This window comes from Castellaniella caeni NBRC 101664 (assembly GCF_001592225.1).
GTDB classification, from domain to species: Bacteria; Pseudomonadota; Gammaproteobacteria; order Burkholderiales; family Burkholderiaceae_B; genus Castellaniella; species Castellaniella caeni.
The window spans coordinates 1-56,448 of sequence record NZ_BCWN01000015.1; the positions used below are offsets into that span (position 1 = coordinate 1).

Below are 56,448 nucleotides of genomic sequence, written 5' to 3' on the forward strand. Positions count from 1 at the left end.
ACGCCCGCTCGCGGCTGCGGGCAGGCGCGTCCCGCGCTGGCGCGGCGCCGTCCTCCAAGGGAGTTCCCATGAATGCCGTCTCTACTTCGCTGCTGGCCCGCCTGCCCAAGGGGCTGAGCGAGCGTCAGCCCCTGCTGTGGCTCAATCCGGGGTACGAGGCCGCGGTTGGCCCCGGGCTCGACCCCGATCCGGCCCCGGCCGAGGCCCGCTACGAGCGCTGCGCCGGTTTGCTGGCGCGCGTGTTTCCCGAGCTGGCGGCATCCGGGGGGCGTCTGACGTCGCCTCTCGCGTCCATCGACCGCCTGCGCGACCACCTGCTTCCGGCACAGGCCACCGGGGCCTGGTTCATGAAGCGCGACGACAGCCTGCCGGTGGCGGGTTCGGTGAAGGCGCGCGGCGGCTTTCACGAAATTCTGTCGTTTGCCGAACGCATCGCTACCGAGCACGGACTGCTGGGGGCCGATACCGACCGCGCCGTGCTGGCCGACCCGGCGGCCCGCGCCCTGTTTGGCCGCTACACCGTGGCGGTGGGCAGCACGGGCAACCTGGGGCTGGCCATTGGGCTCATCGGCGCCGGACTGGGGTTTCGGGCCGTGGTGCACATGTCGGCGGATGCCAAAGAATGGAAAAAGCAGCGCTTGCGCGATCACGGTATCGAGGTGGTCGAGCATGAGGGCGATTACGCCGCCGCCGTGGCTGCGGGCCGGGCGGTTGCCGAGGCCGACCCCTACAGCTATTTCGTCGATGACGAGCATTCGCTGCCCCTGTTTCTGGGCTATGCGGCGGCGGCGCGCGAACTGCAACAGCAGCTGCGGCAGGCGGGCCGCCCGGTGGACGCCGAGCACCCCTTGTTCGTGTACTTGCCGTGCGGGGTGGGCGGCGCGCCGGGCGGCGTGCTGCACGGCCTGAAACGCCTGTGGGGCGCGCACGTGCATGGCTTTTTCGTCGAACCGGTGGCCTGCCCCTGCATGCTGGTGCAGCTGGCGGCCGGCTGCCAGACGCCGGTCTCGGTCTACGACGTGGGGCTGGACAACCGCACCGAGGCCGACGGCCTGGCCGTTGCCCAGGCCTCGCCGCTGGTGGCGCCGATGATGGCGCGGGTCTTGTCGGGCGACTTCACGGTGGACGATGCGTCCTTGTTTCGCGCTGCCAAGGCCCTGGAGGACATCGAGGGCATCTACGTCGAGCCCTCGGCGGCGGCGGGCCTGCAGGGGCCCGGGCGGCTGCTGCAAACGCCCCAGGGCCAGCAGTACCTGAAGCAGCATGGGCTCGAGCCCCATCTGGGCAATGCCACGCACGTCATCTGGAGCACCGGCGGGTCGCTCGTGCCCGAGCCGATCCGCCAGGCGTTTCGCGCGCGCGGCCTGGCCCAGTAGTCCGGCCCTGAAGCGCCTGGTCTGGTGAACCCGACCTGATGAACCCGGCCCGGCGGCCTACCCCAGGCCCCAGGCGCGCCGACCGACCTGTTCGTGCAGGTACTGCACAAAGGCTTCAGCGGCGGGCGACAGGCTGGCGTGGCGCCGACTGTAGATGAAAAACTGGCGCCGTACCTCGGGCTCGTGCAGCCATTGCGCCCGCAGGCCGTAGAGCTCGACCAGGCTCTGGGCATAGGGCAGGCAGGCGGTCACGCCCAGCCCGGCGCTCACCATGCTGAGTGCCGTGCTCATGAAGGTCACCTCGTGGGCGGGACGGATGCTTTGCATCGACGCCTGGTTCAGGTCGAGCGCCAGGCGCTCGGTGAACTGTCCCTGCAGGGCGATCAGGGGGTAGGGCACCAGATCGGCCCAGCCCAGCCGCTTCTTGGCTTCCAGCGGATGCCCCCGCGGAAAGACGGCCATGAAGGGCAGATCGAAGAGCGGGTCGGCGTCCAGGTCGGCGAGCCCCTGGCGCTGCGGGCCGATGCTGATGTCGGCCTCGCCGCGCAGTACCTGGCCGATGGCGTTTTCCACTGCGCAGTCCATGAGGCGGATGCGGATGTCGGGGTAGGCTTCGCGAAAGCCGGCGATCACCTCGGGGATGAGCGTACTGGCCATCAGCTGCGGAGCCGCGATGCGCACGACACCGCGGCGCAGGCGTTTCAGGTTGTTGATGTTCTCGACCGCGTTGTCGAGGTCTCTGAGCACTTGAGTGGCGACGGCGTGAAACTCCTGCCCCACCTCGGAGAGGTGGATGCGCCGGGTGCTGCGATCGACCAGGCGCACGCCCAACTGGGTTTCCAGTTCTTTGATGAGGCCGCTGAGCGCCGACTGCGTGATGTGCAGGGATTCCGCCGCGCGGGTGAAGCCCCCGGTGCGGGCCAAGGCGGTAAAGGCGCGCAACTGGCGCAAGGTGATGTCCATCGGAATATCCCATGAATCGATGGCAAAAAACTGTTTGTATGATAGCTGGAAAGCGCCTTTAATAAGCGAAAAAACCAGGAGACAGACATGCCGACCGGCAAACCGGGCGGGCGCAGCATGCTGGAAGGCACCGCCCGCAGCATCACCAAAGGGTTCGAGATCCTCATCGTGGTCAGCCTGGCGATCATGGGCGTCCTGGTGTTCGGCAACGTCGTGCTGCGCTATGCCTTCAATTCGGGCATTGCCATTTCCGAAGAACTGTCGCGCCTGCTGTTCGTCTGGCTGATCTTCCTCGGCGCGGTGCTGGCTTCGGCACAGCGCATCCACATCGGCTTTGACACTCTGCAGCGCGCAGTGGGGCCGCGTCTGCGGCGTGTGCTGCAGGTCTTCAACGGCCTGCTCATTCTTGTCGGGTGCGTCATTTTCATCGTGGGCGGGCTGGCCCAGACACGCATCAATCTGGGCAATGTGTACCCTGTCATGGGCATCTCATACGCCTGGCTGTATGGCGTGGCCGTGGTGTTTGGCGTGGCGCTCATCTTTCCGGTGTGCAACAACATTGTGCGGGCGCTGCGCGGTGCCGATGAAGACCTGACGGCCGACCTGGCAGACCGCATCGAGTCGCTGGCCGAGCGCATCGAAGCCGATGAGCAGCAGTCTGGCATGTCAGCCACTGCGGGCACGACGCACCCCGGGGGCGCCCAGGGCCTGCCGAACACTCCTGCGCACAAGCCGGGCCACAAGCACCCCGGAGACCGAGCATGACGGCCTCGGTCTTTCTCGTGGCGCTGCTGGGGCTGATCGCCATCGGCCTGCCTATCGCCTTTGCCCTGATGTTCGCCGGGGTGGCGCTCATGCTGCTCACCGGGCAGTTCGATGCGCAGACCGTCGTGCAGAACGCCGTGGCCGGGGCCGACAACTTCGTGCTCATGGCCGTGCCCTTCTTCATCCTGGCGGGCGAATTCATGAACGCGGGCGGCCTGTCGCGGCGTATCGTGGACATGGCCAGCGCCTTCGTCGGCCACCTGCGCGGCGGCCTGGGCTACGTTGCCATTTTCGCCGGCATCCTGCTGGCCAGCCTGTCGGGCTCGGCGGTGGCCGACACGGCGGCGCTGGCCGCCATTCTCGTGCCCATGATGCGCGCCGCGGGCTACGACCCCGCCCGGGCCTGTGGCCTGATGGCGGCGGGCGGCATCATCGCCCCGGTCATTCCGCCGTCCATCGGCTTTCTCATTTTCGGCGTGGTGGCCAATGTCTCCATCACCCGTCTGTTTCTGGCCGGCATCGTGCCCGGCATCCTGATGGGCCTGGTGCTGGTGGTGGCCTGGTGGATCGTGGCGCGCCGCCAGCAGGTGGCCGTCTCGCCCCGGGTGCCCTGGGGGCGCCGCCTGCGTCTGCTGGCCCAGGGCGGCTGGGCCCTGATGCTGCCGGTCATCATCATCGGCGGGCTGCGCTTTGGCATCTTCACGCCCACCGAATCCGCCGTGGTGGCCGCCGCCTACGCGCTGTTCGTAGGGCTGGTGGTGTACCGCGAGCTCGACGGCCGCGCCATCTACGCCTGCCTGCTGGCCACGGCGCGCACGACGTCGGTGGTGCTGCTGCTGGCGGCGCTGGCCATGGTGGCTTCATACATGATCACGATCACCGATATTTCCGGGCAGGTGGGTGGCTGGCTGCAGGGCCTGTCCAGCCATCCCCTGGTGCTCATGGCGGCCATGATGGTCGTGGTGTTCTTTGCCGGCATGGTGCTCGATTTCATCCCCATCGTGCTCATCTTCACCCCGGTGTTCCTGCCCATCGTGCAGGCCGCCGACATCGACCCGGTGTATTTCGGGGTCATCTTCATCATGAACTGCTCGATCGGCATGATCACGCCGCCCGTCGGCGTGGTACTCAACGTCATCAGCTCGGTGGGCAAGGTGACCATGGACGAGGCCGTACGCGGGATTCTGCCGTTCCTGCTGGCCCTGATGGTGTTGTTGGTGCTGTTGATCCTGTTTCCGGCGCTGGTCACCGTGCCGGCCCAATGGTGGCGTTAGTCCATATTTCAAAGGAGACTCGCATGAAAATCCGTACAACATGGCTGGTGGGGCTGCTGGCGGCCGCCCTATCGGGCACGGCCTGCGCGGCGGTGACGGCCAAGTTCGCCGTCACGCTGCCCGAGAAATCGCACCAGGGCCAGGGCGTGGCCAAGTTCGTCGAGCTGGTCAAGGCCAAGAGCCATGGCGAGATCGTCATCAAGCCGTATTACAGCGGCGCCCTGGGCGACGACGTCAAGGTCACGTCGGCCCTGCAGGGGGGCACCATCGAATTCACCGTGCCCCAGACCACCACGCTCACCGGCATGGTCAAGGCCTATGAAATCCTCGATTTTCCCTTCCTGTTCAAGAACGACGCCCAGGCCGACAAGGTGCTCGACGGCCCGGTGGGGCAGCGCCTGCTCGATCTGCTGCCGGCGCACGGACTGGTGGGGCTGGCGTATTGGGAAAACGGCTTTTTCAATGCCACCAACAGCAAGCGCCCCATCGAAAAGGTGGAAGATTTCGACGGCCTGAAGTTCCGCTCCATCCAGGCCAAGATCACGCAAGAGACCATCAAGGCGCTGGGCGCCAATCCGGTGCCGCTGGCCGTGCCCGAGCTGTATACCGCGCTCGAGACCCGCACCATCGACGGCCAGGGCACGCCCAATGCCGTGATTGCGGCGCTCAAGCTCTATGAGGTGCAGAAATACCTGTCCATCACGCGTCACAGCTACGGGGCCTTCATTCCGCTGGCGTCCAAGGTCTTCTGGGACAAGCTCACGCCCGAGCAGCAGAAAATCATCAAAGATTCGGCGCTTGAAGCGCGTGTGTATCAGCGCCAGGTGGCCCGGGCGCAGTCCCAGTCGGCCAAGGACATGATGGTCAAGCACGGCATGCAGGTCAACGAAGTCAGCGATGCCGAGCACGAGCGCATGAAAGAACGAGTGCAGCCCGTCTGGAAAATGTTCATCCCGGACGTTGGGCAAGATCTCTTCGATCAGGTTCAGGCCGAGCTCAAATAATAATCCGCGCTCCGGCGCGCGACGAGGCTTGTGGGGGGCTTCCATGCGTGATCTTTATTCTTACTTTCGCAGTTCGGCGGCGTATCGCGTGCGCATCGCCCTGGGCCTGAAGGGGCTGGATCACCGCATCGTGCCCGTGCACCTGCTGCGGCAAGGTGGCGAGCAGCACCAGGCCGCCTATCTGCAACGCAACCCCGAGGGCCTGGTGCCCGCGCTGGACGATCAGGGCCATGTGCTCACGCAGTCGCTGGCCATCATCGAGTATCTGGACGAGGTCTATCCAGGCGCGGCGCTGCTGCCCGCCGAGCCCCTGGCGCGTGCCCGCGTGCGCGCCCTGGCCCAGCTCATTGCCTGCGACATCCACCCGCTGAACAATCTGCGCGTGCTGCGCTGGCTGGCGCACGAAATGAAGGTGGACAAGGCCGTGCGCGACGCCTGGTATCGGCATTGGATCGTCACTGGCTTTGCCGCGTTCGAGGCGCAGCTGCGGGCGCCCGGCACCGGCCTGTACTGCCAGGGCGATACCCCCGGCCTGGCGGACTGCTGCCTGGTGCCCCAGGTGTACAACGCCCAGCGCTACGAGATCGATCTGTCCCCGTATCCCACGCTCCAGCGCATCGCGCGGCAGTGCGATACCTTGTCGGCCTTCCAGGCCGCCCGTCCCGAGGCGCAGCCGGACGCCGAGTGACACCGGCCCGCCCGCCAGGGGGATGCGATGCGGGCCGCGTCCAGCGGACGGGCGATTCCGCGCCCCGCGCATGACCGTACTTCCGCGGGATCGCCCACCGGAGGCCTGCGGGCGATTCCCTCAGTCCGCCTGGCTTGCGTCCGGGCGGCTCGTCGTGCTTTCCAGTTCGTCGAGCAAGGCCTTGACGGGTGTGGGCATGAGCCGCCGTTCGTTGACCACGCCATAGACGCGCAGGGGCGCGCAGGCATAGTCGGGCAGTACCCGGCCCAGCTGCCCCGCCGCTTCGAATGGCGCGCAGAACGTGCCGACCACCCGGATGATGCCCAAGCCCTTGACCGCCGCCTGACGGCGCACGTCGGCGTTCGAGCTGCGGAACTGGCAATGGCCGATGGGCACGTCGATGGGCGCCTGATCGGGGCCGGTAAAGTGCCAGAACTGATCCTGCGAAGAGGTCACCAGCGGCATCCGGCGCAGGTCGTCGGGGTGTTGCAAAGGGGCGTGCCTGGCCAACAGGGCGGGTGCGGCGAACAGCGCGCGTTCCAGCGAAAACATGCGGCAAGAAACGGCGCTGACGTCACTCAACTGGCCGTTGGCCATGACAAAGGCCACGTCGTAGCCCTTGGCAAACAGTTCTTTGATGGGCGCGTACTGTACGTCCAGGGTGGCTGATAGTCGCGGGTTTTTCATCAGCAGGCGCTGGACGACGGGCGCCAGGTGGTGCGCGCCGAACTCGTAGGGGGTGGCGATGCGCAGTTCGCCCGAAACCTCGCCGCCGCTGTCGCGGTAGCTGCCGGTGACGGTGTCCAGGCGGGTGAGCAGGGGGTGGACGTCCTGGTACAGGCGGCGGCCCTGTCCGGTGAGCTGCAGGCTTTGCCGGTTGCGTTCGATCAGCCGCAGCGCCAGGGCTTCTTCCAGCCTGCGGATGGCCAGGCTGATGCTGGATTTGGGCCGGTTTGCGGCGCGCGCTGCGGCACCGATGCCGCCGTGTTCAACGACCAGACAGAAATCGATCAGGTCGCCTGGTAGGGTGTTTTTCATGATCGTGTTCATAAAACTGCACAAGGTGTGCATATTTCAGGACTATACCTTGCAAATTTCGTTCTCTAAAGTGTTAGGCATCAAAGGAGAACCGAGACATGCTGAGTTTTGTACTGAACCATATGATCGAATACGACCCCAAGCTGCGGGTGCGCAAGCCGATCTTCAAAGTACCCACCTACGTGTCCGAAATCGTCTGCTACGAGCCGGGCCAGGTCACGGCCACGCACCATCATCCCAACCAGGATGAAATCTGGCTCGTGATGGAAGGCAAGGGCATCGTCACCATCGGCGAAGAGACACAAGACGTGGTGGCCAGCAGCCTGATCTTCATCCCGGCGGGCGTGCGGCACGGCATCCGCGCGGCGGACGACAGCCGCATGGTGTTGCTGTTCATCAAGAGCCCGGGGATACCGGGGTCGGCGCCTCCGGGCAGCGGTGGCGGCCAGGCGGCGCACGAGCCGTCCGAACTGCAGGCGCCCGCCGCCGGGGCCACCATGCAGCTGGAAGTGGCCGACGTCCAGGCTGAGGCGCGCGACGTGATTTCAGTCGAACTGCAGGCCCCGGGCGGTGCCCAGTTGCCGCCCTTCGAGCCGGGCGCGCACCTGCCCATCGACTTGCCCAATGGCCTGCGGCGGCACTACTCGCTGTCGGGCGACTGGCGCGAGCGCGACCGCTACGTGATCGGCATCGCCCGCGCGCCGCAAAGCAAGGGTGGCTCGTTGTACGCGCATCAGTCGCTGCGCCGGGGCATGAGCCTGCAGGTGGCCGCGCCGCGCAACAACTTTCCCCTGGCGCCGGACGCCGCACAGTATCTGTTCATCGCGGGCGGCATCGGCATCACGCCCCTGCTGGCCATGATTCGCTGGTGCAGCGCGCAGGGCAAGCCGTGGCGCCTGGCCTATGCCGTGCGCAGCGCCCAGCGGGCGGCCTTCCTGGAAACGCTGCAGGCCATGCCCGGCGGCCAGGTGCACGTGCATGCCGACAATCTGATGGCGGGCTTTTTCGACCCCGTGCCCTGGCTGCAAGGGGCGCCCGAGGGCGAGCACGTGTACTGTTGCGGCCCCGCGCCCATGATGGCGGCGGTCAAGGCGGCCGCCAGCCACCGCGATCCCAAGACCGTGCACTTTGAATACTTCGCCGCGCCGCAGGACAGCGCTCCGGCGGCGGGCAAAGAACACGCTTTCATGGTCGAACTGCGGCGCAGCAGCCGTACGCTGCAAGTGCCCGCGAACAAAAGCATTCTCGAAGTCCTGGAGGAAAACGGCGTCGAGGGGGTGGTCAGCTCGTGCCGCGAGGGCACGTGCCGCACCTGCGAAACAGGTATCTGCGAGGGCCAGGTCGAACACCGCGATTTCTGCCTCACGCCGGAAGAGCAGCAGGCCAACAAATCGATGATGGTCTGCGTATCGCGCGCCCGCTCCGAGCGGCTGGTGCTTGATCTTTGAGCCGGGCGTCCTGCCTGGCAACATTCAATCAGGAGAAGACTTTGCTAAAAATACAAAAAACGATGGCCCTGCGCTGGATGGCCAGTGGCGTCATTGCTTTGCTTGGCCTGAATGTTCAGGCCGCGGAACCGATCCGCATCGGTTCGTTCGTCTCGGCCACCGGGCCTGCCGCTTTTCTGGGCGACCCGCAGCTCAAGACGCTGCAGATGTATGTCGAAAAGGTCAACCAGGATGGCGGTGTGCTGGGGCGCCCTCTGGAACTGATTGCCTACGATGACGGCAGCGACGTCAGCAAGGCCGTCAGCCTGGCCAAGCGCCTGATCTACAACGACCACGTGGACGTCATCATCGGTGCGCCCATGACGGGGGCCGCCATGGCCGTCATCCCCTTGGTGGAAAAGGCCGAAGTTCCCTTCATTGCCCTGGCGGGCGGCATTTCCATCATCGAGCCGGTAAAGAAGTGGGTGTTCAAGACCGCGCTCACCGACCGTATCGTGGCGCAGATGGTCTTCAAGGACATGCAAAAGCGCGGCCTGAACAAGATCGCGCTGGTGACGGAGACCAGCGGCTACGGCCAGTCCGGCAAGAAAGAATCCGAACGGGTGGCGCCCGATTACGGCATCCAGATCGTGGCGCAAGAGTCGTATGGCGCCAAAGATACCGACATGACGCCGCAGCTCACCAAGATCAAGCACAACCCCGACGTGCAGGCAGTGTTTGTCTTTGGCGTGGGCCAGGGGCCCGCCCTGCTGACGCGCAACTATCGGCAGCTGGGCATCGCCGCGCCGCTCTACCAATCGTATGCCGTCTGTGCCAACGAGTACATCCGCATCGCCCGGGATGCCGCCGACGGCGTGCGCCTGCCCTGTTCGGCCATCCAGGTGGCCGATACGCTGCCCGACAGCGACCCGCAAAAGAAGGTCGTCAGCGATTATGCCCAGGCCTTTCATGCGCGCTGGAACCTCGATGCCTCGCACTTCAGCGGCGGTGCCTACGATGGCCTGATGATCTATCTGGACGCCGTCAAGCGCGCGGGCACGACCGACAAGGCCAAGGTGCGTGATGCCATCGAGCAGACCCACGGCCTCATGCTGACCTCGGGCGCGTTCAACATGACGCCCGAAAACCACATGGGGCTGGACGTCAACGCCTACCGCATGCTGCAGATCGAACGCGGCAAGTGGACGCTGGCACCTTGACACCGACAGGCGGCGAAGTGTCTTGGCCCAGGGTAATCGCTAATATGTTCTCTATTTATTGAAACTATAATATCCATTCTTTTCGCAAAACATATTGTTTTCCGAAAGTTAAAATATTTAATTGCGTTGATTGGATATTCAACCTTCAAATAGACGCAGCCCTTTGCCCTAGAGTCGATGCCATGAAAACCTGTTCTTCGCCACTGGCCCACGCCGCCGCATCACTTGTGCTGGCGCTTGCCGTCACCACTCCCGCTCATGCGGATCAGACGTTCAACTTGAAAATATCGCTGTGGGGGCCCACGACTCATCCGCTTTATGCGTCGATGAAGGAGTGGGCCGATTCTGTGGAGAAAGATTCAAACGGAACATTGAAGTCTACACTTTATCCTTCCCAGCAACTGGGTAAGGCGTTTGACCATTACGACATGGCCAGGGACGGTATTGCGGATATGACTTACGTCAGTCCTGGTTATCAGCCAGGCCGGTTTCCCATCATTGCCGCTGCCGACCTGCCGTTCATGATCAACGATGCCGTCAAGGGGTCGGAAGCGCTGGATGCCTGGTATCGCAAGTACGCCGATCGTGAGATGAAGGACGTCAAGCTCTGTGTCGCCTTCGTGCATGCGCCAAGCGGCATCCATTCGCGCGCACGCAAGATTGTGCTGCCCACGGACTTGGCCGGCTTGAAGGTTCGCCCGGCGGACAGCACCATCGCTTCTCTGGTGACTTCCCAAGGGGGCACCAACGTCCAGGCCTCTGCTTTCGAGGCCCGTGATGTCCTGGAAAAGGGGGTTGCCGATGCAATCACCTTTCCCTGGGGGTCTTCGGTGCTGTATGGGATCGATCAGGTCACCAAGTACCACATGAACGCTCCGTTGTATGTCAGCGGGTTCGTCTTTGCCTTCAACAAGTCGAAGTACCGACGCATGTCGGCGGCCCAGCAGAAGGTGATCGACAACCACTGCAACACCGAGTGGGCGGGACGGGTTGCCAAGCGCTGGAGCGATTTCGAGGAGGCAGGTGTTGCGAAGATTGCCGCCGAACCCGGTCAGGATGTCTATACGCTTGATGCGCAACAGATTGAAGCCTGGAAAAAGGCGGCTTTGCCGTTGCACGACAGCTGGGCCAAGGCCGTGCAGAAAACCGGCATGAATCCAAAAGCGGTCATGCAGGATTTCCAGGATACGCTGCAGCGCTATGGCGCGGCGGTCAAGTAGTCATGGCCGCGTCTTCCTCGCGCAAGGCCCGCCCGGAGGCATTGATATCGGCGATCGAGTCGCTCGCCTCCTGGTTTCTGGCCGCGGTCACCGCATTGACGTTCGTTTCGGTGATCCTGCGCTATGTCTTCGTCTGGGCCATCCCCGATACCTTCGACATGATCGGCCTGTTCATGGTGATCCTGATTTTTTGGGGGTTGGCGGGCACGAGCTATCGTGCAGAGCATATTTGCGTTGACTTGTTATGGACGATCAGCGGTCGCCGCCTGCGGCGCGCCATGGACGTCTTTGCCAACGTGGTCACGCTGGCTGCGATGCTGGCCCTGACCTGGATGGTTGCCGTCAAGGTCATGGATACGCGGGCAGACAACATCCTGACGTTCGATCTGCACCAGCCTGTCTGGATCTATTACCTGGTCGCCTGGCTGGGGCTCGTGGCCACCTCGTTGCTGACGGCTTTGCGCGCCTATAACCTCATCGTCCACCCGGATCGGGTCGTGTCCGCCGCGCATGCGGCGGTCGAATAAGCTGCCAATGCGCTCAATATCATCATGAATCCTCATCTTGTCGCCGTTGGCGGGTTTGTCGGTCTGTTTGTCCTGATGCTTTTGCGGGTTCCCGTGGGGATCGCCATGGGTGTGGTGGGGGTCGCTGGTTTTGGTCTGATCAGCGACGATTTCAGCGCCGCCATGAACCTGTTGGCACAGTCGCCTATCAGGACGGTGTCCGACGTTCAGTTTGCGATTGTGCCCTTGTTTCTGCTGATGGGGGCGTTTGCCTCATCTTCGGGCATGAGCCGCGAGCTTTTTCGCGCCGGCAACGCCTTTGTCGGCCATTTGAAAGGGGGCCTGGGCATTGCCACGATCGGTGCCTGCGGCGGGTTTGCCGCAATCTGCGGTTCGTCCGTGGCGACGGCGGCGGCCTTTTCCTCGGTCGCCTATCCCGAGATGCAGCGCTATGGCTACCCGAAAAGCTTTTCCACCGGCGTGATCGCCGCTGGCGGGTCGCTGGGCATCATGATTCCCCCTTCGACGGTGCTGGCCGTCTATGGGTTGATTGCCGATCAGGACATCGGCAAGCTGTTCATCGCCGGAATACTGCCAGGCATCCTTGCGGTCTGCATGTATATCGCCACGATCAATATCATTGCGCTGGTTCGGCCGGATTTTCTGCCCAAGGGCGGGCGCTCCGACCGCAAAGAACGGCTGGCCGCACTGCGTGACATCTGGGCGGTTGCGCTGTTGTTCATCTTCATCATCAGCGGCCTGTATGGCGGGCTGTTCACCGCCACGGAAGCGGGCGGCATGGGGGCCGCGGGCGCCTTCATTATTTCAGTTGTGCGGCGGCGGCTGAATTTCAGACAGTTCATGGAATGCCTCACCGATTCTTTGCGTACCACGGCGGCAATTTTCACGATCCTGGTCGGGGCGATTTTGTTTGGCTATTTTTTGACGGTCAGCCAGACGCCGCAGGCGATCACGCAGTGGCTGATTGAACTGGGCCTGGGCAAATACGGCATTCTCGCCCTGATCATGCTGATGTACCTGGTGCTGGGAAGCGTCATGGATGCCATGGCCATGATTTTGCTGACGGTGCCGGTGGTGTTTCCGCTGATCCAGCAGCTGGGGTTTGACCCCATCTGGTTTGGCATCATCATCGTGATGGCCGTCGAGCTGGGCATGATCCATCCCCCCGTGGGGATGAACGTGTTCGTCATCAAGAGCGTGGTGCGAGATGTCAATCTGACGACGATATTCAAAGGGGTCGCGCCGTTCGTCGTGACGGATATTCTCCGCCTGATCGTCCTGATCGCGTTTCCCGCCATTGCAACCTTTTTGCCTTCTCATATGTAGCCGCGCATGCGGCGGAAATCACCATGACGATTGCTTCCGACCTTACCGTGTTTCTGGCCGGCCTTCAGCAAGCCTGGCCAGAGCCACCCATCAACCTTGGCGTGGCAGCCTGGCGCGCTCGCGCGGAGCAGCTGGCGCGTGAATCCAAGGCGCCGTACCCCGTGGGGATGGCGGTGATCGACGCGTGTGTCCAGCAGGGGCAGCGGACGGTTGCGGCTCGTGTTTACACGCCCCGGGCCGAGGTCGGCGGTGCCCGGCCCTGCCTGCTCTATATGCATGGCGGCGGCTGGGTCGTCGGCAGCCACGAGACGCATGATGCCATCACGGCCGAAATTGCCGAACGCACCGGTATGGTGGTGATCAGTGTGCATTATGCGCGGGCGCCCGAGAATCCGTATCCGGCTGCGGTGGAAGATTGCCGCGCCGTGTTCGAGTGGATCTTCAAATCCTGCGATTCGCTATCGGTGGATCCCGCCCGCGTGTTTGTCGGTGGCGATAGTGCCGGGGGCAATCTGGCGACTGTCCTTGCCCTGGCTTATCGTGCGGATGCCGGGCATCCCATCCGCGGCCAGGTGCTGATCTATCCCTGCGTCGATGCGGATTTTTCGCGCGCTTCCTATCGAACCGAAGCCGAGGCTCCTTTCTTGACCACGGCGGAGATGATCTGGTTCTGGGATCAGTATTGTCCTATCGTCGATCAACGGACGAACCCTGAGGTGGCGCCTTTGCGCGCCACCGATCTGAGCGGGCTGCCGCCCGCCCTGATCATGGTTGCCGAGCACGATCCGCTGCACGATGAAGGGGTGCTGTATGCCAGGGCGCTGGAAAAGGCGGGAAACGCGGTCTGCCTGCGCCCCGGAAAAGGCTTGGTGCATGGCTATTTGCGGGCGCGTTCCAGTAGCATGACGGCTGCGGCGGAGTTTCTGGCGATGTGCGATTGGCTTGAAGCGCAAGGCGCACGCTGATCTGCCTGTGGCTTCTTTATCGTGTAGGCAATTGGCTCATGAAAAATCGAACACTCCAAGACCTCTATCGGCAGCGCCTGCATGCGGTCGAGCTGCACCGCGCGGGGCATGGCGTCATGCAGGTTGCGCGTGAGAGCGGGCTGTCCTACCCCTGCGCGCGCCAGACCATCGATCTCTACGAATCGGAAGGCATCGAGGCGATCCAGCCGGGGGCGCGCGGGCGCAAGAAGGGTGCGGGCCGCCTGCTCAACCAAGAGCAGGAAGCGGCGCTGCAAAAGCTCATTCAGGAAGAAACACCGCGGCAGCTTGGCCAGACGGACGCGCAGTGGACGCACGCGGCGGTTGCGCAGCTGGTGGCGCGCCGCTATGGCGTGGTCTTGTCCAGCCGGGCAATCGGCAACTACCTGGCGCGTTGGCGGCTATCGGCCAGCGCGCCCGATGTCACGCAGGCGGCGGGGGGCGTGCGTAAAACGGACGCGGGCGTCGTGGCCAATATCGAGAGCCAGCGCCCCGCCTGGGGGCCGCAAACACACCGTGATCAGGCCAATGTACAGACGGTTGCCGGGCGCATCACGGCCCGCTTGCGCAACGACATCATCACGCTTGGCCTGCAGCCCGACGAGCGGCTGGCGTTCGACAAGCTGACCGACCGCTACCGCGTCGGCAGCAGCCCCATCCGCGAGGCGCTGTTTCAACTGATCGGCGAAGGGCTGGTGATTTCCGAGGCCCACCGGGGCTTTACCGTGGCGCCCATCAATACCGCCGAGATGCTGGACATTTCCACCTTGCGAGCCGAACTGGAAGCGCAGGCCCTGCGCCAGTCCATCCAGCACGGCGATGATGACTGGGAGGCGCGCGTGCTGTCGGCCAACCACCATCTGAAAAAAGCCGCCGGACGCATCCAGTCGGGTGATGACGCGGGCAGGGTGGCGGACATGGCCGAGTGGGAACACCACCACCGCAATTTGCATACTGCCCTGTGCAGCGCCTGCGGCTCGCCCTGGACGCTGCATTTCATCGACATCCTGTATGAACACCTCGAACGCTACCGTCGTTATTTCTGGCAGTACGCCGCGCGGGTGAGCGGGGCGGGCCGCGAGCACGAAGGTATCGTCCAGGCAGCCCTCGCGCGTGATGCGGATGCCGCCGTGCGGCAATTACGCCGACATTTCCAGACGCAGGCCGAACTCAGCCTGCAATCCCAGGTGGTGCCCAGCGGGCGCTGACCTTATTGAAGCTCTCACATAGAAAGGTGGAGACATGGCAAAGCTTGTATTTGCAGCGGGCGTGCCGCACGCCCCGGGCCTGATCGGGCTGCTGGACGCGGCCCCCGAAGACATTCAGAAGGTGGTGCACGACATGTACGCGCAGCTGCGCGAGGCCTTGCTGGCCGCGCGCCCGGACGTGCTCATCATTGTCGGCAACGACCACCTGGCCAACAGTCGGCCGCGGACGTATCCCGATTTTCTCATCGGCATGGCGCCCGAGCACGTCGGCCCGTTTGGCTGGTACAAAGAATGGCTGGGCTGCCGCGACTACCGCGTGCGCGGCGACACGGCGATGGCCGAGGCCCTGTTTCGCGGCCTGAACCGCCGGGGGCTGCGCATGCACGCGCAGCGCGACAATCTGCGCTTTGACGACAACGTCTCGATTCCGGCGCTGCACCTGCGGCTGGACGAGACCGACATCCGCGTCATCCCCATCTTGCAGAACTGTACGGTGCCGCCGCTGCCCGATGCGCACCAGTGCTATGCGGTGGGCCAGGCCATGGCCGACGTCATCGCGCACGACATGCCGGACGACCTGCGCGTGGCCGTCCTGGGTTCGGGCGGCCTGAGCCACGAGCCAGGCGGTTCGCGCTACTGGTATATCGACAAAGAGTTCGACCTCTGGTTCATGGAGCTCATGGCCTCGGGCGACCATGAAAAATTGCTGCGCGATCTCACGATTGCGCGCATGGAGCAGGCGGGCTCGGGAGGTACGATGGAAGTGCTCTCGTGGGTGGTGGCCGCGGGTGTCGCGGGGCCGCGCTACGGTGCGCAGTCCGACTACGCCTTGCACAGCAACTTCAAGTGCGGCATCGGCGCCGTGCTCTGGGATCTGACCCAGACGGTAAGTGTGCCCCGGCCCGTGCGCGCACCGCAGCCCGTGACCACCGAACCCGTGCTCCTGACGGCCTTTGACCCCAGCCTGGCCTCGCACGATCTGGTGCAAGACCTCAAGTGGGACGAAGCGCTGCGGGCGCGCTTTGCCACGCACGAGGCCGAGGTGCTCGACCGCTATCCGCTGCGCCCCGAAGAGCGTCAGGCGATCGAGCGGCGCGACTTCCTGTCGCTGTACCGGCTGGGCTTTCACCCGTATCTGGGCGGGCAGCTGGCGCGGCTCATCTACGGCAACGAGGCGGGCAAGGGGGCGACGATCGCGGTGCAGAAACTGGTCGAATCGCTCAATGGCAAGCAGATCGAAGCCTTTGCCGGCGACGAGGGCGTGTCGGGGCAGGATGCCGCAACAACGCGGGTCTGAACGACTAATCCGCTGCCCGCGAGGGCAGCTTGCCACATTGAAACCATGACACAACATATTCTGAAAGCCAGCGAACAGACCGTCCACGTCGGGGTGATCGACCGCGCCTTTGCGCCGGTGCTCGACATCGATGCCGGAGACGAGGTGGTGCTCGATACCTGGGGCATGTGGGGGCACGCCATCAAGCCGGGCGACAGTTTCGAGCACATCATGCAGGTGCGCCAGGCCCACGCCGGGCGCGGGCCGCACAGTCTGACCGGGCCGATTGCCGTGCGCGGGGCGCGGGCGGGCGGCCTGCTGCGCGTGGACATCCTCGATCTGCAGCTGGGTGACTATGGCTTCAATCTGATCACGCCGCCGCCTAAAAGCCGTGGTCTGCTGGCCGGTGAATTTCCCCAGGGCGAGGTGCGGCACTTCGTCTTTGACCTCGATCGCATGGAAACCGAGTTTCTGCCCGGCATGCGCCTGCCCCTGCGCCCTTTTCTGGGCATCATGGGGGTGGCGCCCGCCGCCGAGGGGCCGCACATCTCGTCGGTGCCGGGCGAATTTGGCGGCAACATCGATTGCCCCGACCTCGTGGCAGGCACCACGCTGCTGCTGCCGATCTGGGTGGATCAGGCCCTGTTCTACACGGGCGACGCCCACGCCATGCAGGGCTGCGGCGAGGTCTGCCAGACGGCGCTGGAAACCAGCATGAAGCGCGTGCATCTGCGCTTTGGGGTGGAACCACAGCGCTGCCTGGATCGACCACACGCGATGACGCCCGAGCACCTCATCACCCTGGGGTTTCACGCCGATTTGCGCGAGGCGGCCACGCAGGCGGTGGCCGACATGGTCAGCTGGCTGGCGCACGACTACGGCCTGAGCCGCTCGGACGCGTATTCCCTGTGCTCGCTGCAGGCCGATCTGATGATCACGCAGGCCGTGAACGGCAATAACGGCGTACACGCGCGCCTGAGCCGCCGTTTGCTGGCTGGTTTGAAATCACCCGGAGCCTGAAAGCAGCCGATTGCATGGCTTCGGCAGGGCGGTGGGCGGGCGGTGCACGCCAGAACATCTTTCGGTGCACACGTAGACAATTGTCCCCGCTCTTTCATGCTTAAGATATCGATACATCAAGAGGTATTGCGGAAGACCCCTCACGAGCTCAGCAGAGCCGTCTTCCGCGCATCAGGCCATTGACGACACATGGCCTCCGCGGCCAGCCCTGTGCATAGACGCAAGACGCAAGCACGGGCGCGCCACCATCGACAGCCGCATCCGGATCGAACGGATCCGTATTGCGCCGACTGCCTCGACATTCAAGCCAATTTGGATGCCCGTTTTTCCAGCAGGAGTCATTTATGAACCCTTGGAAGCTGCTCGTCCTTTATTCGCCACCCGCCTCTCCCGACGAGTTTCGCCGACATTATGTCGAAGTGCATTTGCCGCTGGTGGCGGGGCTGCCCGGCCTGCTTGCCAGTCACTATTCTTTCGACGTCCGGACTGCTGACGCGTCGTCCCCTTATTTCTGCATTTGGCAGGGAGATTTCGAGAGCGCGGAGGCCATTGTGGCGGCCATGCAGTCGCCTCAGGGGCAAAAGGTGCAAGCCGATGCGGCAGCGATGGCGACGGGCGGGATTGTGATCATGCAATATCAAGCAAGGCTCGCCGCCCTCTGATGATGATCGTCCAACTTTACATAAAGTGAGAGAGGTTGAAAATGGATCAGAAAGATGCATTGTATGAAGCTGGCCTGAAGGTACGCCACGACATGTTTGGTGTGGCGCAGACCGATGAAGCGATCAAGGGCGCATCGGATTTCACCCGGCCCATGCAAGAGATCGTGACCCGGTATTGTTTCGGAGAAGTGTGGAATCGGCCCTTGCTCGATCGCAAGATGCGCAGCCTGCTCACCTTGGCCATTCTCGCCTCCATCGGCAAGCCCAACCAGATCAAAGTCCATGTCAAGGGCGCCCTGGCCAATGGCGTTTCGGAGGATGAAATCCGTGAGGTCTTCCTGCACGTGATGATTTATGCGGGCGTACCGGCTGCCGTGGATGGCTTCTTGTATGCCTCGGAGGTCTTGAAAGAGGCCGCACAGGGCTGATTGGAGAAAGACATGGAGCGCATAGGCTTTATCGGGATTGGCCACATGGGGTGGCCGATGGCGGCAAATTTGGCGCAGGCCGGATATCACGTGAGCGTATTCGATACGGATGCGGCGAGAGCGGCCGATTTCGCCGCGCAGTTTCAGGCAGTGGCGGTTGAGATGCCGGTGGGGCTGGCGCAGGCTGATATCGTCATCACGATGCTGCCCAATGGGCAGATCGTACAGGATGCCCTGAGCCAGGGGGGCGCGGAATCACTCATGGCTCGCCTGGCGCCCGGTGCCGTCGTGGTGGATATGAGTTCGTCGGCACCCATGGGCACCCGGCAGCTGGGCGGTGAGCTGGCCCGGCGCAACATCGGCCTGGTCGATGCGCCGGTGTCTGGCGGGGTGGCCCGGGCACAAACGGGCGAACTCACCATCATGTATGGCGCCGACGACCCGCAGGCCGTGCAGCGCGTCTTGCCGGTGTTGAACGTCATGGGCGCGAAGCTTTTCAGCGTCGGCGGCCTTGGCTGTGGGCACGCCATGAAGGCACTGAACAATTACGTGGCGTCAGCCACCTTTGCCGCCACGACCGAGGCCCTGGATGTCGGGACGAAGTTTGGCTTGTCCGCCGATGTCATGGTGGATGTGTTGAATGTTTCCACGGGGCGCAATTTTCATACCGATCTGGTGTTCAAACAGCACGTCTTGAATGGCAAATTTGGCGTGGGTTTTGCCATCGGGCTGCTTGCCAAGGACGTGCGGATTGCTGCGGATCTGGCAGAAGCTCTGCACAAGACCGCGCCCTTGCTGCATCTGATGGAAGACCGCTGGGATCAGGCCCGCGATGCGCGCGGGGCGACCCAGGATTTTTCGGCGGCGTACCTGGCCTGGACAGAGCAAAACGGTTCCTGACGCGACAGGCGAAATATTCAATAGCCACAGATTCAAGAGCCACAGGCCATCAATCAGGAGACAAATCATGAAATTCATTGCTTCTCTGAAGCTATGCTCAGCCGCCGCGTTCATGGTGTTTGCCGGGCAGGTCAGCCAGGCAGCAGAACCCATCGCCATCGGCACGGTGCTGTCGGTCACGGGGCCGGCCTCGTACATAGGCGAGCCCGAAGCCAAGACGTTGAAACTGTACGTCGATCGGATCAATGCGGAAGGCGGCGTGTTGGGGCGCCCTTTGAAGCTGGTTGTCTATGACGATGTCAGTGATGCCAACAAGGCGCGCACGTTTGCCACTCGGCTGGTGGAAAGCGACCATGTCGTCGCCATGGTGGGGGGCTCGACGACCGGCACGACCATGGCCATGATCCCGGTCTTTCAGCGCGCCAAGATTCCTTTCATGTCGCTGGCCGGCAGCGTCAATATCATCGAACCGGTCAAAAAAGAAATCTTCAAAAGCCCGCATACGGATCGCATGGCCTGTGAGCGGGTGTTCGAAGACATGAAGGCGCGCGGTTTGACCAAGATCGCCCTCATTGCCGGTACGGATGGCTTTGGCATTTCCATGCGGGAACAATGTAAAAAGGTGGTCACAAACTACGGCATTTCGCTGGTCTCTGACGAGACCTACGGCGCGCAGGATACCGACATGACGCCGCAGCTGACCAAGATCAAGGCCACGCCGGGCGTACAGGCAATTTTCAATACGGGGGCTTCTGGGCAGGGGCCAGCCATCCTGACGCGCAACTATGGGCAGTTGGGCATGCAGAGCATTCCCCTCTATCAAAACAACGGCGTTGCCTCAAAGGACTACATCAAATTGTCGGGCCAGGCGTCGGAAGGTGTGCGCTTGCCTGTGCCCGCCTTGCTGGTGGCTTCGAAGCTGCCGGATAGCGATCCGCAGAAAAACGTGCTGATCAGTTATACGGACACGTACCAGAAGGCCTACTCGGAACCCGTCTCGGCGTTTGGCGGTGGTGCCTATGATGGGTTGATGATGGTGGTCGATGCCATCAAGGCGGCGAAAAGCGCCGCGCCGGATGCAATCCGCGACGCGCTTGAAAAGACCGACGGCTTTATCGGGACGGCGGGTATCGTGCACATGTCGCCCACGGATCACCTGGGCTTGTCCACCAAGGCCTTCAAGCTGGTTGAAGTGAAGGCGGGCGACTGGTCTTTGGTGGGTCAATAAAAGGGGGACGACCATGTCGGAGTTGCTGCAGTTCGTGCTCGCGGGGCTGACGGTCGGTGCGGTGTATGCCATTGTTGCCATCGGCTTCACCCTGATTTACGCGGCGTCCGACGTGGTGAACTTCGCGCAGGGCGAGTTTGTCATGATCGGCGGCATGGTGACGGCTTTTCTGGTGGCTGGCGGCTGGCCCGTGTGGCTGGCGGCGGCGCTCTCCGTCCTGGTTGCCGTGGTCGTGGGCGTCGCGCTGCAAAAGCTGGCGCTCGAGCGCGCCCGCGGGGCCGATCCGGTGACGCTGATCATCGTCACGTTGGGTGCCTCGGTCTTTATCAAAGGGGTGGCGGGGCTGATTTTCGACAAACGTTTTCATAGCCTGCCGGGCGAGTTCGGGCGCGAGCCTATCAAGGTGCTGGGCGCTTCGGTGCTGCCGCAAAGCCTGGTCGTGCTGTTGTGCGCGCTTGCCATGTTTTGCGTGCTTTGGCTCTTCCTCGACAAGACGCTGCCCGGCAAGGCCATGCGGGCCAGCGCTGCCAACCGTCTGGCCGCAACCCTGGTCGGCATCAATGTGTCGTTCAGCGTCCTGCTGGCCTTCGTCGTTTCAGCGGCGTTCGGTGCGCTCGCGGGGGTATTGATCACACCCATCACGCTGACGCGTTACGACATCGGGGTGACGCTGGCGCTCAAGGGGTTTTGCGCCGCCATTTTCGGCGGGCTGGGCAGCCCGATCGGTGCGGTGGTGGGCGGGCTGGCTCTGGGCCTGCTCGAGGCACTGGCGGCGGGCTATCTCACGTCCACCTACAAGGATGGCGTGGCCTTTATCGTGCTGATTCTCGTGTTGCTGGTGATGCCGCACGGGCTGATGGGCAGCCGCAGCGTGGAGCGCGTATGAAAAACGTCAACATGCCGTCGCTGCAGGTGCGCGCATTTGCGGTGCTGGCCCTCGTGATGATCATGGTGCCCGCCTTTGCCAGCTCCGAATACATTTTGCGCGTGGTGGCGCTGGTGTGGATCACGGCGGTGGCCGCCGTCGGCTTGCAGATTCTGATGGGGATGGCCGGCCAGATCAGTTTGGGCCACGCCGGGTTTTTTGGGATCGGTGCCTATGTGACGGCCATTCTGCCCACCCGCTATGGCTTTCCGCCCATCGTCGCGGTGTTGCTCGGGGTGCTGGCGAGCATGTTGGTCGCGTGGCTGATCGGCAAGCCCATCTTGCGTTTGCGCGGCCATTACCTGGCAATTGCCACGCTCGGCTTCTCTCTGCTGGTGGGGCTGGTGGCAACGGGCGAGGCGGCCTTGACGGGCGGGCCGGACGGTATGGACGTGCAGCCCTTGCAGGTGGGGGCTTTCGATCTGGTCTCGACGCGCGTGTGGTACTGGATCAGTTGCGCCGTCCTGTTGCTGTGCACCTGGGTGGCCACGGTGCTGCGCCATAGCCCGACCGGGCGCGCCCTGCGTGCCATTTTGGGCAGCGAGGTGGCGGCGGCCAGCATGGGGGTGGATGTGGCGCGCCGCAAGCTGCAGGCCTTCGTCATTGCCGCCACTTTTGCCGCCCTGGCGGGCAGCATGCTGGCACTCATGAATGGTTTCATTACGCCGGATGTGGTGAGCTTCATGATGTCCGTCGAGTTTCTGGCCATGGTCATGATCGGGGGCGCGGCTTCGGCGTTCGGTGCGATTGTCGGCGCCGGGCTGCTGACCTTGATGCCCCAGGTGCTTGCCTCTTTCTATGATTATCAGGATGCGGTGATCGGCCTGGTCATCATGCTCTCGATGATCTTCCTGCGCCGTGGCATCGTGCCCACGCTGTCCCATTATTTTTCCCAGAGGCGGCGATGAACACAGCGCTCGAGGTTCGTGATCTGTCCGTGAGTTTCGGTGGCGTCGCCGCAGTGCAGGGGGTGTCTTTCTGCGCGCGATCCGGCGAGGTGCTGTCGATCATTGGCCCCAACGGGGCGGGGAAGACCACGGTGTTCAACATGATATCGGGCATCTATCGGCCGGATGCCGGGCGCATCAACCTGCACGGGGCGGATGTGAGCGGCGTGCCCGCTTTCCGGCTGGCCCGCAGCGGCTTGTCGCGCACCTTCCAGAACATTCAGATTCTGGCGGATCAGACCGTCCTGGACAATGTGTCGATCGGGCGGTGCCGGTGGGAACACACGTCGCTGCTCGCGGATCTCTTTCGCTTTCCGTCCGTGGTGGCGCAAAATGAAGAAACCCGGCGAAAGTCGCTCATGGCCCTGGATGCTGTAGGCTTGGCGCAGCAGGCCGACGTGTTGGCTGCCAATCTGCCCTATGGCGATCTCAAGCGGCTGGAAATTGCGCGAGCCATGGCGAGCGAGCCGACCGTGCTGTTGCTCGATGAACCAGCGGCGGGGTGCAACGCCGTTGAAACCGACGCCATCAATGACGTCATACGCAAATTCGTTGCGGCGGACGCGAGGCGCGCCGTCGTGCTGATCGAGCACGACATGAAGATGGTCATGGCCATTTCCAACCAGATCGTGGTCTTGAACCAGGGGCAGGTTCTGGCGTGCGGCTCTCCGGCAGAAGTCCGTGGCGACGAGCGGGTCGTGGAGGCTTATCTTGGGGTACAAAGCGCGGAGGATGCCGCCCATGCTGCAGATTGACCATCTCCATACGTTTTACGGGCGCGTGCCGATTCTGAAAGACGTCAATATGACGATTTCGCAAGGAGAGGTCGTAGCGCTTCTGGGGGCGAACGGCGCGGGGAAAACCACCCTGCTGCGCGTGCTGTCCGGCCTGGTGCCGATTGCCTCTGGCCGTGTGCTGTTCGAGGGCGAGCCGCTGGACAGCGTGAAGCCCTATTTGCGCATCGGCCAGGGCATTGCGCACGCCCCCGAGGGGCGGCAGGTGTTCGGCACCCTTACCGTCGAGGAAAACTTGCGGCTGGGTGGCTACCGTCGGCACGATGGTGAGCTTGCCGCCGATCTGGCCGCTGTATACGGGCTCTTTCCCGTGCTCGAAGAAATGCGTCGGCGAACCGCGCGCGATCTCTCCGGAGGCCAGCAGCAGATGCTGGCCATCGGCCGTGCCATGATGGGGCGTCCCCGACTGCTTTTGCTGGATGAGCCCTCGCTTGGCCTGGCACCGCTGATGATCGCGCAAATTTTCGCCGTGATCGGGTCGCTGCGCGAGCGGGGCGTGACGATCCTGGTGGTAGAGCAGAATGCGGCTGCCGCGCTGGCGATTGCCGACCGTGGCTATGTGCTGGAAACCGGGCGCGTCATGCATTCTGGCAGCGGCAAGGCCTTGCTGGGCGACCAGGCCGTGCGAGCCGCTTATCTGGGCATATGAACACATACGGGCGCCCTGTTCGATGGCGGGGTGCCCGGCAGTCATCAGCCGCTGGCACGTGGGCCGCGGGCAGGAGTTCAACATGGCGCAATCTCGTTTTACCCGACGCTGTTTCGTGCAGACGGGGCTCTGCGGCCTGGTGGTCGGGGCGGGGGCGACGCTGCCGCTGTTCGACCTGGCGCGCGAGGCCCGGGCGCAGGTCTGGGTGCGGCCCCCGGGGGCGCTGGCCGAGCCCGATTTCCTGGCCGCCTGCATTCGCTGCGGCCTGTGCGTGCAGGCCTGTCCCTTTGAAACCCTGCAGCTGTTCGAGCTGAACGGCAGCGCCGACGCGGGCACACCGTACTTCGTCGCACGCTCGGTGCCCTGCGAAATGTGCACCGACATCCCCTGCCTGCAGGCCTGCCCCACGGGGGCGCTCAGCCCGGCGCTCAGCGATATCCGCGAGGCCGATATGGGCGTGGCGGTGGTCAGCCATCCCGACCTCTGCAACAGCATGATCGGCCTGGCCTATTGCGACAGCTGTTTTCGGGCCTGCCCGCTGCAGGGCGAGGCCATCCACATGGCGTATGGCGAGACCGGTCTGGGGGGCATGTTCACGCCCGTGGTCGATCCCGACGTCTGTACCGGCTGCGGCAAGTGTGAACACGCGTGCGTGGCACAGCCCGATGCCGCCATCCGCGTGGTGCCCAGCCATGCTGCGTAGGCTGCTGCACCGGCGCCATTATTTGCTGGCGCGCCGCCTGGCGCAAGCGGCGGTGCTGCTGGGTTTCGTCGTGGGTCCCTGGTTCGGGCTGCCGGTGGCGCACGGCACGCTGGCCAGCAGCCGCTGGTTTGGCGCCATCAGTCTTTCCGATCCGCTGGTGGTGCTGCAAAGCGTGCTGGCCGGCCACCCGCTGGCACACGGGGCGCTGACGGGCGTCGTGCTGGTGGCGGCCTTTTATGCCGTGGCGGGCGGGCGGCTGTTTTGCGGCTGGGTGTGCCCCGTCAACCTGGTGACGGATGCCGCCCAGGGGTTGCGCCGCCGCCTGGGCTGGCGCAAGGCCAGCGTGCTGCGCATCGACAAGCGCCTGCGCTATGCGGTGCTGGGGGCGGTGCTGCTGGGCAGCCTGCTGGGCGGCGTCATCGTCTGGGAAACCATCAACCCCATCAACCTGATCGTGCGTTCGCTGGTGTTTGGGCTCTGGCTGGGTGGGCTGATCGCGCTGCTGGCCATTTTCCTGTTCGATTTTCTGCTGCTGAGCAACGGCTGGTGCGGGCACATCTGCCCGGTGGGGGTGTTCTACGGCCAACTGGGGCGCGCCAGCGTGGTGCGTGTGGCGGCCGACAAGCGCGATGCCTGCAACAGTTGTGGCGATTGTTTCAACTACTGCCCCGAGCCCCAGGTCATCAGCCCTGCGCTGCGGGGCATTGGCGGGCACGATGTCTTCATCCAGGAGCCCGATTGCCTGCGCTGCGGGCGTTGCATCGACGTCTGCGAGCAGCAGGTGTTTTCCTTTGCCGTGGGGCACGTCACTTTGCGCCGGGACAGCCGACCCAGCCAGGATGGCCCCGAATGAGCCAGAGCGGGCCGGGGTGAGCGGATATCCGCTGGGGCGTCGGCAGGTGCGGTGTTGCCGGGTGAGCCGCCCGGATCGACCGGACGGATGACCGGCGTTTCAGATCGGGTCGTCGTCGATGAACGAATAGCCCGCGTGCAGGCGGATGATTTCGCGCAGCGTGTCTTTCAGGGCTTCGGCGCGCACCAGGCCAAAGGGCTGCAGTACCTGGCGCTCGTGTTCGCGGGCCAGGCCGATGAGTTCGCTGACGGTTTCCTGGCCCAACGGCGTGATGCCTACCAGGGTGATGCGCCGGTCGGTATCGTGCGGCAGGCGCCGCACCTGGCCGCGTTCTTCCATGCGATCCAGCAGGCGCGTGAGGGTGGGCTGCTTCATGACCGTCATCTCGGCCAGCACGCCCACGCTGATGGCGCGCCCGTTGGCGAGCGACGCCATCACCCGCCATTCCGAGACCGAAAACCCGTGCTGCCGCACGACCCGGTGAAATTCGTCCGAAATCAGCTGGCTGGCCAGCGCCAATAGGGCGGGCAGATAGTCGTGCACGAAGTGGTGGGCCGGCGCGCCATCGGCGGCAAGCGGTGCGCCCGGGGCGGGCGTTTGGTCTTGTGGGATGCTCATCATGTGCGAGATTCTAAGCTCAGCCGACCAGCTATTAGGGTAATTCATGATTTTAAATTAATTTATAACTAAACATACTTGCCCCATCTGTTATCCACCATTGCACAGGCCTGTGTCCGGGGTCGGGAGCATCGTCATGGCTGAACGGTCATTCGTTGAAGAAGTAAAAAAACTGCGTCTGGGCGCCGGCGAGGTCTTTCGCGGCGAGGGCATTCTGGCTATTACCAAGGCGCTGCTCGAATCGGGCGTGGGCTACGTGGCAGGTTACCAGGGTGCGCCCATTTCGCACCTGATGGACGTGCTGGCCGATGCGCAGGATATCCTGGCCGAGTACGGCGTGCGCTTTGAAAACAGCGCCAGCGAAGCCACGGCGGCGGCCACCCTGTCGGCGTCCGTCAATTACCCCTTGCGTGGCGCGGTCACCTTCAAGGCGACGGTGGGCACCAACGTGGCGTCCGATGCGTTGGCCAATCTGACCTCGGGTGGCGTCACCGGCGGCGCGCTGGTCATCGTGGGCGAAGACTATGGCGAAGGCTCGTCCATCATGCAAGAGCGCAGCCATGCCTTTGCCATGAAATCGCAAATGTGGCTGCTCGACCCGCGACCCAATCTGCCCAAGATCGTGCAGGCCGTGAAAGATGGCTTCGAACTGTCCGAAGCCAGCAATACGCCGGTGATGCTGCAGGTGCGCATCCGCTCGTGCCACCTGCATGGGCAGTTCGTCGCGTCCGACAACAAAGCCCCGGCATTCTCCGTGCGCGATGCCCTGGAAAACCCGGTGCGCGACGTCAGCCGCATCGTGCTGCCGCCCGCCAGCTTCGTCCACGAAAAAGAAAAGATCGAAAAACGCTGGCCAGCCGCGGTGCGCTTCATCCAAGAGCGCCAGCTCAACGAATTTTTCGCCGAAAAAGCCGCCGACGTGGGCATTGCCCTGCAGGGCGGGCTCTACAACACCGTCATTCGCGCGCTGCAGCGCCTGGGGCTGGCCGACGTTTATGGCGAATCGCAAATCCCGCTGTACGTGATGAACGTGGCGTACCCCCTGGTGGACGACGAGTTCGAGCGCTTCTGCCAGGATAAAAAGGCCTTGCTGGTACTCGAAGAAGGGCAGCCCAATTTCATCGAGCAGAACGTGGCGTCCATTTTGCTGCAGCGGCGCATCGGCGTCCGCCTGCATGGCAAGGACGTGCTGCCCATGGCGGGCGAGTATACGGCGGCGGTCGTGCGCGCCGGGCTCAAGGGCTTTCTAGAGCAATACGGCTGGTCGCTGCCGGGGGTGGCTGCCGAGGTGCCGCAGCCGCAGGTAACCGAGGTTTCCCGGGCTGCGCAACCCCAGCTGGCCGATGAAGCCACGCCAGCGGCTGCGCCCATTACTGTGCCCACGCACCTGTTGGCCGAAAGCGCCGAAGCGGTCGAAGTGGCCGGTGCCAACGACGAAGACATTCTGCCGCCCTTGAGCGACACCGTGTATCCGCGCCCGCCCGGGCTGTGCACCGGCTGCCCCGAGCGGCCCATCTTTTCGGCCATCCGCCTGGTCGAACGCGAGCTTGGGGTACACCACATCAGCGCCGACATCGGCTGTCAGCTGTTTTCCATTTTGCCGCCCTTCGACCTGGGCAACACCACCATGGGCTACGGCCTGGGCGGGGCCAGCGCCTCGGCGCTGAACGTGGCACCCGGCAGCGCCCCGGCCAACCGCCGGGCCATTTCCATCATGGGTGATGGCGGCTTCTGGCACAACGGCCTCACCAGCGGGGTGGCCAACTCGGTGTTCAACCAGAGCGACAACCTCACCATCATCGTGGACAACAACTACACGGCGGCCACGGGCGGACAAGACATTCTTTCCACGCACAACACGATCAATCCCACGCGCAGCACGGGGCACGAGATCGAAGACGCGGTGCGCGGCGTGGGGGTCAAATGGGTGCGTACCATCCGGCGCACCTACGACACCAAGGCCATGACCGCCGCCTTGCGCGAGGCGCTGACCACGCTGTCCAAGGGCCCCAAGGTGCTCATCGCCCAAAGCGAATGCATGCTCAACCGCCAGCGGCGCGAAAAGCCCCTGCGGCGCAAGGCCATCGCCGAAGGCAAGCGGGTAGTGCGCGAGCGCTTCGGCGTCGATCCCGACACCTGTACGGGCGATCACTCGTGCATCCGGCTGTCGGGCTGCCCCTCGCTCACCATCAAGGACAACCCCGATCCCTTGCGCCAGGAACCCATCACCGCAGTCGAAGACACGTGCGTGGGTTGCGGCCACTGCGGCGAGGTGGCGCACGCCGCCGTGCTGTGTCCCTCGTTCTACAAAGCCAGCATCATCAACAACCCTTCCGAATGGGACAAGCGCAAGCACCGCATGCGCACTGCCATCATCGGCTGGTTTCAGCGCGGCCTGGCGCGGCGCCGAGAGCGTCATGCGTTCTAACGTCTTCGATCCGGCCTTCGGCGGTTCGCGCACCGTCCGGGGGCGTGTCTTTGCTCAGGTGATTCACTATGTATTCTGAACCGATCAAGATTGCGATTCTGGCCATGGGCGGCGAAGGCGGCGGCGTGCTGGCCGACTGGATCGTCAATATGGGCGAGGAAAACGGCTGGTTCGCCCAGACCACATCCGTGCCAGGGGTGGCCCAGCGCACGGGCGCCACCATTTATTACGTCGAACTCTTTCCGGGGGCGGACGAGGCTGGCGCCCGTGTGCCGGTGCTGGCGCAGTCGCCCATGCCCGGCGATGTGGACATCGTGCTCGCCTCCGAATTGATGGAGGCCGGGCGCGCCGTGCAGCGCGGCTTCGTCACGCAAGACCGCACCACGCTCATTGCTTCCACCCACCGGGTGTACGCCATTGCCGAGAAATCGCACCTGGGCGATGGCCGGGTGGACAGCGACGCCCTGCACAAGCAGATTCGCCGCGCCGCCCGGCGCCTGGTCACCTTCAACATGGCGCAGACGGCCGAGCGCAACGGCAGCGTGGTGAGCGCCGTGCTGTTTGGCGCGCTCAGCGGCGCAGGCGTGCTGCCGTTCAACCGCGCGCAGTTCGAGGCCACTATCGAGCGTGGCGGCGTGGGGGTCAAGGCCAGCCTGGCGGCCTTTGCCGATGCCTTCGAGCAGGCGCGCCAGACGCAAAGCGAGGCCACGCGCCCCACCGTGCGGGCGCGCGACGGCGGGCCGGTGACCACGCCCGATGCCAAGCCCGCCTTGCCCGACCCTTCCGCCGTGGCGCCGCGCCATCCCAAGGTGGCCCGGCTGGTGGAACATGCGCGGGGCTATCCTGAAGACATCCAGTCCATCGTCATCGAGGGCATCCGCCGCTGCGTGGATTATCAAGATCCGGCCTATGGCCGCCTGTATCTGGATCGGCTCGATGCGCAGATGGCCGCGCCGGGCGGGCACGATAGCGAAATGATGCGCGAGATCGCCCGCCACCTGGCTTTGTGGATGACCTACGAAGACACCATCCGGGTGGCCGACCTCAAGATCCGTGGCAGCCGCTTCGAACGGGTGCAGACCGAAGTGCATGCCACCGACGGGCAGGTGCTGTCGATTTCCGAATACATGCACCCGCGCATTGAAGAAATCTGCGAGACCTTGCCCGCCGGGCTGGGACGCTGGCTGGCCAAGCCGCACGCCGTGCACCGCCTGGTGGCCTATTTCACCCGCGAAGGGCGGGTGGTCACCACCAGCTCGCTGGGCGGGTTCTTCCTGTTGTACGTGCTGGCGTGGTGGGGCCGCTGGCGCCGCGTGACGCTGCGCTACGCCATCGAGACGGCGCGCATCGAGGCGTGGCTCAAGCGCCTGCGCGACGCCGCGGCCATCGACCCGCGCCTGGCGCTGGAAGCGGCCAAATGTCAGACCCTGGTGCGCGGCTACAGCGACACGCACACGCGCGGCCTGCGCAATTTCGACGTCATCATGACGGTGCTCGAACGCCACGCCAAGGTGCTGGCGCCGGCCATTCTGCGTGAAATCCGCAATGCGGCGCTGGCCGACGAGCACGGGCGCTTTCTGCGCGATACCCTGGTGCGCCGGGGGTTTTCGATGGAGGGCGCCTGAGTGCGCGCGGTGATGAATTCATGGGGGTGGACGACGTGAACGGAATGAACGGTTTCAGGGGAGCGTGCTGATGGCCCGGATGGGATATGACGATGTCGCGGTGGCGGTGCCGGTCACCGTGCCGTACCAGCGCTTTTCAACCGAGGGCGCGCACTGGTTCATCGGCCAGGCGCTGCGCGGGCTCGTCGAGCGCAGCGGCGTGGCCAAAGCGCAGATCGACGGCCTGTGCCTGTCCAGCTTTTCGCTGGTGCCCGACACGGCCGTGGGCGTGACCCAGCACCTGGGCCTGTCGCCGCGCTGGCTGGATCACGTCCCCACGGGCGGGGCATCGGGTGTCATGTGCCTGCGGCGTGCGGCCCGAGCCGTACAGACGGGGGATGCCGACATCGTCGCCTGCGTGGCGGCCGACACCAATCACGTCGATTCTTTCCGCCAGACGCTGGGCGCGTTCAGCGATTTTTCGCGGGATGCCACCTATCCCTATGGCTCGGGTGGGCCGAACTCGGTCTTTGCCATGATCACGGCGCACTACATGCGCACGTTTGGCGCCCGGCGCGAAGACTTTGGCCGCATTGCCGTGGCCCAGCGCGACAACGCGCTGCGTAACCCCAATGCGCTGTTCAAGAAGCCGCTCACGCTCGACCAGTACATGGACGCGCGGCCCATTGCCGATCCGCTGCACCTGTTCGATTGCGTCATGCCGTGCGCCGGGGCCGAGGCCTTTCTGGTGATGAAGCAGCAGCGTGCCCGCGACCTGGGGCTGGATCATGCCCTGGTGCGCGGCGCCATCGAACGCCACAACGCGTTTTCCGACGATCCGGTGATGGTGTGCGGCGGCTGGCGCAAGGATCGTGACGACCTGTATGCGCAGGCCGGCGTGCAGCCCAAGGACATCGACGTGCTGCAGTCTTACGACGATTATCCGGTGATAGTGATGATGCAATTCGAAGACCTGGGCTTTTGCGCCAAGGGCGAAGGCCCCGAATTCGTGCGCAGCCAGACGCTGACCGTGGACGGCAGCTTCCCCAACAACACCAGCGGCGGCCAGCTGTCGGCGGGGCAGGCGGGGGCGGCGGGCGGCTTTATGGGGCTGACCGAAACCATTCGCCAGCTCACCGGCCAGGCGGGCGACCGCGCCGTGGCCGGGGCGCAGCTGGGCCTGGTGGCCGGCTTTGGCATGGTCACCTACGACCGCTGCCTGTGTACTGGCGCGGTGATCCTCGGAGGCAGCCAATGACCATGCCTTTGATGCGCCCCCCGCGCAAGAATCCGGTGCTGCGCACCCGGCAGATGAACCTGCCGCCCTGGGCGCGCGGCCGCGTGGCCCTGGGCATGACGGCGGCGGCAGCCGAGGGCCGCTTCGAGCTGCAGGTGTGCCAGGAATGCAGCACCGTGCAGTATCCGCCGCGCGCGGCTTGCCATCACTGCCTCTCGGCCCGGCTTGCCTGGCGCGCGCAGGATGGCGCGGGCGAGCTGCTTAGCGAAACCACGCTGCATCACAGCAACGATCTTTTTTTCCGCGAGCGCCTGCCCTGGCGCCTGGGTTTCGTGCGGCTGGATGCCGGGCCCACGGTCATGGTACACGTGCACGGCGACGTTGGCGCCACGCCGCAGCGCGTGCGCGTGGGCGCGCGGCTCGACCGCGCCGGGCAGGCGGTCCTGATTGCATTTCCGAAGGAAGGAAGCACGAATATGGCAGACGATCCGATGCTGCGTGAAATGGGTTGCGACCCCAAGTTCCGCAAGGTGCTGGTCACCGATGGCAAGACCCCCGTGGGGCAGGCCATCGTGCGCGCCGTGGTGGCCGCCGGGGCCGACCTGGTCTGGGTGGGCCACGCCGAGCCATGGAAAAACTACGGTGGCCTGGATGACATCACGGCCCTGCCGCAGGTGGCGCTCGTGCCGCTCGATCTCAGCGACAGCCGCAGCATCGTCGAGCAGGCGGGCTCCATTGGTGGCAAGGTGGACATCGTCATCAACAATGCCGAAGTGCACCGGGCCCATGGCATCGCCTCGCGGCGCGGCACCGACGTGGCGCGTTCCGAGATGGACATCAATTATTTCGGCCTGCTGCGCCTGGCGCAGGCTTTCGGCCCGGCGCTCAAGGGGCGTTCGGCCGACGGCACCACCAGCGCGACCGCCTGGGTCAACCTGCTGTCCATCTACGCCTTGTCCAACTTTCCCGCGCAGGGCACCTACAGCGCCAGCAAGGCTGCCGCCCATTCGCTGGCGCAGTGCCTGCGCGCCGAAATGACGCCGGCGGGCATTCGCGTCATCAATGTGTACCCGGGCCCGGTCGATGACGAGTGGAACCAGAACATGCCGCCGCCCAAGCTCAGCCCCCAGGCCCTGGCCAAGGCCATCGTCCAGGCCCTGAAAGAAGGGGTGGAAGACGTCTATCCCGGCGACGTGGCGCAAGAATGGCTGCAGCGCTGGCGCGACAACCCCAAGGTGCTGGAGCGCGAACTATCCATGAATCGTGGCGCCTGACGGCCCGGAGAATCACAGCATGACACATCCCACCGAACCGACGACTGGCGCCCAGGCCCTGCTGGGCTTTGCGCAGGCCCTGCTGGGGGGCGGCATCCGCGTCATCGACCTCACCCAGACGCTGACCCCCGACTTCCCGCAGATTGCCCTGCCGCCCGAGTTTGGCCAGTGCTGGCCGTTTCGCATCGAAGAAGTCTCCAAGTACGACGAGCGTGGGCCGGGCTGGTACTGGAACAACTTTTCCTGCGGCGAGCATACCGGCACGCACTTTGACGCCCCCATCCACTGGATTTCCGGGCGCGACCTGCCCAACAATTCGGTGGACACCATCCCGGTGCAGCATTTCGTCGCGCCCGCCTGCGTGCTCGATTGCTCGCCGCAGGTGAAAGACGACCCCGACTACCTGCTCACCATCCAGGACATCGAAGACTGGGAAGCCGCCCATGGCCGCATCCCGGCGGGCGCCTGGGTGCTGATGCGCACCGACTGGTCCAAGCGCAGCGACCCCGAGCAATACCAGAACTACGACGAGACTGGCCAGCATACGCCGGGGCCCAGCGCCGAGGCCGTGCGCTTTCTCATCGAACAGCGCGACGTGCTGGGGTTCGGCTCCGAGGCCATCGGGACTGATGCCGGGCAGGGCTACCACTTGCGCCCGCCGTATCCCTGCCACTACCTGATGCACGGCTCGGGACGCTACGGCCTGCAGTGCCTGTGCAACCTCGATCTGCTGCCGCCCGTGGGGGCCGTGCTCATTTGTCCGCCGCTCAAGATCCAGAAAGGCAGCGGCAGCCCCTTGCGCGTGCTGGCGCTGGTCGGGCAATAACGTTCACGACGCTTTGGGCATCCCGCATGTCCAAGGCGTCGCAGGCGTAAATGGCGGACGCCCCGTGTTGTATCGACGCCAATCTCATGGTTTTCTATTATTTTAGTTATGAATTTTTTAGTGTCTGATTAATGAACTTCTCCCCTTCCTCTTAGGAGTGTGCGATGAAATCCCTGCGTTTTTTGAGTGCCATGGCCTCCGGCCTGACGACGGCAGCACTGATCACTGCCAGCCCCGCGGCCAATGCCGCTGATTACAAGGTCGGTTTTGTCACGTCCCTGGTGGGGCCGGTGTCCTCGCTGGGCATCCCCTACCAAAAAGGTCTGAAGGCGGGCGAGACCTTCCAGTCCGAGATCGACGGCAAGAAGGTGCAGGTCATCACCCTGGATGACGCGTCCGATCCCAGCACGGCGGCGCGCAATGCCCGCAAGCTGATCGAGGAAGATCACGTCGATGCCATCATCGGCACGGCCGGGTCGCCGGGCGCCATGGCGATTGCCGCCGTAGCGCGCGAGGCCAAGACCCCGCTCATTTCCATCGCCCACGTCAACCTGAAAGGACCCGATGCCGCCTGGGTGGCCACGGTGCCCCAGCCCGCGCCGCTCATGATCAGCGCCGTGGTCGATCACATGAAGCAGGCGGGGGTCAAGACCCTGGGCTACATCGGCTTTTCCGACGCCTGGGGTGACGAGGTCTACGACGCCCTGCAGAAAACGGCGGTGCCCGCGGGCATCCAGGTGGTGAGCAACGAACGCTACGCCCGGGGCGATTCTTCGGTGGCCGGGCAGGTGCTGAAGATCGTCGCCAAGCACCCCGATGCCGTCATTACCGGCAACTCGGGCACGCCGGGCGCCTTGCCGTACCTGGCCCTGGCCGACCGCGGCTACAAGGGCAAGCTGTACGGCACGCACGCCCTCATCAACCCGGCCTTCATCAGCGTGGCACGCCAATCGGTCGAAGGCTTGCTGGCGCCCACCGGGCCGGTGATCGTGGCCGAGCAGCTGCCTGAAGACAACCCCATCCGCAAGGTCGCCATGCAGTACCGCGATGCCTACCAGAAGGCCAATGGCGCACCGGCCGCCGATGCGTTCTCGGCCTATTCCTTTGACGCCTGGCTCATTTTCCTGGATGCCGCCAAGCGTGCGTCGGCCACGGCGCAGCCCGGTACGCCCGAGTTCCGCCTGGCCTTGCGCGATGCCATCAAGAGCACCCACGAACTGGTGGGCACGCACGCCGTGTACAACTTCCATCCCGATGAGAGCTATGGCGTGGACGACCGCGCGCGCGTTGTCGTGCGGCTGGAAAAAGGCCACTGGAAACTGGTGCCGTAAGCGGCATCCGACGGGGGGCAAGATGCGCAAGCATGAATCGAGGTGGATGATGGGGAGAGCGGCATGAGTTGGGATATAGCCCTCATTCTGGGGGTCGATGGTCTGGCGACGGGAGCCATCTACCTGTTGGCCGGGCTGGGCCTGGTGCTGATCTTTTCCGTCACCCGGGTCGTGTTCGTGCCGTTTGGTGACATTGCGGTCTTTGCCGCCTTCAGCCTGGCGGCCTTCGAAGCCGGGCACGTGCCGCCCACCATCGGCCTGGTCGCCTTTCTTGCCGCGCTGGCCCTGCTGACCGAGCTGGGCAGCCTGCTGCGCCGGGGCGAGTGGCGTCATGCCCCCAGGGCCGTCCTGCTTTGGGGTGTGCTGCCCCTGCTGCCGTGTTTGCTGGCCTGGGGCGTGGCCAAGGCGCAACTGTCGCCGACGGCGCAGGTGCTGGCCTCGATTCTGCTGGTGGTGCCGGTGGCGCCGCTGTTGGCGCGCGTGGTCTTTCAGCCGATTGCCGACGCCTCGATCCTCATCTTGCTCATCGTGTCGCTCGCCCTCAGCTTTCTGCTCTCGGGCCTGGGCCTGCTGTTCTTTGGCCCCGAAGGGGTACGCACCACATCGCTGGTGTCCGGCGCGCTCGACCTGGGCGTGGTCAGCGTCAGCAGCCAGGTGCTGCTGACGGTCGGCACGGCCTGCGTGCTGGGGGTGCTGTTCTTTCTGGTGTTCGAGCGCACGTTGATGGGCAAGGCGTTGCGCGCGACCGCCGTCAATCGCGTGGGCGCGCGACTGGTGGCCATCCGCCCGGCGCGTACGGCCATGCTGGCCTATCTGTGCGCCTCTTTGCTGGCGGGCTTCATCGGCGTGCTGATCGCGCCCGTCACCACCATTTACTACGATTCCGGCTTCATCCTGGGCCTGAAGGCCTTCGTCGCGGCCATCGTCGGCGGGCTGGTCAGCTATCCGGCGACCGCGCTGGGTGCCATTTTCGTCGGCCTTTTCGAAAGCTTTGCCTCGTTTTTCAGCGGTGCGCTCAAGGACGCCATCGTCTTCAGCCTGCTCATTCCGGTGCTGATGGTGCGCTCGTACATGGCCAGCCACGTTGACGAGGCGGTCGAGGAGATCGACGAATGAAATCGACATCCAGAATCTTCTGGCTGGCGCTGCTGCTCGTCATGCTGGCGGCGCCCCTGGTGCTGGGCACGTTCACCGTGTCGCTGCTCAACGAGATCGGTATCGGCGCTCTGGTGGCCCTGGGGCTCGTGCTGCTCACCGGGGTGGGCGGGGCCACGTCCTTCGGCCAGGCCGCCTTCGTCGGCATCGCCGCGTACGCCAGTGCCTGGCTCACCACCAGCCAGGGCATGTCGCCCTGGCTGGGCCTGCCCTTTGCCCTGGTGCTCACGGGGGTGTCGGCCTGGGTGATCGGCGTGCTTACCCTGCGCCTGGGCGGGCACTTCCTGGCCTTGTCCACCATCGCCTGGGGCCTGTCCATTTCCATGCTGTTTGGCACGATGGAATCCCTCGGCCGGCATACGGGCCTGTCGGGGATCCCGCCGGTCGCGGTGGGAGGCTGGTCGCTGCTGGAGCCGCAGGCCATGTACTACCTCATCTGGAGCGTGGTACTGCTGGCCTGCCTGTTCAGCCGCAACCTGCTGGATTCCCGGCCGGGGCGGGCCATTCGCGGCCTGCGCGGGGGCTCTGTGTTGCTGGCCAGCGTGGGCGCCGATGCCTATCACCTGCGTATGTCGCTGTTCGTCACGGCGGCGCTGCTGGCGGGGCTTGCGGGCTGGCTGTATGCCCACATGAGCCGCTACGTCAGCCCTTCGCCCTTCAACGTCCACGCCAGCATCGAGTACCTGCTGATGGCCGTCGCCGGTGGCGTGGGCAGCCTGGCGGGGGCGCTGGTGGGCTCGGCCCTGGTGCTCGCCCTGAAAAACGCCCTGCAAGACTGGCTGCCGCTCATCACGCACGGCCTGGGGCAGATGGATGCGGTCGTCTTTGCCGCCCTGTTCATCGCCTTGCTGCACTTTGCCCGTGGCGGGGTGATGAGTTTCGTGCGTCGCGGCCTGCGGCGCTGGCGCCCCGCCGTGGCCGCCCGGCCGCGTCTGACGGCGCCCGCGCACCCCTTGCCACGCCGCACGCTGCCCGCCAAGGGCACGCCGGTGCTGTCCGTGCAGCAGGCCGTGCGCCGCTTCGGCGGCCTGGTAGCCGTCAACCAGGTCAGCTTCGACGTCGGCGCGGGTGAGATCCTGGGGCTCATCGGCCCCAATGGGGCGGGCAAGTCCACCATGTTCAACCTGCTCACGGGCACCATTCCCATGAGCGCCGGGCACGTGCGGTTTCTCGGGCGCGACATCACCGGCCTGCCGCAGCGCGAGGTGGCCCGGCTGGGGCTGGCGCGCACCTTCCAGCACGTCAAGCTGCGCCCGCGCATGACGCTGCTCGATAACGTGGCGCTGGGCGCGCACGCGCGCACACGCCCCAGCATGCTGCGTGCCGGTCTGCGGCTCGACCGCGAGGAAGAACACCGCATCCTCTACGAGGCCCAGTGCCAGCTCGACCGCATCGGCCTGGGCGACAGCGCCCACGAGCTGGCGGGCAACCTGCCGCTGGGCACCCAGCGCGTGCTGGAAATCGCCCGCGCGCTGGCCGCCGATCCCGTCTTGCTGGTGCTCGACGAACCCGCCGCCGGCTTGCGGCGCAATGAAAAAATCGTGCTGGGCGAGCTGCTGCGCAAACTGCGCGACGAAGGGCTCACCATCCTCATCGTGGAGCACGACATGGAATTTGTCATGAAACTGGTGGATCGCCTGGTGGTCATGAACTTTGGCTCCAAGCTCACCGAAGGTCTGCCCGCCGACGTGCGGCGCGACGAACGCGTGCAGGCGGCCTATCTTGGAGGAACCGCGTGATGGCCGGGCCCATGCTGGAAATTGCCGATCTGCACGTCGCCTACGGCCGCGTCGAGGCCGTCCGGGGCGTGTCGCTCACGCTCGATCCGGGGCGCATCGTCTCGGTCATTGGCCCCAATGGCGCAGGCAAGACCACGCTGCTGTCGGCGGCCATGGGCCTGCTGCCCTCGCGTGGCACCCTGCGCTTCGAGGGCGACGACCTGCACGGCCTGGATGTCGAGCGCCGCGTCGAGCGCGGCCTGTGCCTGGTGCCCGAGACGCGCGAGCTGTTTGGCGAGCTGTCCGTGCTCGACAACCTGCAGCTGGGCGCCTACGCGCGGCACCTCAGCGCGGCGGCGCGGCGCGCCCGGCTCGCCGAAGTCTATGACCGTTTTCCGCGCCTGGCCGAGCGCCGCGCGCAGCGCGCCGACACCTTGTCGGGCGGCGAGCGCCAGATGCTGGCGCTGGGGCGCGCGCTCATGTCCGCGCCGCGCCTGCTGATGCTCGACGAGCCCAGCCTGGGGCTCGCGCCGCTCATCGTGCAGGAGATTCTCGCCATCGTGCGTGCCCTGCGCGAGGACGGCGTATCGATATTGCTGATTGAACAGAACGCCCGCGCGGCCCTGGAGAGTTCCGACTTCGGCTACGTGCTCGAAACCGGTGAGGTGGCGCTGTCGGGCGACTCCAAGGCCCTGGCGGAGGATGAACGGGTTCGTGCCACGTATCTCGGAGGAACGCACGATGAATGAGCAGTCCATGGCTTCGCCGCTGCCCCCGGCGCAGCGCACCGTACCGCAAATGCTGCAGCGCCAGACGCGCGAGTTTGGCGCGCGGCCCGCAGTGACCCTGGGGGCGGCCAGCTGGTCGCACGCCGACATGGCCAGGGTGGCCGCGCGGCGGGCAGGGGCCTTGCAGGCGGCGGGCGTGCAGCCCGGGCAGGCCGTGGCCATCATGAGCGCCAGCCGCCCGGAAAACCTCGAAACCTTTCTCGCCTGCGGCTGGATGGGAGCGGTGGCCGTGCCCATCAACACGGCCTGCCAGGGGCCGCAGATCGAATATTTTCTCGCCAACAGCCAGGCGCGCCTGTTGGTCATCGAAGCCGACCTGCTCGAACGCCTGGCCACGGCCACGCTCGAGCACACCGGGCTGGAGGCCATCTGGGTGCTGGACGCCGGGCCGCTGCCCGCGCGCATCGGCGGCGTTGCGGTGCATGCCTGGCCCCAGTCGGCGGCCGCCGTCGAGCCCGCGCCGGTGCGCCCGGGTGACGTGCTGGCCATTCTCTACACCTCGGGCACCACCGGGCCGTCCAAGGGGGTGCTGTGCTCGCACGCGCACTACTACTGGTGGGGTCTGAACAGCCTGCAAGTGGTGGATGCCGGGCCCGATGACGTGCTGTGCACCACGCTGCCGCTGTTTCACATCAATGCGCTCAACACCTATGCGCAGGCCGCGCTGGCGGGCTGCCAGGTCGTGTTCCTGCCCAAGTTTTCGGCCTCCGGCTTCTGGGGCTCGATGCGTCAGCACGGCGCCACCGTCATCTACCTGCTGGGGGCCATGGTGCCCATCTTGCTGGCCCAGCCGCACAGCGCCGCCGAGCGCGAGCACCGGGTGCGCATCGGCCTGGGCCCGGGCGTGCCCGCGCTGTCGCTGGCCGAATTCAAAACCCGCACCGGCATCCACCTGCTCGAAGGCTATGGTTCGACCGAGACCAATTTCGTCATTGCCACGCGGCCGGATTCCCCCCGCCAGGGGATCATGGGCTGGGTGCGGCCCGGCTTCGAGGCCCGGGTGGCCGATGACGAGGACGTCGAGCTGCCGGACGGCACGGCGGGCGAGCTGCTGCTGCGCGCCGACGAGCCCTATGCCTTTGCCAGCGGCTACTTCAACATGCCCGACAAGACCGTCGAGGCCTGGCGCAACCTGTGGTTTCATACGGGGGATCGGGTCGTGCGCGATGCGGATGGGGCTTTCCGCTTCGTCGATCGCATCAAGGACGCCATCCGCCGCCGAGGCGAGAACATCTCTTCGTACGAGGTCGAGCAGGTGCTCCAGAGCCATCCCGCAGTGGCCACCGTCGCGGTCTACCCAGTGCGCTCCGAACTGGCCGAAGACGAAGTCATGGGGGCCGTGGTGGCGCAGCCCGGCCAGGCGCTCGACCCCGCCGAACTGATCGCCTGGTGCGAGGCGCGCCTGCCGTATTTCGCCATTCCCCGCTATCTCGACGTGCTCGACGAGCTGCCGCGCACGGAAAATGGGAAAATCCAGAAATACAAGCTGCGGGAACGCGGTGTCAGCGACACGACCTGGGAGCGGCCCCAGGCCACTCGCGCGCGACAGCGCTGAGCGCCTCATGCCGTGCAGGCCCGGCGTCCGGGCCCGCACGGGCGCTTGCCACGCCCGGCTGCCCGCAGCATGCAATCGCAAGGAGAATCTATGACCATGTACGCCGAGGATTTCCGGCTCGTCCAATCGCTGGGTGATGAGCACATCGGGCTGGAGGCCAGAGCGCGGGTCGATGATCACCTCGATACGCGCATCTGGCTGCGTCTGCTGGCCTGCAGCACCCAGATCGAGCACCAGATTCGCGATCTGCTGCGCCTGCGCTTTGCCACCAGCCTGCCGCGCTTTGACTATTTGGCGCAGCTCGACCGGCACCCCGAGGGCTTGCGCATGAACGTGCTCTCGCGCTACCTGATGGTCACCGGGGGCAACGTCACCGGGCTCACTGATCAGCTGGTCAAGGACGGTCTGGTGCGGCGCGCCTCCGACCCCGAAGACCGCCGTTCCTGGCGTGTCAGCCTCACCGACAAGGGGCGCGCCGAGTTCGCCCTGATGGCCGCCGAGCACCAGCAGTGGCTGGCCGGCCTGTTCAAGGGCCTGCCCCAGGCGGACAAAGAATCCTTGTACGCCAGCTTGGGCCAGCTGCGCATCCACCTGACGCGCCATCAGGCCGAGCTGCAGGCCGCCGCACTGGCACAGACCGCGGACGACGCCCGCGCCTGATGCCCGCGTCGGCGGCGCATGCCGCCATTGGCCGCGCTGCGCGGTTCGCGGGGCGCGCGACCGGGTCAACGCTTGCCTGCGCCGGTTTCATCTTCACGCCATTTCGTTTGTTTTCCACCGTATTTCAAGGGTATTCCCTATTTACAGCGCTCCTTCGGCTCAATAGCATTAGAACTAAACATATGAAAATGAATGGATCATCCGAATCCATCCAACCGACGGAGACAGACCATGAGTGCCATACCCAGGACAGTTGAACAATTGGATGCGAGCCCCGTGCTGGCCGACCTGCTGCGGGATCTGCGTGCCCGGCGCGGCGAATTCGAAGCTTTGGGGCATCTGCCGCAGGACATCATCGAGCGCTTCAAACAGCTGGGGGTCTACCGGGCGCTGGTGGCGCGGCGGTTTGGCGGTGAAGAACGTTCGCCCGCCGAATTCTGCCGCCTGATCGAGCGCCTTTCCGAGGCCGACGGTTCGGCCGGCTGGGTCGCCAGCTTCGGCATCGGGGCGGTCTACCTCTCGGCCCTGCCGGTGAGCACCCTCGAAAAACTCTACGGCGAAGGCGGGGTCGATCAGGTCTTTGCCGGCGGCATCTTCCCGCCGCAGCCCGCGCAGCAGGTCGAAGGCGGCCTCAAGGTATCGGGGCGCTGGAGCTTTGCCAGCGGCTGCATGGGCGCCGACATCGTCGGCGTGGGCATCGTGCCGCCCGCCTCGGGCGGCGGCAACCCGCTGCCGCGCATGGCCGTCATGCCCCGCAGCCAGATCCGCATCGACACCACCTGGCACGTGATGGGGCTCAAGGCCACCGGCAGTAACGACCTGGTGGCCGAGGGCGTGGTCGTGCCCGAAGAATGGACCTTCGTGCGCGGCGGCGGCTCGTCGCTGGACACCCCGTTGTACCGCTACCCGGCGCTGTCCTTCGCCACACAGGTGCTGGCCGTGGTCGCGCTGGGCATTGCCCGGGGCGCCATCAACGAACTGGTGGGCATGGCTGCCGGCCGGGCCTCGGTGACGGGCGCCCCCAATCTGGGCGAGCGCGTCTACGTGCAGCTCGAAGTCGCCAAGATCGAGGCCGAACTGCGCGCGGCGCGCAGCTGGTTCTACGAGGCCATCGACGACGTCTGGCAGGTGCTGCTCGCGGGCGGCACGCCCGACGATCAGCTGGTCAGCATGCTGCGCCTGTCGTCCACGCACGCTTCGCGCGTCGGGGCTGACGTCACGCGCCGCGCGCAGATGCTCAGCGGCATGACCGGCGTCTATGACAAGAGCCCGCTGGGGCAGATGGTGCGCGATGCGCAGATGGTGACGCAGCACGCCTTCATGGGCGACGTCACCTACCAGAACGCTGGCGCCATGTGCTTTGGTCACAAACCCCTGCCGGGCTACCTGTGATTCCCGCACCCTCTCTTTCAACCCCAACGGAGAAGACAATGGAAGACAAAAAGCCCCTGCGCGTGCTGTTTTGTATCGGTATCAACCAAAATTTCATGGATGCCCCGGCCCAGGAAAAGAAAGACGTCTGGCAGGCAACGCTCACCATGCTGCGCGGCATCCGCGATCTGCCGGGGGTCACGGTGCTGGGCAACATGGACGACGACCGCATCATGGTCGGGCCATCCCAGCAGTTTCCCTGGACGACCTACGTGCTGGCCGACGTGCCCGATTTCGACACCACGGTGGCCGCCTGCAACCTGTTTCGCGTCACCCCGGTGGGCACGGCGGGGGATTGCCTGTGGAAATATGCTCGCGTCGAGGCCCGCATCGGCCGCGAGCTGGTCATTGACTGAGCCGGAGAACCCTCATGAACCAGATTGCTTTGGTCACCGGGGCGGCGCAGGGGCTGGGCTTGTGCATCGCCCGCCACCTGCATGCCGCCGGTTTCAAGGTCGTCGTCACCGATCGGCAGCTGGCACAGGCCGCCGAGGCGGCGCGCTCGATCGACGCCACGGGTGAGCGCGCCTGGCCCCTGGCGCTGGACGTCACGCGCAAGGCCGATTTCGAGACCGCCCTGGCCGCCGTGCTCGAACACTGGGGCGGGCTGCAGGTGCTGGTCAACAACGCCGCCATGACCAAGGCGACCCCCGTGATGGACATCGGCGCCGACGAGTTCGATGCCGTGCTGGCCGTCAACCTGCGCGGCACGCTGTTTGGCTGCCAGGTGATGGGGGCCCACATGGCCGCCCAGGGCTACGGGCGGCTGGTGAACATGGCCTCGCTGGCGGGCCAGAACGGCGGCACGGCCACCGGGGCGCACTATGCCTGTTCCAAAGGTGGCATCATGACGCTCACCAAAATCTTCGCCCGTGAGCTGGGCCCCCAGGGCGTGACCTGCAATGCCGTCTCGCCCGGGCCCATGGATCTGCCTTCCGTGCATGCGCTGGTGCCCGACGAGCGCCTGGCCCAGATCGTCCAGGGCATTCCGGTGCGCAAGCTGGGCAATGCCGATTTCGTCGCCGACCTGATCGTCCGGCTGGCCATGCCGGATGCCGATTTCGTCACGGGCGCCACCTGGGACGTCAACGGTGGCCTGTTCATGCGTTAGGAGCCTGTCATGACCGATATATCCAGTTTTCGCAGCGCCATGTCCCTGCTGGCCGGGGCCGTCAACGTGATCACCACCGATGGCCCCAGCGGCATGGCGGGTTTCACGGCCACCGCCGTGTGCAGCGTCACCGACCAGCCGCCCACCCTGCTGGTGTGCATGAACCGCTCGTCCTACGCGCACAAATTCTTCACCGGCAACCAGGTGCTGTGCGTCAACGTGATGGGCAATGCCTCGCAAGAGGCGCCGCTCATCTTCGCCGATCGCAATATCCGCATGGCCGACCGCTTCAGCCGCGTGAAATGGAGCCCGCTCACCACTGGCAGCCCGGTCATCGAAGACGCGCTGGTCAGCTTCGACTGCCGCATCGCGCATACCAACGACGTCGGCTCGCACAGCATTTTCATGTGCGAGGTCGAAGACATCCGCTGCGGCGATGCCCAGCAGGCAAGCCTGGTGTATTTCAACCGCAATTATCATCACGTGGGTTCGCTCGAAACCCACTGATGCCGATGTTTTTTCCAGATGCATGGCCGGGTTTGCCGCAAGCTTGCCCGGCCATGCGCGCATGGGGGCGGGCACATGCCGCCGCGTGCACGCCAGAACATCTTTCGGTGCACGGCGAGACAAGTGCAAGCCGGATTTGATGCTTAAGATGTAAATGAATAAAAAGCATCTCTAGGAGACAAACATGAGCGAGACGGATCAGCAGCCCGAACGCGCTGCCATTCGCGAATACATGGTGATCGACGGCAAGCCCTGCACCGAGGGGGTGGGGCGCCTGCCTGTCTTCAATCCCGCCACGGGCGAAGTGATCGCGCAGCAGATCGAAGCCGGCCCCGGGCAGGTCGATCTGGCCGTGCAGGCCGCGCGCCGGGCCTTCGAATCCGCCGCCTGGCGGGCCACTTTGCCCGCGGCGCGCGAGCGCCTGCTGCTGGCGCTGGCCGATCGCATCGAAGCCGAGGGCGAGGCCCTGGCACGCCTCGAAACGCTCAATAACGGCAAACTGCTGGCACTGTCGCAAATGCTCGAAGTGGGCGCCAGCGCCCAGTGGCTGCGCTACATGGCCGGCTGGGCCACCAAGATCACGGGCGATACGCTGCAGCTGTCCATTCCATTCCCGCCGGGGGTTGGCTATCAGGGCTACACGCGTCCCGAGCCCGTCGGTGTGGTGGCCGCCATCATCCCCTGGAATTTCCCGCTGCTCATGGCGGTCTGGAAAATCGCGCCGGCCATTGCCGCGGGCTGCACCATCGTGCTCAAGCCCGCCGAAGAAACGCCGCTTACCGCGCTGCGCCTGGCCGAGCTGGCCCTCGAGGTCGGCTTCCCGCCCGGCGTCATCAACGTCATCACCGGGCGCGGTGAAGTCACGGGCGATGCCTTGATCAAGCATCCGGGGGTCAACAAGATCGCCTTTACCGGCTCCACCGAGGTCGGCAAGCTCATCGGCCACGCCGCCATCGACGACATGAAACGCGTGTCGCTCGAACTGGGCGGCAAGTCGCCCGTGGTCATCATGGACGACTGCCCGATCGACCTGGCGATCCAGGGCGCGGCGGGTGCCATTTTCTTCAACCAGGGGCAGGTCTGCACGGCGGGTTCGCGCGTCTTCATCCAGGATGGCATCTACGACCGGGTGGTCGAGGGCCTGGCCGTCGCCGCCGACAGCCTGAAGATGGGTTCCGGCTTCGATGCCGACACGCAGATCGGCCCCATGGTCTCGGCGCGCCACCGCGACCGGGTGGCCAGCTACATCGCCGCCGGGCAGGCCTCGGGGGCACAGCGGCTCACGCAGGCTCGTCCCTGGCAGGGCGGGGGCTATTTCATCCCGCCCACCGTGTTTGCCGATGCGTCGCCCGATGCCTCCATCGTGCGCGAAGAAATCTTCGGCCCGGTGGTGGTGGCCGCCCGCTTCAAAGACGAAGACGAGGCCGTGCGTCTGGCCAACGACACGCGCTTTGGCCTGGGCGCCAGCATCTGGAGCAACGATCTGGGCCGCGTCCAACGCCTGGTGCCGCGTATCCAGGCGGGCACGGTCTGGGTCAATACGCACAACATGCTCGATCCTTCCATGCCGTTTGGCGGCTACAAGCAGTCGGGCATGGGGCGCGAACATGGCCGGGCCGTCATCGACAACTACATCGAGACCAAATCGGTCTGCATCGCCTACCAGGCCTCGGCCTGAGCGCGGTGCGGGCAGTTGCTTCGCAAGGCTTTACCCAGACTTCATTCACCCATCCTGGCTTTATCCATCGATATAGAGCCGGCACCGAGCCGGCCATGAGGAGACACATGATGACCTTGATGCGCAAAGCGCAAGGTGTGGTGCTGGCAGCCGCCCTGGCGGCGGCGGGCACCGCACAGGCAGGCGATCCCAGTGCACGCGACTGGATTCCGGCGCCGCCGGGCACCAACGTATTTGCCGCCTATCTGTTCGGCCTGAACTCGCACGGCTTCTACGACCACGGCAGCCGCCTGGACGGCGGCCCCAGCGTCGACGTGCAGGGCATGGTGCTGCGGCCCATGCACTTTGGCGAAATCATGGGCAAGACGGTGCAGTACGAGCTCATCGTGCCCGCCCTGCGCACCACCATCGGCATGAGTGGCGTGCCCGATGACCGCGTCACCGGGGTAGGGGACGCCCAGTTCGGCACGGCCGTCTGGTTCGTCAACAACGAAGAAACCAAGACATGGTTCGCCTGGGAACCCTTCATCACCTTCCCCACGGGCGAATATCACAGCAACCACGCCGATGCCTCACCCGGCAAGAACCGCTGGACGACCGTGCAGGACTTCGCCGTGGTCAAGGGCTTCGGTGAATCCACCTTCCTCGAAGCCGTCGCCGAGTTCGAGTTCTTTGGCGACAACAACAACTACTACGGCACGACGCTCAAGAAAGACCCGGCGGTGCGCCTCATGGCCCTGGCGTCCACCAATATCACGCCCGATACTTACATCGGCATGCGCTACCGCTATGAAACCGGCGGACGCGAAAAAATGGATGGCATCGAATCCACCGGCCGGGCCAACAACCACCAGCTGGCCTTCGAGATCACGCACCAGATCAACGACGCCAATCAGGTGCAGCTGCAGTACATCCACGACCTGAAAGTCGAGAACGGCCCCCGCATGCGTGGCGTGCAGCTGCGCTACGCCTATGCCTTCTAGGCCCCACCACGGAGACATCCATCATGAAAAAAACAGTCTTGAGGCGCTCGTCCCAGGCAGGCCTGCTGTCGCTGGCGTTGCTTGTGGGGGGTACTGCGGCATCGCTTGCCGCCAATCTGCCGGTTGAAAAGCTGGTGGGCGGGCAATCCGTCAAGGTCGATCCGGCGCAGCGTGTCTACGTCATGGACGCCGTCTTCATGCACCTGACCGACAGCCGTCTCAACCAGTTCGATCGCAAGACCGGCAAGTTCCTGGGCATGATCCCCACCTCGTTCAATGGGCTGGCGCAGGTCTCGAAAGATGGCAAGAACATCTACGTGGCCACCACCTACTACGAGCGGGTCACGCGCGGCGAACGCACCGACACGGTCGAAATCTGGGACAACTCCACGCTCAGTTTCGTCAAAGAGATCGTGGTGCCTCCGAAGAAAGCCGGGACGCTCAACTATGACGGGATGTTCCGCCAGACCAACGACGGCCGCTTCATCCTGCTGCAAAATGCCACCCCGGCCGCCTCCGTCACCGTCGTCGATGCGCAAAAGCGTGCCTTCGTCAATGAAATCACGGCCACCGCCGGGTGCTGGAGCATCATCCCCGTGCCGGGGGCGCCGCGCAGCTTCTCTACCATCTGCGGCGACGGCGCCCTGCTCACCGTCACCTTGGGCGACGATGGCAAGGTCGCCAGCCAGAACCGCAGTCAGCCCATGTTCCCGGTGAAGGATGACCCCATCTTCATCACGCCGGGCCTGCTCTCCGACCGCATGGTGTTCGTGTCGTTCTACGGCAACGTCTACACCGCCAAGCCCACCAAAGATGGCATGAGCTTCGAACCTACCTGGTCACTGCTCGACCAGGAAGACAAGGCCAAGAACTGGGTGCCGGGCGGCTACAACCTGCTGGCCGTCGAGCCCAAGAGCCAGCGTCTGTACATCTTCATGCACCCCGATGGCAAAGAAGGTTCGCACAAGAACCCGGCAGCGGAAATCTGGGTCTACGACCTGAAGACGAAGCAACGCGTGGCCCGTATTCCGGGGCAGGATGCGCTGTCGATGTCGGTCATCCCGGGCAAGCATCCCCAGTTGCTCACCATCGACGGCGGCAATGCGCACATCTATGACATTTCCGCCCCCGAGCCCAAGCTGGTGCAGACCATCAAGGGCGCCAGCGAGTCGGCGCTGCAGCTCATGGGCTGGGGAGGCAACAATGGGTGACCCCATCATCGTCTATTCGGCACTGGCTGTCCTGGTGGTCGTGCTCTGGCTGGGGGCGTTCGACAAGCTGCGTCACTTTGCCGAGTTTGAGGCGGCGGTCTCCGGCTATCGCCTGCTGCCCACGGCCTTGCAGCGGCCCTTTGCCGTGCTCTTCGTCCTGGCAGAGCTGGCCAGCGGCGCCTTGCTGCTGCTGCCCGCGGCGCGCGCTTCAGGCGCTCTGGCCGCGCTGGGGGTGGTGCTGCTGGCTTCGGCGGGGGTGGTCGTCAACCTGCTGCGCGGCAACACCGACGTCAGCTGCGGCTGCGGCGGGCTGGCCCAGGCGTCCACCGGCTTGTCGTGGTGGCTGGTGCTGCGCAACGGCCTGCTGGCGGCGCTGGCCGTGATCGTGGGGGCAGGCATGGGGGCGCGCCCCCTTGGCTGGCTCGATGGCCTCACCTTCTTTGGCCTGACGCTCTCCGTGCTCGCCCTGTATCTCGTTTTCAATCAATTGCTCGCATCCCATCTGCAGATGCAAAAAAGGAGTCAATCATGACCGCACTGATCGTATCCAACGTCCTGCTGTGGGGGGTCGTGCTGGCCCTGCTGCTGGTGGTGCTGGCCCTGTCGCGCCAGATCGGGGTGCTCTACGAACGCGTGGCGCCCATGGGGGCACTGACGCTCGACAAGGGCCCCGCCGTGGGCGAGGCCGCGCCGCACTTCGATCTCAACGACCTGCTGGGGCGTCCGCATCAGGTGGGCTATGCCGGCGCGCGCAGCCAGCTGCTGTTCTTCGTCTCGCCCAGCTGCCCGGTGTGCAAGAAGTTGCTGCCCATCCTGAAGTCGGTGGCGCACACCGAGCGCGCCTGGCTGGACATCACCCTGGCGAGCGACGGCGAGATGCCCGAGCACCTGGCCTTCTACCGCAAGGCGGGGCTTGAATCCTTCCCCTACCTGCTGTCCACCGAACTGGGCATGAAATTCCAGATCAGCAAGCTGCCGTATGCCGTGCTGATGGACGAGCAGGGCATCGTGCGCGCCAAGGGGCTGATCAATTCCCGCGAACAGCTCGAAAGTCTGTTCACGGCCAAGGAAATCGGGGTGGGTTCGGCACAAGAGTGGCTCGAACGCGCCTCGGTCGAAGAAATCTCACGCAAGGAGAACGGCAATGCGCTGGCTTGATCATTTCGGAGAGGCCCTGACCCGCAAGGTGGCCCATCAGTCGTCCCGCCGCAGTGTGTTGTGCTCGATCAGCAAGGCCCTGGTGGGTTCGGCCTTCATCATGCCGGTGCTGCCGGTGTTGCGCAATGCGCAGGCGGCCACCCCCAAGACCGACCTCGATACGGCCACCGAAGAAGAACTCACGTCCTGCGACTACTGGCGCTATTGCGCGGTGGACGGCTTTCTGTGCACCTGCTGCGGGGGCACGGCCACCACCTGCCCGCCGGGCAGCGAGCCCTCGCCGATTTCCTGGGTAGGCACCTGCCACAATCCCAAGGACGGCAAAGACTATCTGGTGGCTTACCACGACTGCTGCGGCAAAACGGCGTGCGACCGCTGCTACTGCGGTGGCCAGGTGCGCGAGCGCCCGGGCTACGAGTTCTTCCTGCACAATGACGTCAACTGGTGCATGGCCAACAGCAACACCACCTACCACTGCACGGTCTCCACCATCGTGGGGCTGGGCAAAAACTGACGGAGTCCACACCATGTTCAGGCCCGGGCATTTCGCCCGGGTCGGCCTGGTCTCCGGCCTGGTGCTGATGTACTCGGCCCAGGCTGGGGCGGTCGGCCCGGTTTCGCAGCAATCCATGGTCGAATCTTTGCGGGCCAGCACCGCGGCCTACAAAGACTACATGCTCAATTGTGGCGGCTGTCACCGCTTCAACGGCGAAGGGGTGTCGCAAAATGCCATCCCCAATTTCGTCAATTCCATTGGAACCTTCACGCATCTGCCAGAGGGACGCGAATACATGATCCGCGTGCCGGGCGCGGCCCAGTCGCTGCTGGGCAATGCCGAATTGGCCGAGGTGCTCAACTGGATCGTGGCTACCTACAGCCCGCATCAGCTGCCGCCCGATTTCAAGCCATTCACGGCCGCCGAAGTGGGGGCCGTGCGGCCGTACCGCTTTGATGACGTCATGCAGGCTCGTCGCAAGATTACCGCCAAGCTCGAAAACCTGGGGCTCAACCCGGCCCCGTATCTGTATGGCGCTCCGGCCAACGTGTACGAAGCGGCGCATGCGGCTGCCGACGCCCAGGCGGCTCAGTGAGATGTCCTGGCTTCTTGGGCGTGCAGCTTTGCTGCGGGTTATCACGGCTGGTCAGGGGGCGGTGTTGCCTGTAGATTGGTTTCAGTCTCAGGTACGGAGGCCAAGTACATGATGTCACTCACGCCCCGCGCTACCCCACCGGTCGTCCCCTCGCCTTGGCTGCTCACCCGGCCCCGGCGCTTCAACGATCTCGGTGCATGGTCCGATAGCGTCAATCAGCATTTTGTTCCGCTCGAAATCAAGGCTCGGGATGCGGGGCCTTTCTGCAACCTGGCGGCCAACGAAACCCTGGGCTGCCTGCAGGTGTCCGAACTGGTCACCGCGGCCCAGAGCGTGCGGCGCACCCGCATGCTGGCCAATCAGTCCGAGGTCGCGCAATACAAGCTCAGCATCCAGGTCTCGGGGCGCTCCCAGATCGCCCAGGATGGTCGCTCGGCGGTGCTGCACCCGGGCGACTGGGGTTTTTACGATACCTCCCGCCCCTACGAGGTGCAGGTCGATTCCGGCGCCCACTTCCTGGTGCTGCGCATTCCCTCGTCCGCCCTGGCCGTCTGGGAAACCACGCTGCAGGCCCGAGTGGCCACGTGCTTTGGCTCCACCAGCGGCAGCGCGCGGGTGGCGGTCGATGCCTTGCGTTCGCTGGTGTTGCAGGGCCAGGCCCTGCCCACAGCCCAGGCCGAACAGATTTCCACCACCGTGATGCAGCTGTTCGCCCTCAGCCTGGGCGGGGTGGCCAACCCCGTGCCCGACGCCAGTCTCGACGCGGTGCGCGAAGGGCAGCTGCGGGTCATCCTGCGTCACGTGCACGAACACCTCAGCGACGACAGCCTCACGGTGGCGGGCCTTGCCGCGCAGTTCCGCATGTCGCGCCGCTATCTCTACAAGCTCTTTTCCCTGCGCGGGCTCAGCCCCGCCGACTACATCCTGGGCGCGCGGCTCGAACGCTGCCGCGACCTGCTCAGCGACCCCGCCAGCACGCGCCAGATCAGCGAACTGGCCCACATGCACGGCTTTGTCGATGCCTCGGCGTTCAGCCACGCCTTTCGCCGCCGCTTCGGCCTGTCGCCCAGCGAGTGGCGGGCCAGCGAACTCAGGAAAACCGTCCCTTGACGGGACACACGCGCCTGTTTTGCACACCATCCGCTGCCGCTGCTGGCCTGCCGCACCGCGTGCGCCTGCGGCACCGGCGTGGGCAGACCGCACAGCCCGGCCAAGCGCGTGATGGTGGCGTCAGGCCTACTGCTTTTGCTTGGGTGACCGCATGAGCATGTGTGGTTGGTGCTGTGCCGTCCCCAGCAGCGAGATCATCTGGGGGGTGACCTCGGTGTAGCGGACGATGCGTCCGCCGTATTGCTGGACGAACCGGGTCGCGTCGCCCTGCTGCGCAAATGAAGCCAGGGTCGGGCCCATGGCACCGGCCAGGGGCTGCCAGGCCACATAATAGGCCGCCTGGGCATCCGTGAAACTGTCTGCCGCATCGGAGGGGTGGTTCCAGTCGATCTTTGCGCAATCTTGAACAAACTGGTGCTGCAGGATGGCCCGGTGCTCGGGCTGCAGGGCGTAGGCGAAGAAGTCGCGGGTCGAGTCGAATTTCAGCGGCTGCTTTCGCCCTTTGACGTAGGCCTCGGCCCGAGGCCCGGGGGCATTCTTCAAGTACATGCCACAGACGGCACAGGTGTCGTTTTTCTGGATGTCTACCGGCTTTTGTTCCGCAATCGGATCGTGGCGCATGCAGCCTCCCAGGCTAACCAGGCTGATCGCCACGACGATGGCCGAAACCAAGTGGGGGCCGCGTGCGAACGGGCGCGTCACAGAACTGGATTTCATGGTTCAGACTTCTTTTCGGTGAAAAATGTGTAAAGACAAGTAGAACGGAACGAGCACCCAGATCAGCATGATCATGTATAGCTGGATGTGGCCATATGCATGGGCGTCGGTCATCCCCAGGAACAGGTCGTTGCCTGCCCCCTGGCCCAGGGCGGTGAGATTGATCAGGCGGAAAACGTCGATCGGATTGAACAGCAGCAGATAGGGGTAGATGGCCTGTTCGACGTCATTGCCACCGCTGAATACCAGGATGGCGAGCAGCAGCAGGTCGAACAGGACGACGCTGACGAACCAGGCGATCAGGGACAAGCCGGCCGCGCGGGATTTGTCTTCGGTTGCTGCGCTGATGGTGCAGGCCAGGGCAACGAAGCTGGCCCCCAACAGCGCAGCGCTGAGTGCGAAGTTGAGCATTTGCAGCCAGGCCTGCGGTGTGCGGGTCTGTGGCTGCATGATCTGGATGATGAGTGCCGCCAGGCCGAACCCGCACAGAATGGCGACGATCAGGGCGGCGCAGTGGCCGAGGAATTTGCCCGTCAGCAGTTGTCCGCGCGACAGGGGCAGACTGAGAATCAGCAGCAGCGTGTTGCCGTCTCGTTCACCGACGATCGTGTGATAGGCGATCAACAGCCCGATGAGCGGGATGATGAATGCCGCCAGCGTCGTCAAGCTGGCGATGGTCGAGGTAAATGAGACAAAGCCCAATTGGCCGGCTCCGGCCCCGCCAAAATAGGCAATGCTCAGCGAAAGCAGGGCAAACAATATGGCGATGGCAATGATCCATCGATTGCGGAAATCGTCGCGAAACTCTTTTCTGGCAACCGTCAGCGTCGTGTGCATCATCATGCGGCCCCCTGGGCGTGGTTTGCGCCCAGCCAGTCGTACAGGCTGCTCAGGGAGGGCTCCGTGATTCTCACGTTGGCGATGCGCGGGTGGTTCAGCAAGTCGCGCAGCAGTGGCATTTTCTCGTCATCCGAAACGTGGATTTCCACCTGATTGCCGTCGCGGATCGTGCGCCTGGCATCGAGCGCCTGCAGACAGGGGGGTAGCGCGTCGGTGCTGCCGTCCTGGATCAGCTGCAAGCGAATGGTGCTGGGCAATCTGGCCCTGTTCTGCAGCTCGCCGAGGCTGCCGCTGGCCAGCAGGCGGCCTTCACGCAGGATCAGCGCCCTGTCGATGTGGGGTTCGAGTTCGGCCAGCAGGTGCGAGGAGATCAAGACGCAGCGGCCTGCCGCGCGCAAATCGTCGATGATGCCGTAGAGTTCGCGCGTGGCTTGTGGATCGAGCCCCGAGGTAGGTTCATCAAGCAAAACGACGTCCGGTTGGCTCAGCAGCGCCTGGGCCAGGCCGAGGCGTTGGCGCATGCCCTTTGAGTACCCCCCCACTCGCCGATCCTGGGCGGGGCCCAGGCCGACGCGTTCCAACAGCTTTCTGCCAACGGGGGTGGACACGCGCTTCAGTTGAGCAAAATAGTCGATGACTTCCGCCCCCGTCAGGTTGGTGTAAAACGAGACGCTTTCCGGCAGATAGCCCAGGTGCTGACGAATTGTGTGGGCTTTGACTCCGGAGGGTGATTCTCCCAGGACGCGAATCTGTCCTCGCGTGGGCTTGATGAGCCCCAGGATCAGCTTGATCAGCGTTGATTTCCCCGCCCCGTTGTGTCCGAGCAGGCCCGTCACCTGCCCAGCCGGGATGGTGGCGTTGATGTCGTGGAGTGCGGCGACACTGCCGTACTGTTTGCCGAGCGCGTCGATTTCAATGGTGTCTTGCCTGGACATAAGTTCTCCAGCGGGCGGGGGGCCGCATGAGTGGGTAGCTGTCGCGGATATTGGGTGGGGTAAATACAGGAAAGGCCCGTTGCACATACCGCAGCAGCAAGATGGCCGGACTGTCGATCAGGCTGCGGGCGTCCGGGTATTTCCAGAGCAGGATGTCGATGCCGTCGTTTGGCTGGTGTGGCACGTCGCCGCGCTGGTCGCCGTTCATGTCCCAGCCGAGGTAATTGCTCCAGTAGTTGCCGGTTTTGTCCAGTGACCATTCTTCGGCGACGTTCTGGGCGTACTTGACCTGGGTGCGGTTGTCCAGGAAGCAGTTTTCATAGACGGTGTTGTCCTGGGCCCCCGCCGTGATGTGTATGCCGATGGTCGAATCAGCCATCAGGTTCGCGCGGATCGTGTTGTATTCCGAGTTGTACAGGAACAGCGCCTTGCCTTCTCCGCCGTCGATGATGTCGCTGGAACCCCCGCCTGTTTCGCCGAGGATGCCGCGCACTTCATTGCCCTGGATGTCGCTGTACGTCACGTAATTGAACAAAATCCCGTAAGAGCGGTCGTCGATCAGATGGTTGTCGATCACGTGCAGGTGATCCGAACTCATCAAGGCCATGCCCCCCACGTTGTCATTGCTGATATTGCCCCGGATGGTTTCGCGCTTTGAATACATCTGATGGACACCGTAGCGGACGTGGTCGATGGTGTTGCCTTCGATCAGATCGTCATGGCTGACGTAGTCATAAATGCCGTCGCGCGTGCCGGAGACGTGGTTGTTGCTTATCGTGCAATGCGCGTCGCTCCACAGATGAATGCCGTCGCCCCGGTCGGGCACGTCGAGTTCGGTTGCCCCGGCGATGCGGTTGTTGCTGACCACTGTCTGTTGTGGCCCATCCAGGTAGACGCCGAACAGAATGTCCTCGATCTGGTTGTGGTCGATCGTGACGTGGCTCAGCCCTCGCTCGATATAAACCCCCGCATTCATGGCGGTAAGGTCGAAGCCGGAATGGCGCAGGGTCAGATTGCGTACGGTGACGCCAGACGCCTGGACGCGGATGACGTCGCCCGCGCCGTCGGCGTCCAGGATGGCGCCCGGCTGGCCGACCAGCGTAATGGGCTTTTTCAGAATGAATGAGCCATGGTGCACGCCCGCCGGCACCTGCAGGGTGGCACCGGCAGGTGCCTGGGCGATGGCCTGTTGCAACGCGTCGGTGTCCGCCCTGGCCGATCTGGCGGGAACGACACCCAGCATCATGCTCAGGGCCAGGATGCAGAACAGCCTTTTGTTCAAGAAAGCCTCCGAAGTCCGGTCTTGCCAGGCATGCCTGCGCCGCGCTTCGTGCCGCGACACAAGCATGCCGGTTCTCAGGCTTCCACCAGCATCCGGCCGCGCATCTCCAGGTGCAGCGCGTGACAGAAGAAGGTGCAGTAGTACCAGTAGACCCCCGGCTTGTCGGCGATGAACGTGACGGACGACGTTTCTTGCGGGCTGATTTCCATGTTGATGCCGTAGTTCGTCAGGCAGAACCCGTGGGTCAGGTCTTCGATGCTGTCCACGTTGGTGATGGTGACCGTCACCTCATTGCCCTTTTTCACCTTGAAGTTGGGCAGGCCGTACTGGGGCGCGGAGCTGGTCATGTAGACAAAGACCTGGTTGCCCTCGCGGACGACCTTGTTGTCCTTTTCCAGCGTGATCCCGTGTTTCTTGGCCTGGGCCACCGTTTCCGCGAAGAACGGGTCTGTCCGGCTCCATGTGCGCTTGACTTTGTTGATCAGCATTTTGCTGGGCAGAATGATGGCGTCGTGCGGCTCGGAATACACGGGGGCATCGGCCACCAGTACCATCTGGTCGCCCGAGATGTCGATCAGCTGGTCGAGATCAGGGTGCAGCGGGCCGGTCGGCAGGAAGCGGTCTTTGGCAAATTTGTTCAGAGAAACCAGCCAGTGTCCATCGGCGTCGCGAGTTTCACCCAGTGACGTGTGGTTATGGCCCGGCTGGTAAGCGACGTCCAGCTTCTGGCGCAGATAGTTCACCTTCTTGCCGCCATAGGCATCGATGGCGTCCTGGATGTTCCATTTGGCGATCTGGCTGTCGATGAACAGCGTGGTGTAGGCGAAACCGCGTCCGTCGTAGGCGGTGTGCAGCGGCCCCAGGCCCAGTTGCGGTTCGGCCACCACGGCTTCGCGCGGCGTCTTGAGCTTGCCGTTGAAGTAGTCGTCCACCTTTGACCAGGCCATGACGGTGACGGTGGGCGAGAGTTTGCCGTTGGCGGTGAAATACTTGCCGTCCGGGCTGGCATTGACCCCGTGCGGGTTCTTGGGCACCGGGATGTACATGGTCAGCTCAGAGCCGTGGCGGCCATCGACCACGGGGACTTTCGAGCTGCCGATCGTCTTGAACTTGCCGGCCTTGATGGCGGCTTCGATGCGCCCGATGTTGAATACCACGACCCAGTCGCGCTCGCTTTGCATCATGTCGGCCAGCACGACCCCGCCTTCGCTGTTGTAGCAGGTGGAAACCGCGTACTTGCCTTCATAGTCGCATTCGGTGTTGTCCAGGTTGCCGTCCACGATCACCTGCCAGGCCACTTCCATCGTCTCGCCGTTTACGGCGGTGAACATGGTCTGGTATTTTTTCGGGTCGTCCAGGTCGCGGCCGTCGTTGGGGCTGGGGATGCGAAATTCGGCATTGGCGAACACGTAGCCCGTCTTTGGTTCGCGCTGTACGCGCAGGCCGTGGATGGCTTGTACGTTGGGGATCGGGGTGATTTTGTCGGTGCGCATCACATCGCAACGGATGCGTGCCACGCGGGTGCCCGCCTTGTCGTTGACGAATATGTAGCGGCCGTCATAGTGGCCGTGCGTCTGGCTCATGTGTGGGTGGTGCAGATCGCCGCCCCTGGGGAAATTTTCTCCCAGCACGCGGCGGCTTTCGTTGGTGATGCCCCAGCCCACGGCAAAGTCGGTGTTGAAGACGGGGATCCGCATCAGTTCGCGCATCGAAGGCATGCCCAGAATCCGCATTTCCCCCGACTGGCCGCCGCTCCAGAATCCATAATATTCGTCGAGTTGGCCTGGGGCGACGTA

The 56,448-nt window shown here is 64.6% G+C and carries 55 protein-coding genes (1 of these 55 only partly in view); 47 read left to right on the plus strand and 8 right to left on the minus strand.

The features are described from left to right. The first annotated feature begins 68 nt into the window (after positions 1-68). The gene (dsdA, locus tag CCA01S_RS10150; protein ID WP_066457845.1) at positions 69-1,376 is read left to right on the plus strand and encodes a D-serine ammonia-lyase; all 1,308 of its coding nucleotides are present in this window, start codon (positions 69-71) and stop codon (positions 1,374-1,376) included. Between the two features lie 57 nt (positions 1,377-1,433). Here dsdA and CCA01S_RS10155 read toward each other — a convergent pair whose 3' ends face one another. Further along, the gene (locus tag CCA01S_RS10155) at positions 1,434-2,339 is read right to left on the minus strand and encodes a LysR family transcriptional regulator (protein ID WP_066457847.1); all 906 of its coding nucleotides are present in this window, start codon (positions 2,337-2,339) and stop codon (positions 1,434-1,436) included. Positions 2,340-2,426: 87 nt separating this feature from the next. Here CCA01S_RS10155 and CCA01S_RS10160 point away from each other — a divergent pair, with 87 nt between their 5' ends. The 4 genes from CCA01S_RS10160 to maiA are packed head-to-tail and all read left to right on the plus strand — an operon-like array spanning position 2,427 to position 6,070. After that, the gene (locus CCA01S_RS10160; RefSeq protein WP_066457850.1) at positions 2,427-3,104 is read left to right on the plus strand and encodes a TRAP transporter small permease; all 678 of its coding nucleotides are present in this window, start codon (positions 2,427-2,429) and stop codon (positions 3,102-3,104) included. After that, positions 3,101-4,378, plus strand: coding sequence for a TRAP transporter large permease (locus tag CCA01S_RS10165; protein WP_066457852.1), 1,278 nt, complete (start codon positions 3,101-3,103; stop codon positions 4,376-4,378). The genes CCA01S_RS10160 and CCA01S_RS10165 overlap by 4 nt, the downstream gene beginning before the upstream one ends. Before the next feature lie 23 nt (positions 4,379-4,401). Continuing rightward, positions 4,402-5,382 carry a TRAP transporter substrate-binding protein gene (locus CCA01S_RS10170; protein ID WP_180984162.1) on the plus strand — a complete coding sequence of 327 codons (981 nt, stop codon included), beginning with the start codon at positions 4,402-4,404 and terminating at the stop codon, positions 5,380-5,382. A gap of 43 nt (positions 5,383-5,425) precedes the next feature. Next, positions 5,426-6,070, plus strand: a complete 645-nt coding sequence (gene maiA / locus CCA01S_RS10175; protein ID WP_066457857.1) for a maleylacetoacetate isomerase — start codon at positions 5,426-5,428, stop codon at positions 6,068-6,070. Between the two features lie 120 nt (positions 6,071-6,190). Here maiA and CCA01S_RS10180 read toward each other — a convergent pair whose 3' ends face one another. Next, positions 6,191-7,108, minus strand: a complete 918-nt coding sequence (locus tag CCA01S_RS10180; RefSeq protein ID WP_180984161.1) for a LysR family transcriptional regulator — start codon at positions 7,106-7,108, stop codon at positions 6,191-6,193. Positions 7,109-7,206: 98 nt separating this feature from the next. Between CCA01S_RS10180 and CCA01S_RS10185 the strand changes: the two genes are divergently transcribed. From CCA01S_RS10185 to napH, 19 genes are all read left to right on the plus strand, one after another. Next, positions 7,207-8,556 (plus strand): cupin domain-containing protein, encoded by a 1,350-nt coding sequence (locus CCA01S_RS10185; protein WP_084386670.1) that lies wholly within the window; start codon positions 7,207-7,209, stop codon positions 8,554-8,556. Positions 8,557-8,597: 41 nt separating this feature from the next. Next, entirely contained in the window at positions 8,598-9,755 is a 1,158-nt protein-coding gene (locus CCA01S_RS10190; RefSeq protein ID WP_232305063.1) for an ABC transporter substrate-binding protein, read from the plus strand. 182 nt (positions 9,756-9,937) lie between these two features. Then, the gene (locus CCA01S_RS10195) at positions 9,938-10,975 is read left to right on the plus strand and encodes a TRAP transporter substrate-binding protein (protein ID WP_066457868.1); all 1,038 of its coding nucleotides are present in this window, start codon (positions 9,938-9,940) and stop codon (positions 10,973-10,975) included. Between the two features lie 2 nt (positions 10,976-10,977). Next, on the plus strand, positions 10,978-11,502 hold the full coding sequence (locus CCA01S_RS10200; protein ID WP_066457869.1) for a TRAP transporter small permease: 525 nt from the start codon (positions 10,978-10,980) through the stop codon (positions 11,500-11,502). Between the two features lie 24 nt (positions 11,503-11,526). Next, on the plus strand, positions 11,527-12,828 hold the full coding sequence (locus CCA01S_RS10205) for a TRAP transporter large permease (RefSeq protein ID WP_066457870.1): 1,302 nt from the start codon (positions 11,527-11,529) through the stop codon (positions 12,826-12,828). Positions 12,829-12,851: 23 nt separating this feature from the next. Next, positions 12,852-13,793, plus strand: coding sequence for an alpha/beta hydrolase (locus tag CCA01S_RS10210; protein ID WP_066457888.1), 942 nt, complete (start codon positions 12,852-12,854; stop codon positions 13,791-13,793). A gap of 38 nt (positions 13,794-13,831) precedes the next feature. After that, positions 13,832-15,019, plus strand: coding sequence for an FCD domain-containing protein (locus CCA01S_RS10215; protein WP_066457895.1), 1,188 nt, complete (start codon positions 13,832-13,834; stop codon positions 15,017-15,019). 34 nt (positions 15,020-15,053) lie between these two features. After that, positions 15,054-16,316 carry a DODA-type extradiol aromatic ring-opening family dioxygenase gene (locus CCA01S_RS10220; RefSeq protein WP_066457897.1) on the plus strand — a complete coding sequence of 421 codons (1,263 nt, stop codon included), beginning with the start codon at positions 15,054-15,056 and terminating at the stop codon, positions 16,314-16,316. Positions 16,317-16,361: 45 nt separating this feature from the next. After that, on the plus strand, positions 16,362-17,315 hold the full coding sequence (locus CCA01S_RS10225) for an acetamidase/formamidase family protein (RefSeq protein ID WP_066457899.1): 954 nt from the start codon (positions 16,362-16,364) through the stop codon (positions 17,313-17,315). 344 nt (positions 17,316-17,659) lie between these two features. After that, a complete protein-coding gene (locus CCA01S_RS10230; protein WP_066457901.1) occupies positions 17,660-17,977 on the plus strand; it encodes an EthD family reductase in 318 nt (105 codons plus the stop codon). A 41-nt stretch (positions 17,978-18,018) separates the two neighbouring features. Beyond that, the gene (locus CCA01S_RS10235) at positions 18,019-18,405 is read left to right on the plus strand and encodes a carboxymuconolactone decarboxylase family protein (RefSeq protein WP_066457910.1); all 387 of its coding nucleotides are present in this window, start codon (positions 18,019-18,021) and stop codon (positions 18,403-18,405) included. Positions 18,406-18,417: 12 nt separating this feature from the next. Next, positions 18,418-19,305 carry an NAD(P)-dependent oxidoreductase gene (locus tag CCA01S_RS10240; RefSeq protein WP_066458061.1) on the plus strand — a complete coding sequence of 296 codons (888 nt, stop codon included), beginning with the start codon at positions 18,418-18,420 and terminating at the stop codon, positions 19,303-19,305. Positions 19,306-19,372: 67 nt separating this feature from the next. Further along, the gene (locus CCA01S_RS10245; RefSeq protein WP_066457913.1) at positions 19,373-20,533 is read left to right on the plus strand and encodes an ABC transporter substrate-binding protein; all 1,161 of its coding nucleotides are present in this window, start codon (positions 19,373-19,375) and stop codon (positions 20,531-20,533) included. Between the two features lie 13 nt (positions 20,534-20,546). Then, positions 20,547-21,419: a branched-chain amino acid ABC transporter permease gene (locus CCA01S_RS10250; protein WP_066457918.1), complete on the plus strand. Its 873-nt coding sequence runs from the start codon at positions 20,547-20,549 to the stop codon at positions 21,417-21,419. After that, positions 21,416-22,366 carry a branched-chain amino acid ABC transporter permease gene (locus CCA01S_RS10255; RefSeq protein ID WP_066457921.1) on the plus strand — a complete coding sequence of 317 codons (951 nt, stop codon included), beginning with the start codon at positions 21,416-21,418 and terminating at the stop codon, positions 22,364-22,366. Before CCA01S_RS10250 ends, CCA01S_RS10255 begins: the two co-directional genes overlap by 4 nt. Continuing rightward, entirely contained in the window at positions 22,363-23,160 is a 798-nt protein-coding gene (locus tag CCA01S_RS10260; protein WP_066457933.1) for an ABC transporter ATP-binding protein, read from the plus strand. Before CCA01S_RS10255 ends, CCA01S_RS10260 begins: the two co-directional genes overlap by 4 nt. Further along, positions 23,147-23,848 (plus strand): ABC transporter ATP-binding protein, encoded by a 702-nt coding sequence (locus CCA01S_RS10265; protein ID WP_066457935.1) that lies wholly within the window; start codon positions 23,147-23,149, stop codon positions 23,846-23,848. Before CCA01S_RS10260 ends, CCA01S_RS10265 begins: the two co-directional genes overlap by 14 nt. Positions 23,849-23,930: 82 nt before the next feature. Then, on the plus strand, positions 23,931-24,551 hold the full coding sequence (locus CCA01S_RS10270; RefSeq protein WP_084386681.1) for a MauM/NapG family ferredoxin-type protein: 621 nt from the start codon (positions 23,931-23,933) through the stop codon (positions 24,549-24,551). Continuing rightward, positions 24,541-25,404: a quinol dehydrogenase ferredoxin subunit NapH gene (gene napH / locus CCA01S_RS10275; protein ID WP_066457938.1), complete on the plus strand. Its 864-nt coding sequence runs from the start codon at positions 24,541-24,543 to the stop codon at positions 25,402-25,404. The genes CCA01S_RS10270 and napH overlap by 11 nt, the downstream gene beginning before the upstream one ends. A gap of 99 nt (positions 25,405-25,503) precedes the next feature. On the opposite strand, the gene CCA01S_RS10280 is transcribed toward napH, so the two are convergent. Then, positions 25,504-26,025, minus strand: coding sequence for a MarR family winged helix-turn-helix transcriptional regulator (locus CCA01S_RS10280; protein ID WP_232305065.1), 522 nt, complete (start codon positions 26,023-26,025; stop codon positions 25,504-25,506). Positions 26,026-26,158: 133 nt separating this feature from the next. Here CCA01S_RS10280 and CCA01S_RS10285 point away from each other — a divergent pair, with 133 nt between their 5' ends. The 23 genes from CCA01S_RS10285 (at position 26,159) to CCA01S_RS10395 (ending at position 50,878) form a co-directional block, all read left to right on the plus strand. Continuing rightward, complete coding sequence (locus tag CCA01S_RS10285) at positions 26,159-28,450, plus strand: thiamine pyrophosphate-dependent enzyme (RefSeq protein WP_066457940.1); 2,292 nt, start codon at positions 26,159-26,161, stop codon at positions 28,448-28,450. Positions 28,451-28,518: 68 nt separating this feature from the next. Beyond that, entirely contained in the window at positions 28,519-30,075 is a 1,557-nt protein-coding gene (locus tag CCA01S_RS10290) for an indolepyruvate oxidoreductase subunit beta family protein (protein WP_066457946.1), read from the plus strand. Between the two features lie 70 nt (positions 30,076-30,145). Next, positions 30,146-31,312 carry a thiolase family protein gene (locus CCA01S_RS10295; protein ID WP_066457948.1) on the plus strand — a complete coding sequence of 389 codons (1,167 nt, stop codon included), beginning with the start codon at positions 30,146-30,148 and terminating at the stop codon, positions 31,310-31,312. Beyond that, positions 31,309-32,565 (plus strand): SDR family NAD(P)-dependent oxidoreductase, encoded by a 1,257-nt coding sequence (locus tag CCA01S_RS10300; RefSeq protein WP_066457951.1) that lies wholly within the window; start codon positions 31,309-31,311, stop codon positions 32,563-32,565. The genes CCA01S_RS10295 and CCA01S_RS10300 overlap by 4 nt, the downstream gene beginning before the upstream one ends. A gap of 19 nt (positions 32,566-32,584) precedes the next feature. Continuing rightward, the gene (locus tag CCA01S_RS10305) at positions 32,585-33,391 is read left to right on the plus strand and encodes a cyclase family protein (protein WP_066457953.1); all 807 of its coding nucleotides are present in this window, start codon (positions 32,585-32,587) and stop codon (positions 33,389-33,391) included. 164 nt (positions 33,392-33,555) lie between these two features. After that, positions 33,556-34,722, plus strand: a complete 1,167-nt coding sequence (locus CCA01S_RS10310) for an ABC transporter substrate-binding protein (RefSeq protein WP_066457956.1) — start codon at positions 33,556-33,558, stop codon at positions 34,720-34,722. Between the two features lie 63 nt (positions 34,723-34,785). After that, complete coding sequence (locus tag CCA01S_RS10315; RefSeq protein WP_066457958.1) at positions 34,786-35,838, plus strand: branched-chain amino acid ABC transporter permease; 1,053 nt, start codon at positions 34,786-34,788, stop codon at positions 35,836-35,838. Beyond that, on the plus strand, positions 35,835-37,616 hold the full coding sequence (locus CCA01S_RS10320) for a branched-chain amino acid ABC transporter ATP-binding protein/permease (RefSeq protein WP_066457961.1): 1,782 nt from the start codon (positions 35,835-35,837) through the stop codon (positions 37,614-37,616). Before CCA01S_RS10315 ends, CCA01S_RS10320 begins: the two co-directional genes overlap by 4 nt. Further along, positions 37,616-38,344 carry an ABC transporter ATP-binding protein gene (locus tag CCA01S_RS10325; RefSeq protein WP_198149965.1) on the plus strand — a complete coding sequence of 243 codons (729 nt, stop codon included), beginning with the start codon at positions 37,616-37,618 and terminating at the stop codon, positions 38,342-38,344. Before CCA01S_RS10320 ends, CCA01S_RS10325 begins: the two co-directional genes overlap by 1 nt. Further along, positions 38,337-39,938, plus strand: coding sequence for an ATP-dependent acyl-CoA ligase (locus CCA01S_RS10330; protein WP_066457964.1), 1,602 nt, complete (start codon positions 38,337-38,339; stop codon positions 39,936-39,938). The genes CCA01S_RS10325 and CCA01S_RS10330 overlap by 8 nt, the downstream gene beginning before the upstream one ends. A gap of 90 nt (positions 39,939-40,028) precedes the next feature. Continuing rightward, positions 40,029-40,598 (plus strand): MarR family winged helix-turn-helix transcriptional regulator, encoded by a 570-nt coding sequence (locus CCA01S_RS10335; protein ID WP_066457967.1) that lies wholly within the window; start codon positions 40,029-40,031, stop codon positions 40,596-40,598. 231 nt (positions 40,599-40,829) lie between these two features. Further along, complete coding sequence (locus CCA01S_RS10340) at positions 40,830-41,990, plus strand: acyl-CoA dehydrogenase family protein (RefSeq protein ID WP_066457969.1); 1,161 nt, start codon at positions 40,830-40,832, stop codon at positions 41,988-41,990. Between the two features lie 38 nt (positions 41,991-42,028). Then, the gene (locus tag CCA01S_RS10345; protein WP_066457971.1) at positions 42,029-42,385 is read left to right on the plus strand and encodes an IacB protein; all 357 of its coding nucleotides are present in this window, start codon (positions 42,029-42,031) and stop codon (positions 42,383-42,385) included. Between the two features lie 14 nt (positions 42,386-42,399). Beyond that, the gene (locus CCA01S_RS10350; RefSeq protein WP_066457973.1) at positions 42,400-43,140 is read left to right on the plus strand and encodes an SDR family NAD(P)-dependent oxidoreductase; all 741 of its coding nucleotides are present in this window, start codon (positions 42,400-42,402) and stop codon (positions 43,138-43,140) included. Between the two features lie 9 nt (positions 43,141-43,149). Beyond that, positions 43,150-43,647, plus strand: coding sequence for a flavin reductase (locus tag CCA01S_RS10355; protein ID WP_066457974.1), 498 nt, complete (start codon positions 43,150-43,152; stop codon positions 43,645-43,647). 184 nt (positions 43,648-43,831) lie between these two features. After that, entirely contained in the window at positions 43,832-45,325 is a 1,494-nt protein-coding gene (locus tag CCA01S_RS10360) for an aldehyde dehydrogenase family protein (RefSeq protein WP_066457975.1), read from the plus strand. 107 nt (positions 45,326-45,432) lie between these two features. Beyond that, positions 45,433-46,308, plus strand: a complete 876-nt coding sequence (locus CCA01S_RS10365) for a transporter (RefSeq protein ID WP_066457976.1) — start codon at positions 45,433-45,435, stop codon at positions 46,306-46,308. A gap of 23 nt (positions 46,309-46,331) precedes the next feature. After that, complete coding sequence (locus CCA01S_RS10370; protein WP_066457977.1) at positions 46,332-47,519, plus strand: amine dehydrogenase large subunit; 1,188 nt, start codon at positions 46,332-46,334, stop codon at positions 47,517-47,519. After that, a complete protein-coding gene (locus CCA01S_RS10375; RefSeq protein WP_066457985.1) occupies positions 47,512-48,051 on the plus strand; it encodes a MauE/DoxX family redox-associated membrane protein in 540 nt (179 codons plus the stop codon). Before CCA01S_RS10370 ends, CCA01S_RS10375 begins: the two co-directional genes overlap by 8 nt. Next, positions 48,048-48,677, plus strand: coding sequence for a methylamine dehydrogenase accessory protein MauD (mauD, locus tag CCA01S_RS10380; RefSeq protein ID WP_066457988.1), 630 nt, complete (start codon positions 48,048-48,050; stop codon positions 48,675-48,677). Before CCA01S_RS10375 ends, mauD begins: the two co-directional genes overlap by 4 nt. After that, positions 48,664-49,191 carry a methylamine dehydrogenase light chain gene (locus tag CCA01S_RS10385; protein WP_066457990.1) on the plus strand — a complete coding sequence of 176 codons (528 nt, stop codon included), beginning with the start codon at positions 48,664-48,666 and terminating at the stop codon, positions 49,189-49,191. Before mauD ends, CCA01S_RS10385 begins: the two co-directional genes overlap by 14 nt. Positions 49,192-49,204: 13 nt before the next feature. Further along, positions 49,205-49,768: a cytochrome c family protein gene (locus tag CCA01S_RS10390; RefSeq protein WP_103035404.1), complete on the plus strand. Its 564-nt coding sequence runs from the start codon at positions 49,205-49,207 to the stop codon at positions 49,766-49,768. Positions 49,769-49,876: 108 nt separating this feature from the next. Next, a complete protein-coding gene (locus CCA01S_RS10395) occupies positions 49,877-50,878 on the plus strand; it encodes an AraC-like ligand-binding domain-containing protein (RefSeq protein ID WP_232305067.1) in 1,002 nt (333 codons plus the stop codon). A gap of 126 nt (positions 50,879-51,004) precedes the next feature. Here the strand turns inward: CCA01S_RS10395 and CCA01S_RS10400 are convergent, their stop codons facing one another. From CCA01S_RS10400 to nosZ, 5 genes are all read right to left on the minus strand, one after another. After that, positions 51,005-51,595: a nitrous oxide reductase accessory protein NosL gene (locus tag CCA01S_RS10400; protein ID WP_084386672.1), complete on the minus strand. Its 591-nt coding sequence runs from the start codon at positions 51,593-51,595 to the stop codon at positions 51,005-51,007. Between the two features lie 3 nt (positions 51,596-51,598). Further along, positions 51,599-52,438, minus strand: coding sequence for an ABC transporter permease (locus CCA01S_RS10405; RefSeq protein ID WP_198149967.1), 840 nt, complete (start codon positions 52,436-52,438; stop codon positions 51,599-51,601). Then, positions 52,435-53,370, minus strand: a complete 936-nt coding sequence (locus tag CCA01S_RS10410; protein WP_066458001.1) for an ABC transporter ATP-binding protein — start codon at positions 53,368-53,370, stop codon at positions 52,435-52,437. The genes CCA01S_RS10405 and CCA01S_RS10410 overlap by 4 nt, the downstream gene beginning before the upstream one ends. Continuing rightward, on the minus strand, positions 53,348-54,652 hold the full coding sequence (locus tag CCA01S_RS10415; protein ID WP_198149969.1) for a nitrous oxide reductase family maturation protein NosD: 1,305 nt from the start codon (positions 54,650-54,652) through the stop codon (positions 53,348-53,350). The genes CCA01S_RS10410 and CCA01S_RS10415 overlap by 23 nt, the downstream gene beginning before the upstream one ends. Before the next feature lie 74 nt (positions 54,653-54,726). Further along, positions 54,727-56,448, minus strand: the 3' portion of a protein-coding gene (nosZ, locus tag CCA01S_RS10420) for a TAT-dependent nitrous-oxide reductase (protein WP_066458077.1). The gene runs 150 nt beyond the window's last position; only the last 1,722 of its 1,872 coding nucleotides appear in the window; the start codon falls outside the window, past its right edge; it ends in the stop codon at positions 54,727-54,729.

Coding starts and splice junctions, on each gene's coding strand:
- dsdA (WP_066457845.1), top strand. CDS start 69: ATGAATGCCGTCTCTACTTCGCTGCTGGCCCGCCTGCCCAAGGGGCTG.
- CCA01S_RS10155 (WP_066457847.1), bottom strand. CDS start 2,339: ATGGACATCACCTTGCGCCAGTTGCGCGCCTTTACCGCCTTGGCCCGC.
- CCA01S_RS10160 (WP_066457850.1), top strand. CDS start 2,427: ATGCCGACCGGCAAACCGGGCGGGCGCAGCATGCTGGAAGGCACCGCC.
- CCA01S_RS10165 (WP_066457852.1), top strand. CDS start 3,101: ATGACGGCCTCGGTCTTTCTCGTGGCGCTGCTGGGGCTGATCGCCATC.
- CCA01S_RS10170 (WP_180984162.1), top strand. CDS start 4,402: ATGAAAATCCGTACAACATGGCTGGTGGGGCTGCTGGCGGCCGCCCTA.
- maiA (WP_066457857.1), top strand. CDS start 5,426: ATGCGTGATCTTTATTCTTACTTTCGCAGTTCGGCGGCGTATCGCGTG.
- CCA01S_RS10180 (WP_180984161.1), bottom strand. CDS start 7,108: ATGAAAAACACCCTACCAGGCGACCTGATCGATTTCTGTCTGGTCGTT.
- CCA01S_RS10185 (WP_084386670.1), top strand. CDS start 7,207: ATGCTGAGTTTTGTACTGAACCATATGATCGAATACGACCCCAAGCTG.
- CCA01S_RS10195 (WP_066457868.1), top strand. CDS start 9,938: ATGAAAACCTGTTCTTCGCCACTGGCCCACGCCGCCGCATCACTTGTG.
- CCA01S_RS10200 (WP_066457869.1), top strand. CDS start 10,978: ATGGCCGCGTCTTCCTCGCGCAAGGCCCGCCCGGAGGCATTGATATCG.
- CCA01S_RS10205 (WP_066457870.1), top strand. CDS start 11,527: ATGAATCCTCATCTTGTCGCCGTTGGCGGGTTTGTCGGTCTGTTTGTC.
- CCA01S_RS10210 (WP_066457888.1), top strand. CDS start 12,852: ATGACGATTGCTTCCGACCTTACCGTGTTTCTGGCCGGCCTTCAGCAA.
- CCA01S_RS10215 (WP_066457895.1), top strand. CDS start 13,832: ATGAAAAATCGAACACTCCAAGACCTCTATCGGCAGCGCCTGCATGCG.
- CCA01S_RS10220 (WP_066457897.1), top strand. CDS start 15,054: ATGGCAAAGCTTGTATTTGCAGCGGGCGTGCCGCACGCCCCGGGCCTG.
- CCA01S_RS10225 (WP_066457899.1), top strand. CDS start 16,362: ATGACACAACATATTCTGAAAGCCAGCGAACAGACCGTCCACGTCGGG.
- CCA01S_RS10230 (WP_066457901.1), top strand. CDS start 17,660: ATGAACCCTTGGAAGCTGCTCGTCCTTTATTCGCCACCCGCCTCTCCC.
- CCA01S_RS10235 (WP_066457910.1), top strand. CDS start 18,019: ATGGATCAGAAAGATGCATTGTATGAAGCTGGCCTGAAGGTACGCCAC.
- CCA01S_RS10240 (WP_066458061.1), top strand. CDS start 18,418: ATGGAGCGCATAGGCTTTATCGGGATTGGCCACATGGGGTGGCCGATG.
- CCA01S_RS10245 (WP_066457913.1), top strand. CDS start 19,373: ATGAAATTCATTGCTTCTCTGAAGCTATGCTCAGCCGCCGCGTTCATG.
- CCA01S_RS10250 (WP_066457918.1), top strand. CDS start 20,547: ATGTCGGAGTTGCTGCAGTTCGTGCTCGCGGGGCTGACGGTCGGTGCG.
- CCA01S_RS10255 (WP_066457921.1), top strand. CDS start 21,416: ATGAAAAACGTCAACATGCCGTCGCTGCAGGTGCGCGCATTTGCGGTG.
- CCA01S_RS10260 (WP_066457933.1), top strand. CDS start 22,363: ATGAACACAGCGCTCGAGGTTCGTGATCTGTCCGTGAGTTTCGGTGGC.
- CCA01S_RS10265 (WP_066457935.1), top strand. CDS start 23,147: ATGCTGCAGATTGACCATCTCCATACGTTTTACGGGCGCGTGCCGATT.
- CCA01S_RS10270 (WP_084386681.1), top strand. CDS start 23,931: ATGGCGCAATCTCGTTTTACCCGACGCTGTTTCGTGCAGACGGGGCTC.
- napH (WP_066457938.1), top strand. CDS start 24,541: ATGCTGCGTAGGCTGCTGCACCGGCGCCATTATTTGCTGGCGCGCCGC.
- CCA01S_RS10280 (WP_232305065.1), bottom strand. CDS start 26,025: ATGATGAGCATCCCACAAGACCAAACGCCCGCCCCGGGCGCACCGCTT.
- CCA01S_RS10285 (WP_066457940.1), top strand. CDS start 26,159: ATGGCTGAACGGTCATTCGTTGAAGAAGTAAAAAAACTGCGTCTGGGC.
- CCA01S_RS10290 (WP_066457946.1), top strand. CDS start 28,519: ATGTATTCTGAACCGATCAAGATTGCGATTCTGGCCATGGGCGGCGAA.
- CCA01S_RS10295 (WP_066457948.1), top strand. CDS start 30,146: ATGGCCCGGATGGGATATGACGATGTCGCGGTGGCGGTGCCGGTCACC.
- CCA01S_RS10300 (WP_066457951.1), top strand. CDS start 31,309: ATGACCATGCCTTTGATGCGCCCCCCGCGCAAGAATCCGGTGCTGCGC.
- CCA01S_RS10305 (WP_066457953.1), top strand. CDS start 32,585: ATGACACATCCCACCGAACCGACGACTGGCGCCCAGGCCCTGCTGGGC.
- CCA01S_RS10310 (WP_066457956.1), top strand. CDS start 33,556: ATGAAATCCCTGCGTTTTTTGAGTGCCATGGCCTCCGGCCTGACGACG.
- CCA01S_RS10315 (WP_066457958.1), top strand. CDS start 34,786: ATGAGTTGGGATATAGCCCTCATTCTGGGGGTCGATGGTCTGGCGACG.
- CCA01S_RS10320 (WP_066457961.1), top strand. CDS start 35,835: ATGAAATCGACATCCAGAATCTTCTGGCTGGCGCTGCTGCTCGTCATG.
- CCA01S_RS10325 (WP_198149965.1), top strand. CDS start 37,616: ATGGCCGGGCCCATGCTGGAAATTGCCGATCTGCACGTCGCCTACGGC.
- CCA01S_RS10330 (WP_066457964.1), top strand. CDS start 38,337: ATGAATGAGCAGTCCATGGCTTCGCCGCTGCCCCCGGCGCAGCGCACC.
- CCA01S_RS10335 (WP_066457967.1), top strand. CDS start 40,029: ATGACCATGTACGCCGAGGATTTCCGGCTCGTCCAATCGCTGGGTGAT.
- CCA01S_RS10340 (WP_066457969.1), top strand. CDS start 40,830: ATGAGTGCCATACCCAGGACAGTTGAACAATTGGATGCGAGCCCCGTG.
- CCA01S_RS10345 (WP_066457971.1), top strand. CDS start 42,029: ATGGAAGACAAAAAGCCCCTGCGCGTGCTGTTTTGTATCGGTATCAAC.
- CCA01S_RS10350 (WP_066457973.1), top strand. CDS start 42,400: ATGAACCAGATTGCTTTGGTCACCGGGGCGGCGCAGGGGCTGGGCTTG.
- CCA01S_RS10355 (WP_066457974.1), top strand. CDS start 43,150: ATGACCGATATATCCAGTTTTCGCAGCGCCATGTCCCTGCTGGCCGGG.
- CCA01S_RS10360 (WP_066457975.1), top strand. CDS start 43,832: ATGAGCGAGACGGATCAGCAGCCCGAACGCGCTGCCATTCGCGAATAC.
- CCA01S_RS10365 (WP_066457976.1), top strand. CDS start 45,433: ATGATGACCTTGATGCGCAAAGCGCAAGGTGTGGTGCTGGCAGCCGCC.
- CCA01S_RS10370 (WP_066457977.1), top strand. CDS start 46,332: ATGAAAAAAACAGTCTTGAGGCGCTCGTCCCAGGCAGGCCTGCTGTCG.
- CCA01S_RS10375 (WP_066457985.1), top strand. CDS start 47,512: ATGGGTGACCCCATCATCGTCTATTCGGCACTGGCTGTCCTGGTGGTC.
- mauD (WP_066457988.1), top strand. CDS start 48,048: ATGACCGCACTGATCGTATCCAACGTCCTGCTGTGGGGGGTCGTGCTG.
- CCA01S_RS10385 (WP_066457990.1), top strand. CDS start 48,664: ATGCGCTGGCTTGATCATTTCGGAGAGGCCCTGACCCGCAAGGTGGCC.
- CCA01S_RS10390 (WP_103035404.1), top strand. CDS start 49,205: ATGTTCAGGCCCGGGCATTTCGCCCGGGTCGGCCTGGTCTCCGGCCTG.
- CCA01S_RS10395 (WP_232305067.1), top strand. CDS start 49,877: ATGATGTCACTCACGCCCCGCGCTACCCCACCGGTCGTCCCCTCGCCT.
- CCA01S_RS10400 (WP_084386672.1), bottom strand. CDS start 51,595: ATGAAATCCAGTTCTGTGACGCGCCCGTTCGCACGCGGCCCCCACTTG.
- CCA01S_RS10405 (WP_198149967.1), bottom strand. CDS start 52,438: ATGATGATGCACACGACGCTGACGGTTGCCAGAAAAGAGTTTCGCGAC.
- CCA01S_RS10410 (WP_066458001.1), bottom strand. CDS start 53,370: ATGTCCAGGCAAGACACCATTGAAATCGACGCGCTCGGCAAACAGTAC.